This is a genomic window from Phocaeicola faecicola (assembly GCF_013618865.1).
GTDB classification, from domain to species: domain Bacteria; phylum Bacteroidota; class Bacteroidia; order Bacteroidales; family Bacteroidaceae; genus Phocaeicola; species Phocaeicola faecicola.
The window spans coordinates 1-57671 of record NZ_JABSOE010000005.1 but is presented as its reverse complement, the minus strand read 5'-3'; the positions used below and the strand labels follow the sequence as shown (position 1 = coordinate 57671).

The window sequence follows — 57671 nt, the reverse complement described above, 5'->3', positions numbered from 1 at the left end:
GGTGCAGCTGCCTCTCTTACCTTTCGGGGAGGGAAGTTGACTGCGATGATGGCATTCTGCGGACATTCAGTCTCACACTTGCGGCAAGACTTACACTTGGCCGGATCGATATAAGCCAGGTTGTTTTCCAGCGTAATTGCTTCGAACGGGCAGACTTTCACACACTTGCCGCAACCGATACAAGCGGCTGCACAAGCCTTGCGGGCTACCGCACCCTTGTCCTTGTTGACACACTGCACATACACACGGCGGTTGTTCTTTCCCTTCGGACGGATTTCGATGATGTTGCGCGGACAAGCCTTGCTGCAGGCTCCACAAGCCGTACACTTCGCCTCATCCACTTCCGGCAATCCTGTTTCCGGATTGATACGGATGGCACCGAACTGGCAGACAGTCACACAGTCGCCACAACCCAGACAGCCGAACGTACAGCCCGTCTCACCCCCGTAAGTAGAATGAGCCACTGCACATGAGCGCACTCCGTCGTACTGAGTAATCCGGGGACGGTTGGCACAAGTACCGTTACATCTTACCACAGCCACCTTAGGTTCGGAAGCCACAGCCTCCAGTCCCAGAATACCTGCGATTTTGTCCATTACAGGCTGTCCGCCCACCGGACACATCTTACCTTCCAGAGAACCGGCTTTCACGCATGCAGCAGCGAAACCCGAACATCCCGGATAACCACATCCTCCACAGTTTGCCTGTGGCAAAACCTCGCCTACCTGAGCGATTCGAGGATCTTCATACACAGCAAATTTCTTAGAAGCGGCATACAAAATAACTGCGGCAATCAAGCCGATGGCTCCCAATGAAATCACTGCAACCAAAATTAAATTCATAAGATATACAGTTAGTTTATTAATTATTTAATAGATTCCAAAACAAAGGTAAACGTCCGGCTGATCTTCTTCCGGAAACAATAGATGATAAAATAATAAGGTATCAACGACGTTAACGCAAACAAGGCCGACAAAGGTTCATCTCCCTGAGTAAGCTGCAGCGAGACGGAAAGCACGGCCATGAGTACGACAAAAGGAAGGACAAAAGCCAGCAAAACCGCTTTCATCCCCATAGATGTAGTTCCTGCTATCATCACCCGTTCTCCGATCTGGCACGGAACCGAATTGGCATTATATACATCGATTATCTTCTCCTTCGACTCAGACACGCTGCAATGCCCTTTCACACTGCACGCCGAACAAGCAGAATTTTGAATGATTCTCACTTTCAGATGAGCACCATCTATGTTTTCCACAATACCTAGATGTTTTATTTTATTCATCATTTTTGCAAACTGCGCATTACAAATTCGAGGCAAATGTACTATAAAAATTGTTTCAGTGGATATATAATCCGGGAAAATCAACTTAAAAAAAGTAAAAAACGTACCAAAAAGTTAATTCTCAGACAAGGATTTACGCAAACGCTGACATCGGCTCTGCACCACAAGAAAAAACCCTTGTACCCGGCGGTACAAGGGAACCTTTCCTATATCTCCCAAAAACAGGAACTGTCGTATCCTTTTTCTTCCATCATGCGCCTCAGCTCACGGCATCCGGTCTGGATTCTCTTGACCACGGTGGAACAGTTAATTCCCGTACGGCAGGCAATCTCACGGTACGACATCCGCTCCCAATACCGCATCTTGATCAGTTCCTGCACCGGCACCGGCAGACACGAGAGCTGTTCCGCCAGGCAGAACAGCGCCTCTTCATATCCTTCGGGCATGCCCTCGTCCGCCACCGGCAGCCACTCATACTCCACATCGGCAACCACCGGCAGACGCTTTTTCCGGTAATGACTGCACAGGTAATTGGACACCAGCGAATACAGCCACGCCACGAAACACCCGCGCCGGTATGCCCGCTGCTGTATCTTCAGCAACAGATGCACCATTATTTCCTGATACAAGTCCTTCACCGTTTCTTCGTCGCGGGTAGAAAACCGAATCCATTTTTCGACAGAAACGGCACAGCGCGAAAGCAACACCGCAATAGCCTCCTCATTATTTTCCAGATACAACCCGATCAATTCGTCATCCGACATGTCCTGCAATTGTCTTTCCATCAGCGTAAAGAATATGAATCAAAAATCAGCTAAACATACAGAAAACGCCCTTACCCGCCCCACAGGTATCATCCTCTTCCGGACCGGCTGAAACAGTCATCCGGAGCAGAGAACGGGCATCATACGGACCCATAAGGCATACCCAACAGACTCAATCCAACTCACATTACAATTGTGAAGTACCGCCCCGGACGGACGGCCACATTCAGGTTAACAAAGTTCAATTCATGCGTTCAGTTAAATCCAGTTCCACTCACAAAATCCAGTGTCTATTACACAAATCTATGTATTTCTTCCGAAAAATCCAAATGGAGATTCACTTATTTTCACGCACTTACCCCAAATTCCTTCCCCAATAAAAAAGGCAGCCCCTGTTTCCGCATCCTTCCGACCGAACGATGCAAAACAGGGACTGCCCTTATGCGCAATCAAAAAACTTAGCGGACAATGATTTCATCCACAAACTGGATACCCGGATAAGTAGTATCCGCAATGGCCTGATAACGGATATATCTTACATCCGCCTCTCCTTCCCAGGCAAAATCCTTGAAGGAAACCGCATCGTCCTTCACCACCTTATGGTCGATTTCAGCCAGGGTCTGATAGTCCTTTCCGTCGGCCGAACCGGATATCACCACCCGTGCCGGGAAATACACCCACGGACCGCACACCTGCATGAAGGTAGCCGATACCGAATGAATCTTCGTAGTCTTCTCCAGGTCGATGGTCACATCCATGCGGCTGTCATCCGAGAATCCCAGCCAGCGCTTGTCATTATAGCTCCATCCGCCGCACAGCCCGTCGGTCAGCGTCTTCTCCCCGTTGGCCGGATAATTCTTCCAGTACGGATTATTGAAAGTCACCTTCTTGCCCGTCGCCAGGTGCGTCACCGGCTGAGCATATTCCGGACGGTTGCCGATTTCCTCGGTAATGTCGAACGGATGATATCCCCATGCCTTCCAGCGGGGAGTTGCCCGCAAGATGCGTTCGCGGAAAGACTCCCACGACTTGTTCTCCGGCATTGTCCATCCCGTTTCGGCCACTGCAATGGCGCGCGGATACAACATATACTCCATATGCTCGTCGGTAGGAATGTATTCCGCCCAAAGATTACCCTGTACACCCAGCATCATGTCTCTCTCTTCCGCATTCAGTGAATCGGGCACCGGCTCATAGCTGTACACCTTGCCCAAAGGCAGGTAACCGCCGATGGCCTCCGGCTGAGAATAAGGAGCATCCTGATAACTGTCCAGGTAACAGAATTCACCCGGTGTCATGATGGCATGGTGTCCGGCACGAACCGCCTTGATACCACCCTCTTCACCTCTCCAGGACATTACCGTCGCATTCGGTGCCAGTCCGCCTTCCAGGATTTCGTCCCATCCCAGCAACTTGCGTCCCTTGCTGTTCAGGAAGGTCTCCACCCGATGGATCAGGTAACTCTGCAGTTCATCCACGTTCTTCAGTCCCTCTTCCTTCATGCGCTTCTGACACAGCGGACAAGTCTTCCAGGCAGACTTTCCTGCCTCATCTCCACCGATATGGATGTATTCGGAAGGGAACATCTCCATTACCTCTGTCAAGACATTCTCGATGAACTCAAAAGTCTTTTCATTTCCCACACAGAAGTCGGAAGCCCCCGGCTGATGCGTACACGAAAGTTCCGGATAAGCCGCCAGCACCTCTTCCGAGTGCGAAGGCATCTCAATTTCCGGAATCACGGTCACCTGATGCAAAGCCGCAAACTTCAGCAGGTCGGCCACCTCCTCTTTGGTATAATAACCTCCATAGGCACCTCCGGAATAATCCTTTTCACAATATTCTCTTTTGGCGTTCCACCACTCCTTCCAGGTATTCTGCTTGCGCCAGGCAGCATACTCCGTCAGGCGGGGATACTTGTCGATTTCCAAGCGCCAGCCGGCCGCATCCGTCAGATGCAGGTGCAGGCGGTTTATCTTATAAGAAGACAACAGTTCAATCTGCTTTTTGACAAAACCGGCACTCCGGAAATGACGTGACACATCCAGCATCACCCCACGGTAAGGGAAACGAGGTTCATCGGCAATCTCCACTCCCGGAACGGCGTCCGTCCCGTCCGTCAGCTGCTTCAGACTCTGCAGCCCATAAAAGATTCCGGCCGGAGAAAGCGCCTGTACGGAAACCTTGTCAGGAGAAACCTTCAGCACATATCCTTCGGGAGAAGTAATGTTCGGAAGACTGGATACCAGTTCCAGTATAATCATATTGTCTCCGACTTCCTGCGTAAAATTCAGAGGCAGCACGCTCCGGTAAAGAGCCGCCTTCACCATCTCACCGTCAATCTGTTCGGGATTGAACGAAATACGAGTCTGGTCATTCCAGGCAAACCGGTCTGCGGTTTGTACACACGACAGCGGAGCCGGAGTCAGAAAAACTTCGCATTTTTCCTTCTCACCCGCACAACCCGCCATCAAAAACGAAGCCAGCGCAACGAATAATAGTCTTTTCTTCATATAATATTAAATTTAAATAAATAACCGATAGGAAAACAACCGTACCTAACCGTCCGTTGTTTCAATAATATGAGACAAACAAATAAAAAAAATTAATAATACCTGTATTTTTTCACATTTTCTGCAAAAATAATAATAAAAAGAGACTTCACCATTAAATACAATTGTTTATTTGTCAGCCTTATTATATTTTTGCAACTTAAATATTCAACAACAACATTATGAACTTACAAAAGACTTTACTGACTACATCCGTAATCGGAGCCTTATGTTATGCGCCTGTGAAGGCCAATCATGTACAACCCGACAAAAAGACCCCCTCACAGGGCTGGTTCTTCAAGAAGAAAAAAAGCGTACCTGCCGATTCATCCAAAGTAGCGGACTCCACTTCGGGAGAAATCGCCGTTCCGCAATACCAGGTAGGCAAAGGTATGTTCAATATTTATTACAAGAATCACAATTATTACTTTGAGATACCCGACTCACTGCTGGGACGGGACATGCTGGTAGTCAACAAACTGCAGAAAGTTCCGCTGGAACTGAATGATGCCGGTGTGAACCGTGGAACCAATTACGAGACCCAGATGATACGCTTCGAACACGATTCCATCACCCGCAAGATCCTGGTTCGCCAGATCCGTCCGCTGCCGGAATCACCTGCAGGCGACGCCATCACCCAGTCGGTGAAGAACAACTTCATCTCACCGCTGATTGCCTCCTTCCAGACGGAAAGCCGCGATGCTTCCCGGAAGTCATACCTCATCAAGGTAAATGACATTTACAACGGATCGGAGACCAGCATCAACAACGTATTCGACAACATCAACCTGGGCACCTCTGCCATCAAGGATTTGTCGCGCATCGTACACATCAAGTCCTTCCCCAATAACGTAGTGGCCACCTCCGAACTGACCACCCGCGTCAGAGAAGGCATGTCGACAGTCAATGTCACCGTAGAGGTCAGCTCGTCCCTCGTGCTGCTTCCGGAACACCCCATGACCGGACGTCTGGACAATCCGAAAGTAGGATACTTCACCAAGGACTTCCTGTACTTCAGTGACGCACAGCAAAAGACAGAGGAAAAGAAATACATTACCCGCTGGAGACTCGAGCCCAAGCCCGAAGACCGGGAGGCCTATCTGCGCGGAGAACTGGTAGAGCCCGCCAAGCCCATCGTGTTCTATATTGAGAACTCCACCCCTTACCGCTGGAGAAAATACATCAAACAGGGTATCGAAGACTGGCAGACAGCCTTTGAGCGTGCCGGCTTCAAGAATGCCATCATCGCCCGCGACCTGCCCGACAGTCTGGCAGTGGATGCCGATGACATCAACTATTCGGTAGTAACCTATGCAGCCTCTTCCAAGGCCAATGCCATGGGACCGTCTATCCTGGACCCCCGTTCGGGAGAAATCCTGGAAGCCGACATCATGTGGTGGCACAACGTAATCTCCATGGTACAGGAATGGATTACCGTACAGACCGGTGCCTGCATCCCGGAAGCCCGGGGAGTGAAGCTCCCTGATGAAATGATGGGAGACGCCATCCGGTTCGTGGCCTGCCATGAAGTGGGACATTCCCTCGGACTCCGTCACAACATGATGGGCTCGTGGACTTTCCCGACCGACTCACTGCGCTCGAAAGCCTTTACCGACCGCATGAACTCCACTGCCTCATCGATCATGGACTATGCCCGCTACAACTATGTAGCCCAGCCGGAAGACGGAGTAACTGCCGTATCGCCCCACATCGGTCCCTACGACCTGTTTGCCATTGAATACGGTTACCGCTGGTACGGACTTCCTACGCCGGAAGCCGAAAAAGACGTGCTCTTCAATTTCCTGAGCAAACACTCCGGACGTCTGTACAAATACAGCGAGGCACAGGACCCTCGGGCAGCCGTAGACCCCCGTGCCCAGAACGAAGACCTGGGAGACGACCCGGTAAAATCATCCCGTCTGGGAATCGAGAACCTGAAGCGGGTGGTTCCGGAAATCATCAAATGGACCACCACCGGCGAGAAAGGACAGAGCTATGAGGAAGCGTCACGACTGTATTATGCCGTCATCATGCAGTGGAACAACTATCTTTACCACGTGATGACCAATATCGGAGGTATTTACATTGAGAATACCACCGTGGGCGACGGCGTGCAGACCTATACCCATGTAGAAAAAGAAAAGCAGGCTGAATCACTGGACTTCCTGCTGGATGAAGTGTTGTGCTACCCCCGCTGGCTCTTCGACACCCCGATTTCAGACTACACGTTCCTGCTCCGCAAAAATCCGAACGGAATGGTGGAATATGCCCCGAACCAGGTGCTGAAAAATACGCAGGGATATATTTTCTGGGACCTGCTTTCGAACGACCGTCTGATGCGTATGCTGGAAAACGAGCTGAAAAACGGAAAGAAGGCATTTACCGTAGTCGAAATGATGGACAAGATGCACCGCTCCATCTTCGCCACCACATTGAAGGGAGGCATCCCCGACGTCATGGAACGGAACGTACAGAAAGGCTTCATCGATGCCCTGATTACCGCAGCGGCAGAATACGAAGGAGTAAAGGTCAACAAGCAGCTGAGCGACTCCTATCGCACCAATCCTTACCTGCTGCATGACACGCCCCGATGCAGCTGCGACGAACTGTATGCCGACCACGCAGAACGCATGGGAGCCCCCCGTGTACTGAATTTTTACGGCGGCCAGGTCAACCGCATCTCCGATGCCATTTCGGTAAAGCGTGGAGAACTCCTGCGCATCAAGGAACTGCTGGAATCGCGCCGGTCCACTTCCGACACGGCCACACGTTATCACTACGATGACATGATCCTGCGCATCAAGACTGCCCTGGGATTAAAATAAAAGAGAGCCTCTCTGATCTTTCAGTGATCAGTATCCTGCTACCACCGTATCCGGATATATGCATGGAAAATATCCGGATACCCTCTTTTGTCTTGTCAGCCATCTTCCGGCAAGACAAATCATATTATCACCCATAAACAATATTCCCATTTCATTTGTTTAGTATTATAAACTTTAACTATTTATTTTAATGACCCACTAAATGAAGAAAACTTTATTCTTATTGTTCATTCTTTGTAGCGTTCTGCAACTAGCAAATGCAGCCGACAAAGTCATCACAGGTAACGTAATCGCTGCCGACGACAAGCAACCCCTGATCGGTGTGTCTGTCTTTGTCTCCTCGGAGGATCTGAAAAAGTCAGGAAGCTCCCAGCAGACATTAGGAGTAATCACCGACATCGATGGGAATTTTTCCATCACGATTCCATCGGCCGTCAAGAAACTACAGTTCAGCTACATCGGATATGCTCCTTTGACACTGGAACTGAAAAACGGACAGACGCACTATCCCGTCGCACTGGAAACTTCTTCCACCATGCTGGCAGACGTAGTGGTCACCGGCTATCAGACGATTGAGCGCCGCAAGCTGACGGCAGCCATCGCCAAGATAGACGTATCCGAATCGAGAATCGGAACCGTAAAGAGCATCGACCAGGCACTCTCCGGACAGATTGCCGGGCTGTCGGCCATCTCGACCTCCGGAGCCCCGGGCTCACCGGTGAAAGTGAGAATCCGCGGTACCTCGTCGCTGAACGGTACACAGGACCCGCTGTGGGTACTCGACGGAATTCCTCTGGAGGGTACGGACATCCCCAACCTGGAACAGCTCAAGAACATCGACGATGTGGAGCAGTCTTCCATTGCCGGACTGAACCCTGCCGACATCGCAGACATCACCGTATTGAAAGATGCTGCGGCTACGGCCATTTACGGAGCACGTGCCGCCAATGGAGTCATTGTCATCACGACCAAAAGCGGAAAGGCCGGAAAAACGATGGTGAACTTCAATACCCGCCTTACCTATACGCCTAAATTCAACATTGACCGTCTCAACCTGCTGAATGCATCGGAGAAGGTTGACCTCGAGTTGCAGCTGATGAAGTCACAGTATTCCATCAACTCCGACAAGGGAAGCGTATACCGCATCCTGAAGAAGTACGATGAAATCAAGAAATTCCAGGCCGGTGGCTGGGATGCCCTCTCGGCCGATGCCCAGAGAGAAATCAACGGTCTCCGCCAGATCAACACCGACTGGAACGACATTCTGCTCCGCAATGCCTTCAACCAGGAATACAACCTCAGCGTATCCGGAGGAAACGAGAAAACGACGTTCTATACCTCGCTGGGATACTCGAAGGAAGAAGGAAATATTCCGGATGTATCATCCGACCGTCTGAACCTGGTAACCAAGACCAACTATAAGATCAACCGGATCCTGAAGGTCGGTGCATCGGTTTTCCTGAACCGCCGAAAGCTGAATTCCTATCTGGCCACGAACGGATTCACCAATCCGATGTTCTATGCCCGCATAGCCAGTCCGTATCTGCGGCCATACGATGAGGATGGAAACTACCTCTATGATACGGATGTACAGAGCGGATACTCGGACCTGAAGTTCAACATTTTCGAGGAGCGCAACAATACTTCGAACGAAACGGTGATCAACTCCATGTCGTCCATCTTCGACGTCGAGCTGCGCTTCGACGACCGCTTCAAAATTTCCTCACAGGTAGGCTTGCAGCTGGACAAGACCTCGCGTGAACAGATTGCCGACCAGGAATCGTTTGCCATGCGGTACGAACACCAGCAGCGCAGAGACAACAGCACCGGACAGTCGTTCCTGCCGGCAAAGGGCGGATTCCACAAAGCCTACGAAAACTCAGACTCCCAGGTAACCTGGAAGACAATGGGAACTTACCGCGATACGTATGCCGACATCCATGAGTTTGAGATCATGCTGGGCTCTGAATTGCGCCGCACCTGGGGAACCACCCTTTATTCTGCGGGCTACGGATACGACCGCCGCACGATGACCAACCAGCCGGTCATCTTCCCGAACGACTCGAAGGCCTTCCCGCTGCATACGAAGACCAACGTGGAAAATGCCTATGTATCCGGCTTTTCTACCCTATCGTATTCACTGCTGAACCGCTATACCCTGGGAGGAAGCATCCGTTTCGACGGGTCGGACCTTTTTGGGGTGGACAAGAAATACCGTTACCTGCCCCTGTACTCCGTTAGTGCCCTGTGGCGCATTACTGAGGAACCTTTCATGGAGCAGGTACGCTGGATGGACAACTGGGTGATCCGTGCCTCGTACGGTATACAGGGAAACATCGACAAGAACACTTCACCTTTCTTATTAGGCAAGTACCAGTCGAATGCCAATCCCATCCTGCCCGGAAATACCGAAGACATGATTACGGTTACCTCTGCCCCGAACGACAAACTGCGCTGGGAGAAAACCTATTCGAGCAACATAGGTATGGATTTTGCGGTACTGAACCAGGCCATCAACCTGAGTGTGGACTACTATTACCGCAAGGGAACCGACCTGATCGGCATGCACATGCTGCCGCTGGAAACCGGGTTTGCTTCGACCACCATCAACTGGGCAAGCATGGTCAACCGGGGAGTGGAAGTCAGTCTGTCGACCCGTAACATCCATACCAAATCCTTCATGTGGACAACGACATTCAACTTTGCCTACAACCAGAACAAGGTATTGAAGGAAGCCATCACGGAGGCTAGTACGACTCCCAGCAGAGAAGGCTATCCGGTAGGAGCCATTTTTGCCTTCCCTTATGCCGGTATCGACAAGGACGGTCAGCTGACCTTCTACAACAAGGAAACCGGACAGAAAGAAAGCGCCAAGGAGTTCTTCAAAATCCGGGAATGGGGATTCGGGGCCTACGACCTGACTCCGGCAGAAGTGCGTGAGAAATACGAATACATCGGCAGTACGGATTCTCCATACAGCGGCGGTCTGACGAATACCTTCACGTTCAAGGCATTCGAACTGGGCATCAACTGCATCTTCAACGCAGGCGGATATGTACGGACACAGCCCACTTACTCCATCATGGGGTACGACCGCGGCCAGAATACCAACCGTGACATCCTGCAGCGCTGGAGCAGTGACAATCCTTCGGGAACCCTGCCTGCCCTGCTCGACGGAAACGTAGACCCGGATTCCTACATTGCACTGGGAGGACTGAACGTATACGAAAACCTGAGCTTGTGGGTAAAGAAACAGAACTACCTGCGCGTGCAGAGCATCCGTCTGGGATATTCGCTTCCGTTTGAACTGACCAAGAAATGGGGCATCAGCCAGGCCAGTGTCAGTCTGGAAGGAAGAAACCTCCTTGTCTTCGGTTCGGACTACACCAATTTCCTCGACCCGGAAACGATGGGAAATCCTTATGCACAGCCTATTCCGAAATCGGTTACTCTGAGTCTTAATCTGAACTTCTAAAAACTAACAAGAACGATATGAAAAAAATATATATCTACCTGACTTTCGTATGTTTGAGTACGATACTGGCCGGATGTGACAAATTCCTGGACATCAAGCCGACAGGCAGCGTGATTCCTACCACCCTGGATGAATACCGGGCCTTGTGGGTATCGACCTGCAACAACCTCCCTTCCGACAGAGGACTGGCCGCTATGGGAGCCGACGAAATGTACGTCACCAACAGTGGAGACCGCGACAAATACAGTCCGATTGAACGCTGGGAAACGAATACCAGCAGTACGTCTACCACCTCTTTCAACTGGGCAGGGTATTACCAGACACTCTACTATGCCAACTACCTGATTGAGCACCATGAAGAAATCACCGAGGGTAAAGCAGAGGAAATCCGCCAGCTTGCCGGAGAAGCTTACCTGATGCGGGCATACATGCATTTTGTACTGGTAAACCTGCACGGACAACCCTATACCAAGCCCGGAGCGCCTGAGACCAAAGCTGTTCCGCTGAAACTCGACACCGACATGGAAAAGGTACTTTCGCGCAATACGGTGGGTGAGGTATATGCCGCTATCCTTTCCGACCTGAAAAAAGCCGAGGAATACCTGAATGTGACAAAGTGGAGCGACAAGACACTGTCTTACCGTTTTACTACATTGTGCGTACCTGCACTCCGTTCGCGCATCTATCTTTATATGGGCAACTGGGAACAGGCGTATGCCAGTGCCGAAAAAGCACTGGAGGTACAGAACCAGCTGGAAGATTTCAACACGGCCGGCTTCAAGCTTCCGAACCATTTCGAATCGGTGGAAGCCATCAACGCCCTGGAATACACATTCACCAACGACTACAGCCTTGCCGTTTCCGTACTTCCTTCTTTCCTGAAGCTCTACGAGGCGGGAGACTTGCGTACCAATGCTTATTTCAGCGAAGCCGACAAGAGCGGCAACCGCAAATGCCTGAAAGGAGGAAATTCGGCCTTCCGCTCCACCATACGTACCGGAGAAGTCTACCTGAACAGTGCGGAGGCAGCAGCCCGGGCAAAGAAACTGCCGGAAGCACGCAAGCGGATTCTGGAACTGATGGCAAAGCGATATACTCCTGAGGCTTTCAATAAGAAGAAAGCAGCCATCGAATCAATGGAGCAGGAAAATCTGATTGCGGAGATCATGAACGAACGTGCCAAAGAACTCGCCTTTGAAGGACACCGCTGGTTCGACTTACGGCGCACTACCCGTCCCCGGATTGAAAAGACCATCGAAGGTCAGAAGTACATACTGGAACAGGACGATGCACGCTACACCATTCTGATTCCGAAAGAAGCCATTGCCGCCAATCCGAACCTGAGCAACTGATCCGTTCGGAGATACCGAGATATTGGTTTCTCTCTCCTTCCATCCATCCCGGATGCTCCCTCAGTGAGTATCCGGGATGGATTTTTTATATCCTCATCCAATCACTTTCTTCCTATCCGCCCACTCCTCTCTTGTACCGCAACCGACACCACAAGGCAAAAAAATACCCCCATCGCAAATAAATGCAATGAGGGTATTCCAATCAGTATTTATCTTTTACCACGGAGTGGCTGAATCACTTGACATGATATCATCAATCCATTTTGTCGGCTTCTTCGTAGTCTTCAGCGTATGTCCCTTTCCGGTCAAATCGGCATAGCTGGTTCCGTCTCCGCTCTTACCGTCACTCAGACGCCAGTAGCCTTCCAGTCCCGGAGATTTAGTACCTACACTTGTCATGTTATTCTGAATCTGCGCATCGGTACGGCAAACCGACCAAACTCGCATTTCGGTCATCAGCATCTTGCAGTCTCCCCACCAGGAATCATCGGCTGCACCGAACCAGTTCATTCCAGTAAAGGTAGTAGGACCATCAGGAATATCCAATACACCGGCAAAACCGCCGTTTACATACAAACGATATTCAGAGCCGTTGAAGGTTATTGCATAATGCTGCCACTTGTTGGTTTCCATCGCCACACCCGGATTCAGGAACTTGCCGTCACGACCCACTACCTGAATCAATGAATGTCCTTTGGTTCCATCCGGCTGGTCGCTCTGAGGGTCCTCAAAACGCAACAGCAGGTTGTCCGATCCGCCGCTTCCGTTCGAGAACACCGTACGGTTACGGTTGCCGGTATCACTGATCTGGAAACGGGCTTCTACCGTAAAGGCAGAATAAGTCTCAGGACCGTTCGGCATTTCAGCCGAGAAACCGGTACCCCCCTGGTACAACGGCAATGAATAAGGAGCCACATTTTCAGTCGTAATAACAAAAGTACCGGTCTGAGGCATCATAGGCACCTTACCGTCTACGCTTACCAGACGCAAGGGCAAAGCATATGATTCAATCAACATTTCCGAAGTAAACTCCTTGATATGAATCTGGGTAGGTTCGGCACTGTAGTTTCCGGCCTTAATGGTTACTTCCTGTTCGAATTCATAACTGCCTTCGGGCAAAGTCACAAAACTTGCACTCTGTGTCTTGTTGTACTCCTCCATGACAGAAGGATCCACCACGAATTTCAAAGTAACATCCTCTCCATAAGTTTCGCTCAGACAAGCAGTGACAGTGGCATCCGCTCCGCCTTTAGCCACTACTACCTTGGTACTCTCCGAAGTAGTGCTTTCCGCAATAAAGCCATGCACACCCAGTACATTATATTCTGCATCCTCACAAGAGACCAGTCCTCCTGTCAGCACCAGAATACCACCGACTAAAAAATTCTTTATTGTTGTTTTCATATCCAATCTATTCTTATTAATGTTCTACATTTGAAAAGATCATTCATTCACCCCTTCATTAGCTGCCTGAATACCTCTTCTCAACCACTTGTAAGGAGGAGTATTCACCTTTTCATTCTGGAACTGATAAGCTCCGAAGCCTCCTTTCATGAATCCGTTGACAGGTTGCCATTTCGCCATACCCAACAAAGAAGGACATACCGCCTTATCCTGTCTTTCTCCGTCTCTGTTGGTCCAGTAATAACCACCGTTCAATGCATCAATCGCACTTTCCAGGTTTTCAGTAGCCACAAACATATTGGTAACCTGTTCTTCCGACAACACACTGCTGTACGCACTCACACACTGCTGCAGACGGCTGTCCAGATTACTGTCACTCATACCAGCATCCGGACTCGGTTTTCCTCCCGATACCGAATAAGCCTGAGATACCAGGTAACTGAAACGGTCAATCACACTCGGATTCATTCTCCAGATTTCTCCGTCCAGGATAAACAATTTCGATGGATCTGATGATTTCGGGCCAATGTATTTACCCAATTCATCAATCAGGATTGACATACGTCCCTGGTCGCTGGCCAGTTTTCCTCCATAGCCATAATTCGGTTCATAGTCAATGTCAAAGCCATCATAACCGTAGAAGTTCACACTGTCGACAATGGCACGTGCATACTTGCGGATGGCTTCTTCGATGGCAGCATCGTCTCCGTCTTTCCAGCCCCAGAACTGCTCACGTGTAGTATCGTCCTTGTCAAACTCAGCCGGAGTCATTCCCTGTCCGACAACCGAAGTAAAGCTACAGAACACCACTCTCGTACCTTTCTTTTCCTGTACAAATTTCAGGTCACGCTTTTTACCTTCAGAAAGATTATTCCATCCTCCCCAGAGAGATACCACATCCATACTGTCAGGAAGTCCCGCCAACATGCTGGCAGTCGATACCCCCGGTTCGCTCCATCCGGCATACCAGCCAAAAGAAATCGGATGCTTGGACTGCTTGAATGCCCTTAACGCTTCGTAATAACTCTCAGATTTAGCAGGCTCTGTCAGAGAATACTCATCGAAATTTTCCAGCTCCGGAGTAGTACAACTAGCCAGTGCACACATACCCGAAAAGAAAGCCGCAACTTTTAATATATTGATTTTCATAATCGTATCTTAATTAAAGGATTATTATTTTTTCTTTGTCCAAAACAGGTCTACACCCTCATTGTCAATACCTCCAATCATCTGAACAGCTGCATTGTAATTGGCCGTATTCAAGTCCTTTTCAGTATAAGGGAAGCGCAAGCGACGCATACCACGGTTGGTATCTACCGCTCCATTGCTCAGGTTATCGATTGCAGGAGCCAGATCAGGATATCCTGTACGACGGTATTCGGCCCATGCTTCCAATCCCAGCGGATAGCAGGCAATCCATTTCTGAGTAATGATCCGTTCCAGTTTCTGTTCATTGGTAGCCTCGTTGCTCCATGCCACGGTAATTGTACTTTTACGGGTATAGTCCAGTTTACCTCCTCCCAGCGGATCCTTCTCATGGTTGGCTGGTTTCTTGGTATCATCTGCAATATAAGCACTTGCCTGGTCGGCTGATACACCGTACTGTTCCATTGACAGTTCAATACCTTTCTTATACAGTTCCTCTGCCGAACCGGCTGTATACCATCCTTTCAGTGCTGCCTCAGCCAGCAGGAACTGAGTTTCCGCAGCCACGAACATCGGCAGTTTTGAATTAGACTTATAGTTTGGCTGAGAATATCCCTGCACATCCGACTTGTCGAATGCAGCCTGTCCCGAACGCATACCGATGTATTTATTCTCATTGCCCGAATAGGCACATTTGGTAAAATAAGCCGGACGGCGTGGATCCTCATATCCATTCATATAATCCACAATAGAAGCATTGGCACGCAAGTCCCCCCAGTTGACAGCCGCAATCTGATAAGGATTACCCTGTACTCCCGGATCCATCATTGCATTCTCCGCGTTAGTCATGATCAATCCAGCCGGATGATTTACCGCTGCCTTGACAGCCTCCTCATCCCCAGAACGCATTGCCGCTCTCAAGGCCAGAGAATTTGCAAACTTAGCCCACAAAGCATAGTCGCCCTCATACACCAGGTCTTTTGCACCGAGCGGTTTTGAAGTCGGATAATCCTTTGCATAGCTGGCCAGCACCGTAGCTGCATTCTCCAAATCATTGATCACATTCTTATATACCTCTTCATTGGTATCGTAAGCCACTGTCATCTTACCGTTCTTCACCTGGCTGTAAGGAATCGGTCCGTAACAATCGGCTACGCGCATCATGGCAGCCGCCTTAACCAGGTTGGCAACCGCATAATAGTGTCCGGACCCCTTAGTAGATTCCTCCACCTTGAAGAAATTACTGTATACGTCTGTAAAGATTATCGAATACACCCCACTGTTCCAGTCATCCGAGGCATTGAAAGTATCGAAATTCTGACCTCCCCAACGGTTGGACAAAGTGAAGTATCCTCCCAGTGTACCCACCATCTGTTCCACACTCTGAGACTTATTCTGCTGTATATACATCAGCGCGTCAATCATCGTCGGAATCAGGATAGAAGGATCGGCTGTCTGTACGGCATAAGGGTCTTTATTAAATTCTTCAAATTTATCGGTACAACTGCCCAACACAGATATTGCAGTTGCAAACGCCCATATTTTAATTGTATTTTTCATAATCATTTCTTTTAGAATTGCAGTTTTACATTAAAACCAAAGTTGCGGGTATTCGGCTGCATGAAATAATCCACTCCCTGATAGAAGTTGCTGTTTGTAGCAGCAGAGACTTCCGGGTCAAACGGAGCCTTGCAGTACAGCATAGCCAGGTTCTTGGCAACAAAACCCAGTGTAAGTTTAGCCTTCTGGTTAAACCATTTCTGCGGCAATGTATAATTCAGCGACAATTCCTGCAGGCGTATGTTAGTAGCATCATACAGATAATATGCTCCGTAACCACCATCTGCGGTAGCGATTGTCTGATAATAATTCTTCGCATCAATCATACCATAGTTCACTGGAACACCTCCATTGTCACGGGCAGATGCAGTGACTTCAGATACGCCATAATAATCCAGAATACCCTGAGTAGCCGAGTAAACCAATCCACCAAGACGTGCAGAGAACACAAAGCCCAGCGACAAGCCTTTATATCCCAGCGTATTGCTCCATCCCAAATATCCTTTGGCTGCCAGAGAACCCACTTTACGGAATTCAGTTTCCTGCATAGACATATTACCCGAAGTACTGATCTGCACATTACCGTTCAAGTCGCGGGCAATTTCATTGTTCACATAAATATCAGTAAGCGAACCACCTTCGCGCAAGATTACACGCGGAGCCAGGTTCTGGGCACCCAGCCAGTCTTTCTTGATTTCCGTGATATCTTCTACCGGCTTATGTTCGATAGGATCGATCATGCCATGAGCGAGTTCCTTGATCTTGTTCTGGTTGAACGAATAAGTGAATGAGCTTGACAGAGAAAAATCACCCCAGGTGTTCTTGTATCCTACAGCCAGTTCCAATCCCTGATTCTGCACATTACCCGTCTGAGCCACGAAGTTGTCATATCCGGTTGAAGCAGCCAGTGGCACATAAATCGTCTGATGATAAGTATTCGATTTATAATAAGTAGCATCTACCGTAATGGTATTGTCAAGGAAGCTCATGTTCAGGCCCAGTTCCAAAGATTTTGTATCCTCCGGTTTCAAGTCATAAGCAGGATAAGTCTTAGGCTGCTCCCAGTTGTGTGTCTGATCATTGTATTTATAACTCGGGTTACTCAACCATCTGTCAATCGGGCTGGCCACCTGTGAATAAGAACCTCTCACCTTCAGGAAAGAGAACCATTCCGGCAACTGCACCATTTTAGAAACAATGGCCGACAAACCGACAGAAGGATAGAAGAAAGAAGTATTATTGGTATAAGCCAGCTGAGAAGCCCATTCGTTACGTCCGGTTACACTCAGGAACCACATGTCTTTCCAGCTCAATTCAGCCGCCCCGAATACAGACTGTACCTGATCGTGCCATCCGTCCTGTTTAGTCTTATACTTTTCCGCAGTATTCACATTGTTCAAGGCAAAGTGATTGGCCAGCAGCAAGTCTCCCGCATTCATCACATTATTATAACGGGTATCATTGATAGAAGCACCCAGGTTGGCTGTCAGTCTCCAATCTCCCCAGGACTTGTCTACACTTGCAATCACATCCGCATAGAATGAGCGGTCATAGCTATTATCCAACTGATATCCACCGTTCTCTCCACAGAAAGTTGTCAGTGTGGTTGCATAGTACTTACGTGTTCTTTCATAGCTTGCTTCATCCACACGCACACGTCCTTTTACATTCAACCAGTCTGTGACATTATACTGCAAAGAAGCATCGAACATATAACGGCGTTTCTTGTTCTCACGCATGTTACGGTTCTGCAACCAGTAAGGGTTCTGCAAAGAATGGTTACCTTCACCCACCGGCCAGTACTGCGCATTCATACCGCGGACAGGGTCCCAGCGTTCGTACAGACGTATTTCATCGAAATTATTTCCACGAGGGAAAAGATACAATGCAGGAAGCGGATTGAAGTACTTACCCTGAGAAACCAAGTTCTGGTCGTCCTGCAAGATAAAGCTTGCGCCAAAATCCAGGACCAGTTTGTCATGAGCAAACTTTGTTGTATTACGTGCCGTGAAGTTATAACGGTTATAATCACTCTCGGGCACTACTCCCTTAGTATTCGTGGTAGAAGCAGAAATATAAGTCTGATTCTTCTCATTACCCGTAGAAAGACTGATGGAGTTGATGATATTGGTTCCTGTATTGAAGAACTTGGCAGGATCGTAATCGCCGTTGATCAATTCTCCCCAGCTTCCCATATTTTCACTGTTGCCATAACGTGACTGCATCTCCGGCAACATGCACACCTTAGAGAAAGTGGTACTGTTGCTGATAGTGACAGAAGTACGTCCTTCCGCACCTCTCTTGGTAGTAATCATAATTACACCATTGGCAGCAGACGAACCATAAAGAGCGGCAGCCGAAGCACCGGTCAGCATACTGATAGATTCAATATCATCCGGGTTGATATCCGCAGCCGACTCAGAGCTGACCGGATTTCCGAATGTACCTCCATCGCCACCCAAGCTGTTGTTATACATAGGGATACCATCTATCACATACAATACATTATTGTTCTTTTCGATAGACTTCATACCACGCATCACCACTTTAGTCGTACTACCCGGTCCGCCGGCACCTGCATTAATCTGAACACCGGCCACCTTACCTACCAGAGAATTAACGAAATTGGCATCTTTAACCGTAGTAAGCGCATCATTCTTAACTTCCTGGACGTTGTAACTCAACGCCTTCTGTGAACGCTTGATACCCAATGCTGTAACAACAACTTCATCCAGCACCTCCGTATCTTCCTGCATCACAATTTTACCCAAATCTGCCTTGGCGGGTAATTTCTGAGACTTATAACCGATATAAGACAGTTCAATCAACGCCTTTGAATCGACAGACAGCGTAAACTTACCATCAATATCCGTAATAGTACCGTTTGTTGTTCCTGACTCAAGAATGCTGACTCCAATCAAAGGCTCGCCCTTTGTATCAACCACAACACCTTGCACAGAAACCTTACCTGCCGGCTGCATGACAGAAAAATTTTCTGTTACCCTTCCTGATGCTACCGCCGAAGCCATTCCAGCACCGGGAACCATCAGCAAACAAAACATTTGGGAAATTTTACTTACATTCATAATTTAAGGTTTTATTAAAAAATCAATTCGTGCATTGTCAATCTTCAGTTTCCATAGTCGTTAAGGCTACTTGTTCAATAACCGCTTTCAGGTTGTCTATTAACGTTTTTAAATTTAGCGGCCGCAAATATACTTAAATATTTTAATATCCAACAACTATTAATGATTTTCCTTAAAAATGAGAAAATAGTTATTTTAAAACCTAAACAACTAACACGTAAAACCAAAATATTTTTCAATATTATTTTACAATAACAAAACTAAAGTATTAACAATAAGTAACTTAGTATAAATCACAGGACAACAAATGTGCAGCCGGCCTGTAAGATGCGTTTTTACATTTTACTACGGATAATGCTACATAGACTTAACAAAATTGGATAATATATCCATACATAAATTCTTGCGACCGAAAAATAAAAAGGAGAAAAAATACAGAAAATATACATTTTGTAACTCTAAACAAGCTCTCGAATGATTCACGAATACTCTCAGACCATTGACAGGAAATTGTCCACACAGCCCCGAACCGGCCCCTCACCCGTCATCCGGGCAAACACAAAAAAGGAACTAAAAACAAGAACAGTAACGGCTCAGTAGAAATTTAGTGGGGATAAATTTCTACTGAGCCGTTCTTTTCCGATTGCGTTCCTTATTTTTTATCTTTCCGTCAGCCTGACCTCCGTTAGCTATTTCTCACACGGAACACGGATCACATACACCTCATATGGATGGATAAATCTGTACCGTCAACTGATAAATTAACATTTTTAATTTGCATTCGCCTCTTTGTGACATTATCTTGGGCCGCACAGGAAGACAGGAACCCCGGTCGGAAGAAGGGATAAAACAGGGATTACCGATACCGGCAGCAGCAATGTCTTCCACAACCCGACTAACTGACAATCTATTGTTTAACTTTAATTCTTTTTATTATGGCTGAATACATCAAACAGGAAATCGGAAAACTGAACGGTACGGACGGAACACGATGCTATTACCGTATGAAGAGTCTGGGAATGATTACGACAAAGGAACTGGTGGAACGGATCGCCGCGCATGGAAGTGCGCTGCAAGAAGGCACCGTCGTCCACGTACTGACGGAACTGGCCAGACAGATGGCTTATTACATGGCAAAAGGGTATTCAGTATCACTGAATGAAATCGGAATATTCCGGGCTTCCCTAGGAGTGATGGAAGGTAAGGAGATGGATGAGTTTGACACGGAGGAAACCCGACGGAATGCCAGAAGCATCGGAGTACGGCGTATCCGTTTCCGGGCTGACAAACAGCTGGTGAAACATACAGGAGAAATGTGCAGGCTCAAACGGGGAAAAGAAAACCGACTGAAGGTTTCTCCTTATTCGAAGGAAGAGCGCAGACTACGGGCTTTGGAATACCTGAAACAACATGGTTTTATGCGAATAAGCGACTATGTGCAGCTGACAGGACTAAGCCGGACTGGAGCAACCTTGGAACTTCAGGAGTTTCGCAAGATGAAAGGAAGCGGAATAGGTTTTGAAGGGAGAGGTCCTGCACGTATTTATGTCCCAGCCGACTGAATATGCAGGAAAAATACAGACGAGAGGAGAATACGGGCAGTAAACATTTCGGTAACTGCTGAAAAATGAGTAACTTTGTCGCCCGGAAGGCAGATTTGCCGGATGAATGAATACGAACAAAAATTAAACAACTGATTATCCTGTGCTAATTCTTCAACTGTTAATTGTTTTGGGGGCTATCGTATTGGGAGCCCGACTGGGTGGTATCGGACTGGGTATTACCGGAGGACTGGGAGTGGCCATACTGGCTTTTGTCTTTGGCATACAACCGACTACCCCACCCATTGACGTGATGCTGATGATTGCGGCTGTGGTAACTGCAGCTTCGTGCATGCAGGCGGCGGGGGGACTGGAGTATATGGTGAAACTGGCTGAGCGCATCCTGCGCAAGCATCCGGAACACGTGACGATACTGAGTCCGATTGTGACTTACCTGTTTACGTTCATTGCCGGAACGGGACACATTGCCTATTCCGTACTGCCTGTGATTGCCGAGGTGGCAAGGGAAACCAAGATCCGGCCGGAGCGTCCGCTGGGAATTGCGGTCATTGCATCGCAACAGGCGATAACGGCCAGTCCGATTTCGGCAGCTACAGTGGCTTTTCTGGGACTGTTGTCGGGCTTTAATCTCACACTGTTCGATATCCTGAAAGTGTCGGTTCCGGCTACTTTTATCGGAGTCATGGTCGGAGCTTTCTGCTCACTGCGTACGGGCAAGGAACTGGCAGACGACCCGGAGTACCAGCGCAGAGTACGGGAAGGTATTATCGAGAATTCATCGGTACAGACATGCCACATCCAGGACATGGGAAAGGCACGGCTGTCGGTAGGTATCTTCCTGCTGGCTACCCTGCTGATTGTGCTGTTCGGTTCCATCGAGACCCTCCGCCCTTCGTTCCTCTATCAGGGAGAATATGTGACACTGAATATGCCGGCACTGATTGAAATCATCATGCTCAGTACGGCGGCCATTATCCTGCTGGTATGCCGGATTGACGGAATCAAGGCCGTACAGGGAAACATCTTTCCGGCAGGCATGCAGGCCGTAATTGCCATATTCGGAATTGCCTGGATGGGAGACACTTTCCTGTCGGGCAACATGGAACGGCTGACATCGGGCATCAGCGAGATCATCCAGTCGATGCCATGGCTCTTCGGTCTGGCATTGTTTGTCATGTCCATCCTGCTCTACAGCCAGGCAGCTACGGTCCGTGCCGTTGTCCCGCTGGGTATTGCACTGGGCATCTCTCCGCTGCTCCTCATCGCACTGTTTCCGGCCGTCAACGGTTATTTCTTCATACCGAACTATCCTACGGTAGTGGCTGCCATCAATTTCGACAGTACGGGAAGTACACGTATCGGGAAATACATCCTGAATCATTCCTTCATGCTTCCGGGACTGATTTCTACGGCAGTGGCCATCGTAGTCGGACTGCTGCTTACACAGCTATTATTCTAATAAAAAACGCCTGTATGCCGCCTCCCTTCCGGGATTGGGCATACAGGCGTTTTCATTACCAGAGCATCCGGTTAAAGCTCTTTGTGAGAGATATTGAGTTTTACAGGATGAATCATGTTCTCCGGACTCAAGATCCGGTCAAGTTCCTCTTTCGTCAGTACTCCGTGGTCAAGCACCAGCTGATAAACGCTTTTTCCTGTCTCCATCGCTTCCTTGGCAATCTTGGTGGAGTTCTTGTATCCGATGACCGGATTCAGCGCGGTAACCACTCCGATGCTGTGATGTACCTCTTCCAGGCAGTGGGCCTCATTGGCGGTAATGCCTTCGACACACAGGGTACGCAAGGTACGGAAACCATTCATCATCAGGTCGGCCGATTCGAAGCAGCACTGTGCCATTACCGGTTCCATGGCATTCAGTTCCATCTGAGCCGCTTCTCCTGCCATAGTGACACAGAGTTCGTTTCCGATGACCTTGTAGCAAATCTGGTTCATGACTTCCGGAATGACCGGATTGACCTTTCCGGGCATGATGGAAGAGCCGGGCTGCATGGCCGGCAGATTGATTTCACCCAGTCCGCAACGGGGACCGCTGGCCAGCAGACGAAGGTCGTTGCATATCTTGTTCATCTTTACAGCCAGTCGCTTCAAGGCGGATGCATAGCCTACCAGACACGATGTATCGGAGGTAGCTCCTACCAGGTCATCGGCCAGACGGATGTTCCATCCGGTAATGTCACCCAATGCAGCGACGCATTTCTCGGCGTATCCCGGAACCGCACAGATACCGGTACCGATGGCAGTGGCGCCCATGTTGACGGTCAGGAAGTCGGCGGCAGCCTCATCCAGGTGCTTGATTTCATCATTCAGGATGCTGGCAAAACCTCCGAATGTCTGTCCCAGGGTCATCGGTACAGCATCTTCCAACTGGGTACGTCCCATTTTCACGATGTGAGCGAACTCACGGGACTTGCGGCGGAAGGCTTCTATCAGTTCCTGCAAGGCGGGAACCAGGCGCAGATGAGTGGCATACATTCCCAGATGAATGGCAGTAGGATAGGCATCATTGGTCGACTGAGAGCAGTTGACATGGTCGTTCGGAGAGCAGTAAGTATATTCTCCACGCTGATGGCCCATGATTTCAAGGGCACGGTTGGCAATGACCTCATTGGCATTCATGTTGGTAGTGGTACCGGCACCTCCCTGTATCATGTCTACCGGGAACTGGTCGTGGAAACGGCCTTCCAGAATTTCATTACAAGCCTGTGTAATGGCATCAAACAATGTATCGGATATCAGTCCCAGTTCGTGGTTGGCACGGGCTGCTGCCATTTTGGTAATGGCCAGTGCATGAATGAACAGCGGGTATTCGCTCAACCGGAATTTGCTGATTTCAAAATTCTCTATACCTCTTAAAGTCTGCACTCCATAAAGTACTTCATTGGAAAGTTCGCGTGAACCGATCAGGTCGCTTTCTACACGAAAATTATTTGTTTCTTTCATAACTTCTGTATTAAAATTTTTCCTTTTGTCATTTTATCACATAATTACTACTTTTTATTCATAAAACAAATGATATACCCCAAAAGTTCGCTACACTACGGGTAAAATAATAACATTTTAACACAAATAAAACTTTCAGCTTCAAAAAAGACGTTTTCCGCAGACAAAACAAAAGCCTCTTTCCGGTATCAGAAAGACCACCGGAAAGAGGCTTGTATGTAAAACTCAGTGCAGGGAGCAGCAATTATTTATACTCGTCCCAGCTCTTGATAGCGATATCGTCGATCGTCATGGTGCAGAATGCCTGGATAAAGGCACTTGCCAGACGGGCGTTGGTTACCAGCGGAATGTTCAGGTCGACTGCCGCACGACGGATCTTATATCCGTTGTCCAGTTCACCTTCCGACAGGTCACGCGGAATGTTGACTACCATATCAATTTCCTTCTTGTGAAGCATTTCCAATGCCTGCGGATGTCCTTCTTCACTTGGCCAGTATACACGGGTATTCTCGATGCCGTTTTCAGTGAGGAACTTCGATGAACCTCCGGTAGCATAGATATTGTAGCCTTTTGCCTTCAGCATCTGTGCAGCCTTCAGCATTTCCACCTTCTGCTTCGGAGTTCCGGTAGACATCAGGATGTTCTTTTCCGGAATACGGTAACCTACCGACAGCATAGACTTCAGTACGGCACAAGAAGTGTCTTCACCGATACATCCTACTTCACCGGTAGAAGCCATGTCGACACCCAGTACCGGGTCGGCCTTCTGCAGACGGTTGAACGAGAACTGGCTGGCCTTGATACCTACATAGTCGAGTTCGAACAGGTTCTTGTTCGGTTTTTCAACCGGCAGGCCGAGCATTACCCGGGTAGCCAGTTCGATGAAGTTGATCTTCAATACCTTGCTGACAAACGGGAACGAACGAGACGCACGCAGGTTACATTCGATTACCTTGATGTCGTTTTCACGGGCAAGGAACTGGATGTTGAACGGACCTGAAATGTTCAGTTCCTTGGCAATCTGACGAGAGATACGCTTGATACGGCGTACGGTTTCTACATACAGTTTCTGCGGTGGGAACTGGATAGTAGCGTCACCCGAGTGTACTCCGGCAAACTCGATGTGTTCTGAAATGGCGTAGGCAACGATTTCACCGTTCTGTGCCACAGCATCCATCTCGACTTCCTTGGCATGTTCGATGAACTGGCTTACTACCACCGGATGCTTCTTCGATACGTTGGCAGCCAGCTGCAGGAAGCGTTCCAGTTCTTCCTGGTTAGAGCATACGTTCATGGCAGCTCCCGAAAGCACGTAAGACGGACGAACCAGTACCGGGAAGCCTACCTTGTCGATAAAGGCATTGATGTCTTCCATTGAAGTCAGCGCGCTCCACTCAGGCTGGTCCACACCGATGCGGTCGAGCATGGCAGAGAACTTGTCACGGTCTTCGGCATTGTCGATGCTCTTGGCAGAAGTACCCAGAATATTGACATGCTGTGCATCCAGACGAAGTGCCAGGTTGTTCGGAATCTGTCCACCGGTAGATACGATTACTCCGTGCGGGTTCTCCAGTTCGAGAATATCCATTACACGTTCGAAAGTCAGCTCGTCGAAATACAGACGGTCGCACATATCATAGTCGGTAGACACAGTCTCCGGATTATAGTTGATCATTACGCTGCGGTATCCTTCCTTGCGGATGGTGTTCAGTGCCTGTACCCCGCACCAGTCGAATTCCACTGAAGAACCGATACGGTAAGCTCCCGAACCGAGTACCACAATCGACTTGTGGTCGCCCAGGTAATGTACGTCATTAGCCACCCCGCTGTAAGTCAGATACAGGTAGTTGGTCTGTGCAGGATATTCGGCAGCCAGGGTATCGATCTGCTTCACCACCGGCAGGATGCCTGCAGCCTTACGGTACTGACGGACAGCCAGAATACCGTCTTCCATGTCGCCCTGCCATCCGATGGCACGTGCAATCTGGAAGTCTGAGAATCCCTGACGCTTAGCCTTGTATACCAGGTCCTTGGAGAGTTCAGACAACTGAGTATGGTTGTTGCCCCATTCGTGCAGTTCCTTAGATGTCTGCATGATGTTCATCAGCTTGTCGAGGAACCACTTGTCAATCTTGGTCAGTTCATGAATCTGATCGACAGTATATCCGGCACGCATGGCCTTTGAAATCACAAAGATACGCTTGTCGGTCGGCTCACGCAAGGCCTTATCGATGTCCTCGATGGTCAGTTCCTTGTTTTCCACGAATCCGTGCATTCCCTGACCGATCATACGGAGACCTTTCTGGATAGCTTCTTCGAACGTACGTCCGATAGCCATTACCTCACCTACCGACTTCATTGAAGAACCCAGCTCGCGGTCTACACCGTGGAACTTACCCAAGTCCCAGCGAGGGATCTTACATACACAGTAGTCCAGAGCCGGTTCGAAGAACGCCGAAGTAGTCTTTGTAACAGAGTTCTTCAGGTCGAACAGTCCGTAACCCAAGCCCAGTTTCGCAGCCACGAAAGCCAACGGATATCCTGTAGCCTTGGATGCCAGTGCAGACGAACGGCTCAGACGGGCATTCACCTCGATTACGCGGTAGTCTTCCGATTCCGGGTCGAACGCATACTGTACGTTACATTCACCCACGATACCGATGTGACGGATGATGCGGATGGCCAGTTCGCGCAACTTATGGTATTCGCTGTTGGTCAGTGTCTGAGAAGGAGCAATCACGATAGACTCACCGGTATGGATACCCAGCGGGTCGAAGTTCTCCATGTTACAAACCGTGATACAGTTGTCGAAACGGTCACGCACCACTTCGTATTCCACTTCCTTCCATCCCTTCAAGCTCTTTTCTACCAGTACCTGCGGAGAGAAAGAAAATGCCTTTTCAGCCAGTACGTTCAGTTCTTCTTCATTGTCACAGAAACCAGAACCCAGTCCGCCCAGTGCATAAGCTGCACGGATGATGACCGGATATCCCAGTTCACGGGCAGCACGGCGGGCATCTTCGATGTTTTCTACGGCCTCACTCTTGATGGTCTTTACGTTGATTTCATCCAGCTTCTGTACGAAGAGTTCACGGTCTTCGGTATCCATGATAGCCTGTACCGGAGTACCCAGAACCTGCGCATTGTATTTTTCGAATACGCCGGCCTTATAAAGTGCCACACCACAGTTCAGTGCCGTCTGTCCTCCGAAAGAGAGCAGTACTCCGTCCGGACGTTCCTTGGCAATGACCTTCTCTACGAAATACGGAGTAACGGGCAAGAAATAAATCTTGTCTGCCACACCCTCCGAGGTCTGTACGGTAGCGATGTTCGGGTTAATCAGTACGGTTTCGATTCCCTCTTCCTTCAGTGCCTTCAATGCCTGAGAACCAGAATAGTCGAACTCACCGGCTTCACCGATTTTCAGAGCTCCCGAACCTAACAATAATACTTTCTTTATATTTTCTTTCATTGTCTACTTAACTTTTAATGGATTACAGCAACTTTACAAACTCATCGAACAGGAATTCAGTGTCGGTAGGACCGCTGGCAGCTTCCGGGTGGAACTGTGCCGAGAACCAAGGGTTCTTCTTGTGACGGATACCTTCGTTCGAACCGTCGTTCATATTGATGAAAAGCGGTTCCCAGTCGGCTCCCAGGGTATTGTTGTCTACCGCATAACCGTGGTTCTGGCTGGTGATGAAGCAGCGCTCCGTGCCCACCATGCGCACCGGCTGGTTGTGACTGCGGTGACCGTATTTCAGTTTGTAAATCTTGGCTCCACCAGCCTTTGACAGCAGCTGGTTACCCATACAGATACCGAAGATAGGCAATTTTTCGTTCTGCATGGCCTTGCGGATATTCTGTACTGCCGCATCGCAGGTATCCGGGTCGCCAGGACCGTTAGAAATGAACAATCCGTCGAATTCCAGGCCGTTGAAGTCGTAGTTCCAGGGAACCCGGATGATTTCTACATCGCGTTTCAGCAGGCAGCGGATGATATTCGACTTCACGCCGCAGTCTACCAGCACCACTTTCTTCTTGCCTTCTCCCTCATTATAACGGATGACCTCCTTGCAGGAAACCTTATCCACGTAATTTACTCCGGCATAAGCTGCTTCCGGAACATTCTCCGGCTCATCATCGAACACAATCTTACCCATCATCACTCCGTGTTCGCGCAGCACCTTGGTCAGCTCACGGGTGTCAATGCCCGTAATGCCCGGCACCTGCTCACGCTTCAGCCAGTCGCCCAGACTCTCTACCGCATTCCAATGAGAATATTTCTCACTGTAATCGCTCACGATAATCGCTTCGGCATGAATCTTCTCGCTTTCCATAAAGGTAGGCAGACCGTTGGCTTCGAACGTAAACGGAGGTACTCCATAGTTACCCACCAGCGGATAAGTCAACGTCATCAACTGACCCGCATAAGAAGGGTCGGTCAAGCTCTCAGGATAACCGGTCATCGCAGTATTGAACACAACTTCACCAGCTACCGGCTTCTCATAACCGAACGACTTGCCATGAAAGCGGCTCCCGTCGTCGAGGATTAATGTTACATTTCTCATTACCTTCTATTATATACTATATATTCTTTTTTAATTGTTTTTCTGTCCATTCACCGTATCTGCGTGCGGATGCCGCTTCGTTCTTCCCCATCCAGCGACTGGCGTATGAGTCTTCCCCGAAGTTGCCGTCCCGTCACTCACCTGCTTAAAACTGATAGATTTCCTCCATGTAATTGATGAAGGCCTGGTTCACCAGTTTCACTCCGCCCGGAGTCGGATAGTCGCCGCTGAAGTACCAGTCGCCTGTATGGTCCGGACAGGCTTCGTGCAGACCGTCGAGCGTCTGGTACACGATTTCCACCTTGGCCTGAGTACCGGCAGGAGTCAGCAGTTCCACCATCTTCCGCGAAATCTCCTCATCGGTAAAGGGAGCGTATATCTCCTTCACGTAGTTGACCATCTCTTCCTTCGGCAATCCCAGCTGTGCCTTCGACTTGCGGTAGGCCTCTTCCAGTACCTGGCGCATGTCACGTTCCTCGAGCAAGGCAACGGCTGCCTTGAAGGCGATAAACTGCTCCATGCTGGCCATGTCGATACCGTAATAATCCGGATAACGCACCTGCGGAGACGAAGAAACGATAACGATTTTCTTCGGATGCAGACGGTCGAGGATGGAGATGATACTCTGCTTCAGCGTCGTTCCGCGTACGATACTGTCATCAATGATGACCAGGTTGTCCTGATAAGGAATCAGGCTACCGTACGTAATGTCATACACGTGAGTGGCCAGGTCCTTGCGGGTATTGCCTTCGGCGATGAAGGTACGCAGTTTGATATCCTTGATGGCCACCTTCTCGCTGCGGATGCGCTGCGACAAAATCTGTTCCAGCTCACTGTGGCTGGGCTTGTGTCCCAGGGCTTCGATGCGCTTGATCTTCAACTGGTTCAAGTAATTGTCAAATCCTTCCAGCATTCCATAGAAAGCCACTTCGGCCGTATTCGGAATGAAAGAGAATACGGTATGTACCACATCATAATCAATCGCCTTCAGGATCGGCTCTACCAGTTTCTCCCCCAGCAGCTTGCGTTCACGGTAAATGTCCATGTCACTGCCGCGGCTGAAATAGATACGTTCGAACGAGCAGGCTCTCTTCTGCTTGGGTTCATTGATCTGCGCCAGACGCATCTCCCCTTTCTTGTTAAGCAGAATGGCCTGTCCCGGAAGCAGTTCATGTACGCTGTCGGCCGATACGTTCAGTGCAGTCTGAATCACAGGGCGTTCGGATGCCAGTACCATGATTTCTTCGTCCATGTACCAGAATCCCGGACGTATTCCCCACGGGTCACGGACAGCAAAACACTCTCCGCTACCTGTCAGTCCGCAGATGACATATCCACCGTCCCAGCTGGGGCTGGAAGTACGGAGCACATTGGTCAGGTCAATCCGGTCCTCGATGGCATGAGTGATATCCATGCCCTCAAGGCCTTCCGCCTTGCATTCCTTATACAGCCGCTCCACCTCGCGGTCCAGACGGTGTCCCACCTGTTCCAGCATGATATAAGTATCGGCATACTTGCGCGGATGCTGTCCGCAAGCCGTAATGTCGGCAAAAATCTCATCGACATTAGTCAGATTGAAGTTACCGCACAACGCCAGATTCTTGGCCCGCCAGTTGTTGCGGCGGAGAAAAGGATGCACATAAGAGATTCCGCTCTTTCCCGTAGTGGAATAACGGAGGTGTCCCATATAAAGTTCTCCGGCAAAAGGCAAGCACTGCTTGGCATATTCCGCATCGCTCAACTGCGCCGCTGTCAGTTCCTTGAAATTGGCATGTACATTACCGAAAATCTCAGTGATGGCTCCCGATCCCAGCGCGCGCTCACGGAACATATATTCTTCTCCCGGATTAGCCTGCAGTTTGATACAAGCCAGACCGGCAGCTTCCTGTCCACGGTTATGCTGTTTTTCCATCAGCAGATACAGCTTATTCAAGCCATACATCCAGGTGCCATACTTCTCCTGATAATATTCCAGCGGTTTGAGCAAACGAATCATTGCGACACCGCACTCATGCTTCAGTGGTTCCATAATCTGCAATCTTTTTTTAAAGCCTTACCTATATACGAAAAGACGCCCGGATTGCCAAAAGGCAATACCGGGTGTCTCTATATTTAATCTCTGAAAAATCAAACGGGAAATAGAAATAACAGCAGGAACAAAAATACAATAATAAAAAAAGAATAACGAAACAAAAGGAAAAGCCGTAAAGTATCCTTTTCCATTTGTTTGGGAAAACGGTTTCGTTCCTGCCGCTTCCTGATATATTTCTTTTTTTGTCCTATACTCCGCCAAGTTGTACATTGTCTAAGTTCTGTTACATCTTAATTCGGGATGCAAAGTTAGTAATTTCTCGCCATAAACCGAATAAAATCTTTTATATTTATTTACCTGCCGGCAATATTTCCTTCAGGTTTCCATTTATCCTTTTTATTCTGCATAATCATACGGTTCCCCGGAAAAGGGAAAAGCAGCAATACGGCAATGTCCGGCAACCGGTAATCGGGAAAAAAAGGATTCTTCCAAAAAAAATCAGAAAAACCTTTTGCATATAAAAATAAAGCAATAAATTTGCACCGCAATCAGGAACAGAGATGCTCTCTGGACAGATGCTTGCCGAAATAACTCAGTTGGTAGAGTAACTCATTCGTAATGAGTAAGTCGCGGGTTCGAGTCCCGCTTTCGGCTCCACAAAAAGCCGTATTCTTACGGCTTTTTTTATTTTCCCTATTCCACACTTTTTCCCGTCAGCTTCATCAATACACTCTTTTTTCGGGACCCATGCAAAAAGAAGAGTTTACAGCCTTCGTTTCAGCCTTCAGAAGATAAACCCCTGAAAGAATCTGTCAAAGAGATTCATCGGTATGCGACAAACCGCACATCAGTTCTCATTTCTGTAAAAGCCCCGGAGGAAAACATGCAGGAATTCCGTCTTATCATGCAAGCAACCTGTTATAAAACCGACTCAGCGCTGTGGTTTTATTAATCAACGGCGCGGATTAATAAAACCACAGCGCTGAGCCATAGAATCTCATCTCAGATAATTTTTACTTTCAGCCGATTTGATCATTTTCCTGCAGACAGATTGATGTATCAATCAACTTACGACATCCAATCATACAATGCACAAGGACGGAAGAGTCCTTACAGGTATAAAAGAAATCCGGGACAACCCATATCTGCCATCACGCATGATATGAATAATCCCGGATCAGTTATTTTCAGGAATCCATTCCGTCATAAGCTTCCTCCGCTACGGAGTGCTTACTCCGGAAGTTACTGGCGTTCCAGTTCAAAGCCCAGCTGCAAGCCGTCGTATTCTTTCAGCAACGCATTGGCAGTACCAATGGCTGAATTGGAAGACTGGCTGCCCAGTACGCCACCGATGCTCTGTACGAGTGACATCAGTTTATCGGCCTTGAAGAGCAAGCTCATCTTGTTGGGCTGAAGCGCATTTCTGGACAATACCGCATTGAACTTCAGACCCAGCTTTGTCTTCAACTGGATTTCCTTTGTTTCCGCATTGTACGAATAAGTACCTTTGGTAGTCTTACCCTTCACGGTAGTCGTATAAGTACTGTCGGCATTGAAGACATAAGAGCATCCGCTTGTAAAGCCCAGCTTCGACAGGATACTGCTCATCTGCTCCTCCACCTTCTTGGCAGCTACCTCACCACCGGCCTTTGCCAGGAAATTATCACTGGTAAAGCGACAGTCGGGAGCCACATAATTCCAGGTTCCTTCAATAGAGGATGAAACCGGCACCTTGTCATCGACCACTGCATTCACCACTCCTGAAATCACCGATTTCCAATCTTGCGCATCTGCAGCCTGTACGCAGCAGATAAAGCAAGCCAACACCCAAAATTTAACAAAATGTTTCTTCATATTTACTAATTAACACGCTTTAAAACTCATATCCAGTCCTTTCACTGAGTGAGTCAGTGCACCGACTGAAATATAATCCACTCCGCACTCTGCATAATCACGCAGCGTATCGAAAGTAATACCGCCGGAAGATTCCAGTTCCACTCTTCCGCCGACCATCTCTACTGCCTTGCGGGTATTCTCGGGGGTAAAGTTATCAAGCATGATACGGTCAACACCTCCCAGATCGAGCACCTGCTGCAGTTCATCGAAGTTGCGCACTTCGATTTCAATCTTCAGATCCTTTCCTTTTGCCTTGCAATATTCACGGGCACGGGTAATGGCCTTGTCGATACCGCCGGCAAAATCCACATGATTGTCCTTCAACAGAATCATATCAAAAAGTCCGATACGATGATTGACACCTCCACCGATCTTTACGGCCATCTTCTCCAGGATACGCATACCCGGAGTAGTCTTACGTGTGTCAAGTACCCGTGTGCGTGTACCTTCCAGGCGTTTCACGTAACGGTTGGTCATCGTAGCAATTCCACTCATACGCTGCATGATGTTAAGCATCAGACGTTCAGTCTGCAGCAAGGACTGGATTCTTCCTTCCACTACCATTGCCACATCACCCGGCTTCACCGGAGTGCCGTCGTTGATGAACACTTCCACTTTCATTTCCGGATCAAAACGGTGAAAAACTTCCTTGGCAATCTCAATACCTGCCAGAATACCTTCTTCCTTAATCAGAAGTTTTGACTTACCCATGGCATCGGCCGGAATACAGGATAATGTGGTATGGTCTCCATCGCCAATATCTTCGGCAAACGACAGATCGATCAGACGGTCAATCAAGTCTTTAACTACTTTTTCGTCCATTTCTACAATTATTTTTTAGTCATTTGTACGTGGCAAAGGTAATAAAAAAAGTGAGACAGAATGCATGCATCCCGACTTTCCTGAAAATAGTTGTCAAAAACAAGGGAAATCGGCAAGTCGGGAAGACAAAATCTTGCAAAAACGGAAAGATGCTGTTTATTTGCAACCAGTTTGCAAAAATTATTTGCGAACTTTGTAACTGTGAAACAAGAAAAGACCTGTGACTATGTCTGCCAAGCAATGTGAAGAGAAACTGACCGATAAAGGGGTACGCCCTACTCCTGCCAGGATACTGGTCCTGCAGCAACTGGCCAATCTGGAATATCCGGTGTCACTCATCGAACTGGAGTCGATGCTCGACACCCTCGACAAGTCGACGATATTCCGCTCGCTGACTGTTCTTCTGGAGCATCATGTCATCCATGCCTTTGAAGACGGAAGCGGCTCTACCAAATACGAAATATGCAGAAGCCTTGCCGACCACTGCCTGATAGAGGAGCGGCACATTCATTTTTATTGTGAAATATGCCGGCAGACTTCCTGTCTGAAAGAGGTAAAGACCCCTATCGTAGCATTGCCGGAGGGTTATGAGATAGATTCCATCAATTATACCGTGAAAGGAGTCTGTCCGCAGTGCGCACGAAAGAGAAACGGACACAAGGCCAGCGGCGGCGCCTGAGTTTCCTGCCTTTCCGGTTCCGTACATCCGTAGTGGCAGGCATCGGTGATGCCTCCCTGCCGGCATGCTTTTCCGGAAGGAAGATTTTGTGTATCTTTGCACCCAGAAACAAAAGCAGAGAAAAAGATGAAAGTAACATTGCTCGTAGTAGGAAAAACCGTAGAAAAGCATTATATCACAGCCATCAACGATTATCTGGAACGTACCAGACACTACCTGTCTTTCGACATGGAAGTGATACCGGAATTAAAGAATACCAAGAGCCTCAGCATGGAGCAGCAGAAGGAGAAGGAAGGAGAACTGATTTTAAAATCGCTGCAGCCCGGAGATGTCGTGGTACTGCTGGATGAGCACGGAAAGGAGTTCCGCTCGGTAGAATTCGCCACATGGCTTGAGAGAAAGATGCATACCGTCAACAAACGGCTGGTCTTCATCATCGGTGGTCCTTATGGATTCTCACCTGCCGTATATGCGGCGGCACAGGAAAAGATTTCACTTTCCAAAATGACTTTCTCGCATCAGATGATCCGTCTGATCTTTGTGGAACAGTTGTACCGGGCCATGACCATCCTGAACAACGGTCCTTATCATCACGAATAAAAGAATCCTTTTACATATAAAAAGAGAGAGGCCGTCTCGACATACCCTGTTGAGACGGCCTCTTTCTATATTGTCAATCTAATGTATCATACTGACTGACCAGGTTACCGGCTTTAGAGCGGTTTGTACTCCACAAACGCTTCCATCGCTTCGTAGCAAGCCAGTCCCAGGCTGTCGTACAATGCAGCAGTACCGCGGTTACGGTCTTCACTGCGCTGCCAGAACAGACGTTCGTCGTTACCCAGGAACGGAGCGCTTTCCATCTGCGACTGATGCTTGAGGATTGAATTACGTTTTGCGCGCAACTCTTCCGGACTCAAAGGCACTGCCATTTCGATGTTCTCGATTTCCCATTCAGCCCAGGCTCCACGGTACATCCAGATACGGCAGTCGTTCAGCCATTCAGCTCCGGCATTCTTTTCCTCGTCGATGGCCGCAAAGACAGCATCGGTACATACACGGTGTGTTCCATGCGGGTCTGCCAGGTCACCGGCTACATAAATCTGATGCGGTTTCACTTTACGCAACAGGTCGAGTACGATTTCCACGTCGGCTTCGCTGATCGGATTCTTCTCGATACGTCCGGTTTCATAGAACGGCAGATCGAGGAAGTGGCAGCGGTCGAGCGGAATCTGGTTGTAAGTACAAGCCGTACGGGCCTCACCTCTACGGATCAGTCCCTTGATGGTCAGGATATCGCGGCTGTCCATATCACCTTCTTTCTTCTGTCCGAGGAAAGTCTTGATTTCAGCATACTTGTCCTTGATGGTCTCATTCTGGTTGCCGTCGAACAACTGGTTGAATCCGTTGATGAAATGCATGAAGCGAACTACTTCCTCATCACCTACGGCAATGTTTCCGGAAGTTTCATAAGCCACGTGCACCTCATGTCCCTGCTGAACCAGACGACGCAGCGTACCTCCCATTGAGATGACATCGTCATCCGGATGCGGAGAGAATACCACTACCCGTTTAGGGAACGGTTTCGCACGTTCCGGACGATAAGTATCGTCGGCATTCGGCTTACCACCCGGCCAACCGGTAATTGTATGCTGCAAGTCGTTGAAAATCTTGATATTCACATTGTAAGCCGAGCCATACAATGCCAGCAGTTCACTCAGACCGTTTTCATTATAATCCTTGTTGGTCAGTTTCAGGATAGGCTTTTTGGTCAGCATACAGAGCCATACAATGGCACTGCGGATCAGTTTGTCGTTCCATTCACAGTTGGTTACCAGCCAAGGACGCTGGATACGGGTAAGGTGAGCGGCAGTAGGCAGGTCGACATATACCGTCGCATTCTGGTGCATCTGCAGGTAAGAAGCCGGCAATGTATCCGAAATCTTGTCTTCTACAGCACTCTTGATGATATCGGCCTTTTCTTCACCCCATGCCAGCAGGTATACCTTACGGGCTTCCATGATGGTATTGACACCCATCGTGATAGAGCAAGGAGGCAACTTATCCACACCCAGGTTGCGTGCAGCCTCCGCACGTGATACAGAGTCGATCAAGATCAGACGGGTAACCGAAGCAGCTGTCGATCCGGGCTCGTTCATGGCAATGTTACCTTCACGGCCGATACCCATTACGGCAATATCAATTCCGCCATAAGTCTTGATACGCTGTTCGTACAGATGGCAGTGCTCTACCACAGCGTCCTGCGGAATGGTTCCGTTCATGGTAAACACATTCTGCGGGTCAATATCAATGTGAGAGACAAACAGTTCATTCAACTGATTGAAACTGCTGTTCTTCGGTTCTGCCAATGGATAATATTCATACAGATTGAACAAGACTACATTGCGGTAGCTTACTCCTTCTTCCTTATGGCGACGTACCAGTTCGGCAAACAACGGTCTCAGAGACGCACCTGTTCCCATAGCCAGGGTACAGAACTTGCCGTCTCTCTGACGTTCCTGAATTTTTCTTACAATTTCATCCGCAACACTTCCTACGCCTTCTTCTACGGTTTCGCAGATGTTGGTAGGAATCTTCTCAAACCGAGTCAGCACGGAGCGTTCAATTGTATTCTCCGGCTTGTAGTATTTTGTAGAAACCCGGTTTAAAGATATTTGAGAGCTTAAATTAGTTCTCATAAATCAACCTCCTTTTTTTAAGCAAAAATCCGCAAGCATCCTGTCTTGGTCAGGACGTCTTGCGGATTCTCAGATTATTACAAATTATTACGTTCGATATCTTTAAAGTACTTGTAAGTACCGACCTTCAGTTCGTCCGTAGCTGCTTCATCACAAACGATGATTCCGTGCGGGTGCAACTGCAAAGCACTGATGGTCCACATCTGAGTGATGCCGCCTTCCACTGCATGCTGCAAGGCACGGGCCTTGTTATGTCCGTTACACATAATCAGCACTTCCTTTGCATCCAGTACAGTACCTACTCCCACTGTCAGCGCAGTCTTAGGCACTTTATTGATATCGTTTTCAAAGAAACGAGAGTTAGCAATGATAGTATCTGTGGTCAAAGTCTTTACACGAGTACGAGATGTCAGTGAAGATCCCGGTTCGTTGAAAGCAATGTGACCGTCAGGACCGATTCCACCAAGGAACAGATCGATGCCGCCGAATGACTTGATCTGAGCTTCGTAGTTTGCGCATTCAGCTTCCAGGTCTTCAGCGTTACCGTTCAGGATGTGAATGTTTTCCTTGTTGATATCGATATGATTGAAGAAATTATTGAACATGAAAGAATGATAGCTTTCCGGATGAGATTCCGGCAGACCTACGTATTCGTCCATGTTGAATGTTACCACGTGCTTAAAAGACACTACACCTTTTTTGTTCAACTCAATCAAAGCCTTATACATACCCAGCGGAGAAGAACCGGTAGGAAGACCCAATACAAACGGTTTTTCAGCAGTAGGATTTGCCTTGTTGATCTTTTGTGCTACATAGTTAGCTGCCCAATTTGAAAGGGCCTGATAATCGGATTCAATAATTAACCTCATATATCTCAAAATTTATTAATATATTTGCAATCAAATTATTTTTATAAAGCGATATGCAAATATATCAGTATTTATAGATAAAAACAACTATAAGTAGAAAAGTATTTTCATCCGCAGCGATTATTTTTTAAAATTAATGTTAAACGGGGTCGGCTATGAAAGAACGGTTATTGAAAGAGATCCAAAAAGGATCGAAGAGTGCGACAATGAAAAAGCATGTCATCACTTACCTTATCTATAATGAGAATGCCACCATCACCGATTTGTCGAAAAGCATGAATCTCAGCATTCCGACAGTGACCAAGGTGATTGATGAAATGCATGAAGAGGGGTACATTGATGAGTACGGGAAATTAGAGACAAGTGGCGGAAGACACCCTATCTTGTATGGCTTGAATGCCGACTCAGGATATTTCATCGGAGTTGACTTAAAGTGGGACAGTCTGAACATAGGCATTATCAATTTCAAGGGAGACCTGCTGAAACTGCAGATGGGTATTCCTTTCCAGAAAGAAAATACCATGGACTGTGTGGAAGAACTGTGTAAACAGATTGAACTGTTCATAGAGCATCTTACCATTCAGAAAGAAAAAATCATGAACATCAATATCAGCATCGGAGGACGGGTGAATCCGGAACTGGGCTATTGCCACAGTTTCTTCAACTTCGGAGAAAGGCCCATCGCCGACATTCTGACGGAACGGATGAACATCGATGTGTCTATTGAAAACGACAGCCGCACCATGCTGTATGGCGAATACATCAAAGGAGCGGTGAAAGGGGCACAGAACGTGCTGTTCATCAACGTAGGATGGGGACTGGGCATGAGCATGCTGATAGAAGGAAAAATGTATAAGGGAAAATCCGGATTCTCCGGGGAATTCGGACACAACCACGGCTACGACAACCAGAAGATCTGTCATTGCGGGAAAAAGGGCTGTCTGGAAACGGAAATTTCCTGCTCCGCCCTGTATCATTCGTTCATCGACCATCTGAAGGCGGGAGAAACATCCATCATCCTGGCCGAGAAGACCATCGATGAGATCACCCTGGATGACATCTTCAATGCCATCAACCGGGAAGACCTGCTGGCCATCGAACTGGTGGAGGATATCGGAGAGCAGCTGGGACTCAATATCGGAAAGCTGATCAATATCTTCAATCCGGACAAGGTCATCATTGGTGGAGAAATGTCACGCGCAGGCGACTTTCTGCTGCAGCCCGTCATCTCGGCCGTACGGAAGTACACGCTCAGTCTGATGAGCCGCGACTCGGAAATTGTATTGTCGAAGCTGAAAGACCAGGCAGGAGTCATCGGTGCCTGTCTGCTGTCGCGCAGCAAACTTTTTGATGCCTGACTGCCTCGTTGAGAAGTCTGGCGAATCACTTTCACACCGGTTCCATTTTCACTTTACCTTTAAGAGAAAATGGGGCCGGTGTTTTGTTTGCCATGCAGCTCCATCCTTTTTCCGGCAGACAAATACGCCCTTCCGAAAAGTACAAACGACTGCCACAATCAAAGAAAAACAAAGCCGTTACTATGTTCTTACGCACGAATTGTGTAAATTTGCGGAATATATTCGAAGAATCAATGCTTATGCAAACAAGTGAAAACAACCGATACGAACTTCCCGAATCGCTTGCCAGGCACTTAGGGATTGAACTGATTTGTGTAGAAGACGGTTATGTAAAAGCAACCATGCCGGTAGACAAACGCACCTCGCGTCCCTGCTCACCGACCGACATCCTCAATGGAGGAGCCACACTGGCATTGGCCGAGACGGTTGCCGGATACGGTTCACTCGCCATCTGCGGTCCCGACCAGAACCCCTGCGGCATTCAGGTCAGCGCCAATCACATCAAAATGGTTCCCGCCGGAACTTACGTCGAGGCAGTCGGACGCCTTGTACACCGCGGAAGAACCTCGCACGTATGGAACATCGACGTAACCACCCCCGACGGAAGTCTCGTGTCAACGGCACGCATTGTCAATCTGATAATAAACAAACGCTCATGAATCTACCTGACATACCCATTATCCGCATCATCGACCGGATGACACGCAGCAATACCTGCTTTGCCCTCTACCGGTTGCCCTGGACCGACGAGCCCATTCTGGTCCTTCAGCAGGACGCACCGGCAGAAACAATGGATTCACTGGAACAACTGAACGGAAAAAGCGGTTTCCTGCTTGCCCCATTCAGCAAGCCCGACCGTCATCCCATCGTACTGATCCGCCCCGACCGGGTGGTCCGCGACTGGAGTGACATCGGCAGTACGCTGCTGGAGTTTGAATCTGCCTGCTCATGGGAGAATCTTGAAGAGGCACAGGAAGCATCGGCACAGGACCTTTCCGAAAAGGGACTGCAACAGGCCTATATGGAGGCCTTCGAACGCTTCATCGTTCCGCTGCGTGAACAGCGTTTTCAGAAACTGGTGCTTTCACGGAAGGCAGAAGAATCTCTTCCTGCCGGTTTTTCACCGCTGGAAGCCTTCGTACGTGCCTGCAACAGTTATCCGCGCATGACGATATCGCTCTGCCACACTCCGCAGACCGGAACCTGGCTGGGAAGTACCCCTGAAATCATCCTCAGCGGACATCAGGAAGAATGGAATACGGTTGCCCTGGCGGGCACCATGCCCATGGAGGGAGATACCATGCCTACCGAATGGAGCACAAAGAACCAGGAGGAACAGGCTTTCGTAAGTGAGTACATCCGACGGACTGTCAAGCGGTTTGGAACCAAACTGACGGAAAAGGGCCCCTACACGGCACGTGCCGGTCAGCTGGTTCACCTAAAGACCGACTTCCGTTTCCAGTTGAAGAGTACCGACCACCTGGGAAACATCCTGCAGGAACTGCATCCTACCCCTGCCGTCTGCGGCCTCCCCAAGGAGGAAGCCTGTACCTTCATTGCCGAAAACGAAGGATACGACCGCAGCTATTATTCGGGCATCATCGGATGGATCGACCCACAGGGAGATACGACCCTGTATGTCAACCTGCGGTGCATGCACCTGACCGGCGGAAAGGCCGTTCTTTATGCCGGAGGCGGTATTCTGCCGCAGTCTACTCCGGACACGGAATGGGAGGAAACAAGACATAAAATGAATACCATGCATAATATTCTATAGCCTATGTATACCGATAAAAAGAATATTCTACAGCTTGTGGCACTGCTGCGTGCTCACGGCATCAAGCGAATCGTATTGTGCCCGGGAAGCCGGAACATACCTCTGGTACAGACCCTGGCCAACATACCGGACTTTACGTGCTATCCCGTTACCGACGAGCGCAGTGCCGGTTTCTTTGCACTGGGACTTGCCCTGCACGGAGGTGGTCCGGCTGCCGTATGCTGTACTTCGGGAACTGCCTTGCTCAACCTCCATCCGGCGGTAGCAGAGGCGTATTACCAGCAGGTTCCGCTGGTTGTCATTTCCGCCGATCGTCCGGCTGCATGGATCGGACAGATGGACGGACAGACCCTTCCCCAACCGGGGGTTTTCGGAACCTTGGTCAAGAAATCGGTTTCCCTGCCCGAAGTGGTATCCGAAGAAGACGAATGGTACTGCAACCGCCTCATCAATGAGGCCTTACTGGAATTGAGCCACCATGGAAAAGGTCCCGTTCACATCAATGTACCTATCAGTGAACCTTTCTTCCTGCTTCCGGTCAACGAACTTCCGAACGCAAGAGTCATCACACGGTACCAGGGACTCAATGTATACGACAAGGATTACCAGCCCCTCATCGACCGGCTGAACCGCTACCAGCGGCGCATGGTCGTGGTCGGTCAGATGAACCTGATCTATCTGTTCGACAAGCGGTATACCAAGATGCTTTACAAACATTTTGCGTGGTTCTCTGAGAACATCAGCAACCAGACCGTACCGGGAATGCCTATCCGCAACATCGAACCGCTGCTCTGTTCCATGAATCAGGAAGAGCAGGAGAAAATGCGTCCGGAACTGCTGATTACCTATGGCGGACACGTGATTTCGAAACGGCTGAAACGGTTCCTGCGCAAGCACCCGCCGGTAGAACACTGGCACATCTCTCCCGACGGAGAGGTCATGGACCTGTACGGCTCGCTGACAACCCTCATCGAAATGGATCCGTTTGAATTCCTGGAGAAAATCGCTCCGATGATGGACAACCGGACTCCCGATTATCCGAGGGGCTGGGAGGCCCGCTCGAAGGCCATTCCACAGGCCGATTTCGCCTATTCGGAGATGAGTGCCATCGGAAAAGTCATCCGTCAGCTTCCGGTACCCTGCTCCCTCCACCTCGCCAACAGTTCAACGGTCCGTTACGCACAGTTGTTCGACGTTCCTTCAGAAGTAGAAATTCTGTCGAATCGCGGTACCAACGGAATCGAAGGCTCGCTGTCAACGGCCATCGGTTATGCTACGGCTTCCGACAAACTGAACTTCATCATCATCGGCGACCTGAGCTTCTTCTATGACATGAATGCGTTATGGAACTCCAACTACGGGGCCAATGTCCGCATTCTGCTGCTCAACAACGAGGGAGGTGAGATTTTCCATGCCCTGCCGGGACTGGTACTGCACGAAAATGCCCGCCGCTTTGTAACGGCCACTCACAAGTCCTCCGCCCATGCCTGGGCCGAAGACCGGGGCTTTGAATACCTGTCGGCACACAACGATGCAGAACTGGATGAAGCGGTGAAGCGTTTTACAGAGCCGTCTGTCACCCAGCGCCCGATGCTGCTGGAAGTCTTTACGGACAAGCAGCTGGACATCGAATTGCTGAAAGAGTATTACCACAGTCTGAAAAAATAATCAACATATCAACATAAATCCTCAAGCTATGTCACAACCAAGAGAATGGAAAACCATCAAGGAATATCAGGATATTCTTTTTGAATTTTATAACGGCATTGCCAAAATCACCATCAACCGGCCCAGATACCGCAATGCCTTCACGCCTACCACCACCACCGAAATCAGTGATGCACTCTATTATTGCCGGGAGTGCCAGGACATCAACGTGGTAGTGCTGACCGGTGCGGGCGACAAAGCCTTCTGCTCAGGAGGAGACATGCACGTCAAAGGACATGGCGGTTATGTAGGTACCGACGGAGTACCCCGCCTGAACGTACTGGATGTACAGAAGCAGATACGCTCCATCCCCAAGCCCGTCATTGCCATGGTCAACGGATATGCCATCGGTGGCGGTCACGTGCTCCACGTAGTCTGCGACCTGACCATCGCTTCCGAAAATGCCATCTTCGGACAGACCGGTCCTCGTGTGGGAAGCTTTGACGCCGGATTCGGTTCTTCTTATCTGGCACGCATCGTCGGACAGAAAAAGGCCCGTGAAATCTGGTTCCTCTGCCGTCAGTATTCGGCTCAGGAAGCCCTCGAAATGGGACTGGTCAATAAGGTAGTGCCTTTCGACCGACTGGAAGACGAAGTGGTAGAATGGGCAGAAACCATGATGCAGCACAGTCCGCTGGCACTTCGCATGATCAAGGCCGGACTGAATGCGGAACTCGACGGACAGGCGGGTATTCAGGAACTGGCTGGAGATGCCACCATGCTTTATTACATGACAGAAGAAGCACAGGAAGGCGGCAAGGCGTTCCTGGAGAAACGCAAGCCCGACTGGAGCAAGTATCCGAAATTCCCCTGATCCGTTTATTAACTCTATAACTCTATGAACCGGTCGGCCGACAAGGTCTTCCGGTTTTTTATCATATCCGTATTCCATAAACCCAACTCATATGAAGTATCAAATAGAAATTATCCCCCGCACCCTGCACTTCAAACAGCCTGCAGGTACTTCCCGCGGTGTCTATCATACCCGGCAGGTATGGTACCTGCGGGTGACCGATCTGCGAAACGGACAATACGGTGTGGGAGAATGTGCTCCCCTTCCCGACCTGAGCTGCGATGCCCGCCCCGACTATGCGGAAGTGCTGGCCCGCTTCTGCCAGCAGGTAGCCGAAACAGGAGAAATCGACTACGAAGCCATGCGTTCCTATCCTTCCATGCTCTTCGGACTGGAAACGGCTTTCCGGCACCTGCATACCGGCAGCCTGAAACTGTCGGACACACCGTTCGGAAACGGCACTGCCGGCATCCCTATCAACGGACTGATCTGGATGGGGGACTTTGAGCAGATGTACCGGCGCATCGAGGAGAAGATGAAACTGGGCTTCCGGTGCATCAAACTGAAGATCGGTGCAATCGAATTTGAGAAGGAACTGGAACTCCTGCATCACATCCGGAAGCATTTTTCGGAAGAGGAAATCGAACTGCGGGTCGATGCAAACGGAGCTTTTGCTCCGGAAGAGGCTGCCCGGAAACTGGCACAGCTGAACGAGTTCCGGCTGCACTCCATCGAACAGCCTGTCCGCGCCGGACAGTGGGAGACAATGGCTGCGCTCTGTGCCACGACTCCACTGCCCATTGCACTGGACGAGGAACTGATCGGTGTCAATGACCCTCACCGGAAAGCCTTGCTGCTGGACACCATCCGTCCGCAGTATATCATTCTGAAACCCTCTCTGCACGGAGGTATCCGGGGATCGGAAGAATGGATTGCTCTTGCCCGGGAACGGCACATCGGTTTCTGGGTAACCTCGGCACTGGAATCGAACGTGGGTCTGAATGCCATCGCGCACTGGTGTGCCACCCTCTCTCCTTCCGTTCCACAGGGGCTGGGTACGGGCCTGCTTTTCACAGACAATGTGGATTATCCTTTACACATACAAGGAGACTGTCTCTGGTATCATCCGGAAGAACAGGAACCCGACTTAATCAAGTTTCTTCAATAAGATGAATACATTCATTACCGAAATACCCCGTCAGTGCATCACCATCGACGGGGTTTGTTATCCGGCTTCCGCAGCTTCCCCCACCGCAGAAAACGGCCGTTCCGCCCTGCAGGAGGATTTTTACGGAAGATACGGAAAAGAGAGTTTTCATGCCAGCCTTGCCGACTTCCTGTGCGAGTGGTTTGACGGCAGGGACACGCTGCGGGTACATACTTCGGGATCGACCGGTACACCCAAGGAAATGTGGGTAGAAAAGAAGCGCATGATGAACAGTGCCCAGATGACCGTGTCGTTTCTCGGACTGCAAGCAGGCGATACGGCCCAGCTCTGCATGCCCCTGAAATACATTGCCGGAAAGATGGTAGTCGTCCGTGCCCTGGTTGCCGGACTGAACCTCCTGCCACTTGCCCCCTGCGGACACCCTCTTGAAAACATCAGCCAGGTACCCGTCTTCTCAGCCATGATTCCCATGCAGGTCTTCAATTCGCTGCAGGTACCCGAAGAGGCAGAACGCCTGTCAGCCATCCGCCACCTGATCATTGGAGGCGGTGCCGTAGACGAGCAGGTGGAAAAGACCCTGAAGGACTTCCCTCATGCCGTTTGGAGTACGTATGGCATGACAGAAACCCTCTCACACATCGCCTTGCGCCGGCTGAACGGCAAAGAGGCCTCCCAGTGGTATACTCCCTTTCCGGGCGTACAACTGAGTCTGTCTCCCGACGATACCCTCATCATCCATGCCCCGCAGGTGCATCCCGAACCGCTTGTCACCAATGACATCGCCGTATTCAATGCAGAGGGACAGTTCCGCATTGCCGGCCGGAAGGACAATACCATCAATACCGGAGGAGTGAAGGTGCAGATTGAAGAGGTGGAAAAGGAACTGGCCGCACGACTTTCCGTGCCGTTTCAGATTACTTCAGTACCGGATGCGAAATTCGGAGAGGTCATCGTCCTGCTAACAGAAACGGACAACGGCTGCCCAGATGAGGTCTTGCAGGAGGCCATACACCAGCTTCCCCGTTACAGGCAACCGCGTCACCTGGTACGGATTCCGGCATTGCCACTCACCGAAACCGGAAAGGCAGACAGAAAGACAGGAAGACAGCGGGCCACCGAGATTCTTCAGAGCCGTACCGGATGTTCCGGGAAATAATTTGCATTTACGATTTATATTATTTAACTTTGTTAAACAGTATAACCTTGTTTACGCCGTTTCACAAGGCGGCATGATACATTTAATCATTTGACACATATGGATGGATACACTTTTCTGATACCGTTGCTGCTCACCATCGGGGGCCTTGTCATCGGTGCCCTTTTGAAATCACTGTTGAAACATAGCCGGATTCCTTATACGGTGGGACTTTTTGCCATCGGTATTCTTCTGGGAGTCCTGAACCGCGGCGGAATCTTTCAAGGGATGCCGGTACTCAGCAAAGGAATCAATTCGGTGGCAAACATCAATCCCGACCTGATTCTGTATCTGTTCCTGCCCATATTGATTTTTGATGCGGCTTACGAACTCAATCTGCATATCTTCAAAAAGACCCTGGCGAACGCCACCCTGCTGGCAGTACCGGGACTGGTGGTCTGCATGTTACTCACCGGGGCATTCATGGTCGGAATCAGCACCTTTATTCCCGGACTGGAATCATGGACCTGGACTTTTGCACTGATGTTCGGAGCCTTGATCAGCGCCACCGACCCGGTGGCCGTAGTGGCACTCCTGCATGAACTGAAGACCAGTAAACGCTTCTCGACACTGGTTGATGCCGAATCGCTGTTGAACGACGGTACGGGCATCGTCTGTTTCATGCTCTTCTTCGGAGCCTTTGCAGCCGGAGGAGAAGCCAGCCATGCCTCTCCCTTCCTCACCTTCATGCGGGAAGTCGGTATCAGTACCCTGCTGGGATTCCTGATGGCCCGTCTGATCATCTGGTTTATCACGCGCATCAATTCCGAGGAGATGATACAGAACAGTGTGATTATCCTGTCGGCCTACCTGACTTTCATCCTTTCCCAGTTTTTCCTGGGGGTATCGGGAGTCATTGCGCTGGTGGCCTTCGGACTGACTGTCACCTACGTGGGCAAGCCGCGCTTCAAGCCGCAGGTGAATACCTTCATGGAGCATTTCTGGGAACTGCTTACCTACATTGCCAACACACTGATCTTCATTCTGGTGGGTGTGGTTATTGCCGAGAAGATTGATTTCTCCTGGAAGGCGCTGGGCATACTGATACTGATTTATGCTGCCCTCAACCTCATCCGGTTTGCAATGATCATGCTGTTCTTCCCGCTGATGAAGCGCCTGGGCTACGGACTGAGCCGAAGAGAGTCGGTGATTCTGACCTGGGGCGGACTGAGAGGGGCACTGGCAATGACACTGGCACTGATGGTATCCTATACGCCTGCCATTCCTGAAGACATACGCAGTCAGATTTTGTTCTATACGGCCGGAGTGGTTACCCTGACCCTCTGCATCAATGCCACCACCATGCGCTGGCTGCTCAACCGCCTGGGACTGACACATATCCCGTCGGCCCGTACCCTGCTGGAATACCGCATTGAGCAGTCGCTGCACGAGAGTTCAGAAAAGTACCTGGAAAATCTCAAGAAACGGGAAACCCTGGCGGGGGCCAACTGGGAAAAGGTTGCTTCATACATGAGCGAACTTCCGGCCGATCCGGGCAAAACGCCTCAGGCAAAGGCCATGCTGCCGGAAATCCGTCTCCGTATTCTGGACCGCGAAAAGGCAGTCTGCCGGGAAATCTATGAAGAGGGTATCATATCCAAGACGGTGTTCCTGCGGCTGATGAACTCCCTGGACGAACTGTATGACCACGACGGAAATTATGCACTCGATATCCGAAACTCCATTTTCCAGTTCTGCCAGCGGACCGATTTTCTGAACCACATGCGGAGCATGCCATACATCCAGAACTGGATGAGTTTCTATTTCCGGGAACGGATTACCGTGGTCTATGACCTGGGAAGAGGTTTCATCATCCTCCAGAAGGAAAGCCTCAAGCTGCTGGAAGAGCTGGCTTCCTCACAGTGGATTGCCTCTGAACAGCAGACCATCGTACAGACACTGCGGAATGAGATTGAACACAATATCCAGCGGATGACCACCGTACTGAACGAACTGGCCAAGAATTTCCCGAAGGCATACGGACATGCACTGACCATCAAGTCCATCCGCATGATGCTCAGCAACGAACGGCGGACGGTAAGACAGATGGTCAACAACGGAATGCTTTCGGAAAAAGATGCGGAAGAACGGATGAAGAAGATAGACGAACGGACCGATGAAATCAATTCGTTCAGCCACACACCCATCGCTTCCCTGTTGCGCTGGCTGTTCTTCATCAAAAAGAAAAAGATTTATAAAGCATAGACTTCGGATATAAAATCGCTCCGGGAATCATCTTCAGCCCGGAGACCTCAAATGAACGGCGTGTATGATAAAGGCTCTCCCTTTCATACACGCCGTTTCCGTATCATCCGTCCGTTCTGCCTACAACGCACAAGCGTCAGGAGCATGGTCGTCGCTCACTATTCCCTCATACTCGGGATGTCTTTGCAACCACAACACTGCATACGAGCAGGTAGCCATGCATTTCATTCCCCGGGCACGGGCCTCATCATAGACCTGCTTTACCAGCATGGAGGCAATACCCTGACCGCCAATCGGTTTAGGAACCACTGTATGGCGGATATCCCACGCACCGTCGTGCACGTCATAAGCCACATGGGCCTCATAACCATCGACTTTCACAAAGAATTTCTTTTTCTGTTCATCATGTTCCACTTTCATAGGCATACATTTGAATTAACTACACCAAGATACAAAATAAAAGACAAAAACCTCTGCGAGAAGAAGATATTTCATTGAATTTCCGTTTTTTTTCACGAAATAATTTTCTCAATACAAGAATTATAACTTAATTTGTAACCAAGAAAAATAAACCATAAAAAGAAGACACACATGAAAAGCTTATTGAAAAACTTGGGAGTGATACTGGTAATTATCGGTGCAGTGATCCTTGTCGTTTGCTTTGCAACCGGCAATGTAAACAACAATGCCATCTTGGGTACTTCATTGGCCCTGGTTGTTTTGGGACTGATTTCTTATATCGTCCTGAACAAACGCATCACTGATTAACAACCAGATCAGTATAAGATTTACATAAATATGGGAAGTGGATTCCGTCCGGAAATCACCTCCCATATTTTTTTGCCCCGGCCTGACTTTCCAACAATAAGACTTCATAGCACAACGGGGAGTTGTATCCCGTTTCCTCCACAAGGCCAGACATTGCAGGAAGAGCCGTCTAGTAGCAATGCTTACAAGTACCGGAAGCGAGGATGTACATAGAATATTTATTTGCAGAATACAATACTAAGGATAACACTTTTCTATTGTACCAACAGAGCGTTTGCCTCTGTCGGTACAACCTTATTTGTGAAATACTCATATGTATAAAATTAATTTTGTATACCTAAGACAATATCAAGTCTAATTTTATCGAATACATGATTATCTGTATTAATCGGTTAATGTAAAATATGAATAAAAGGCCAGGATACGATCTTTCAGCAGATAAGTATATTTTGCCTGAAACTGTTGTGAAAGTGCATCAGCAAGTTTCATCTTGATTTCATTATATTCAAATACAGTTGACTTTCCTGCTGCATATTTTTCTAAAGCGTATCTGTGTGCTTCTTTATTGGCCATTACCGCTTTTGTTGTAGAACGGTATTTTTCATATGCAGAAATTACAGCTGTATAAGCCTGTTCTATATCTTTATATAGTTGTTTCTTCTCATTTTCCAAGGACAATCTTGCATTATTTTCTTCTATACGTGCTGACCGTACTTTATTTCTCACTGAAAACCGGTCGAAAAGAGGTATACTAACCGTTAGACACAGACTTTTCTGCATATGGTTATTAAACTGTTTCCTGAAATTCTCATATAGAGCAGAAGTATTATTATAATAATTTGTACTCATCCCTGCTACAAAAGATATAGTAGGATAAAATCCGGACTGGGCTATCTTTATGCCTTTTGTCTTACTTTGCAAAGCATAAAATGCCTGAAGTATCTGCGGCATGCATGTCAAAGCTGACTGATAAATATTCATCAGGTTCAAAGTATCAGCAATAGCAACATCCCCATCTATGGAATCAATATCAAATTCCTCATATTCATCTAATTCCATAAGTTGTGCCAAGTCAAGGTAAGAAAGCCTTAATGAATTTCGTGCTTCTGTTGCAGCAAGTTCATCATCCGCCAATTGAGCACGGACATCATAAAGTTGTGATTCGGGTGCTTTCCCATTATCAATCAATATCTTTGTACAGACCTCCTGCTCTTTGGTAAGCTGTATCTGCGCAAGCGCTATATTATATATTTCTTTATTAAGTAATATCTGAAAATATGCTCCTGCCACATTTATCAACAGGTTGTTTTTTATAAGTTCCTTTTTTGCTTCAGCTGCAAGTAAATCAAATTTATTCTGTGTTACAGCAACTGTACGTTTAAATCCCATAAAAACAGGTATTTCAGTGCTTACAGAGAAAGAAGAGTTCTGTATGTTACTGTTCTCATATGTATTACTCTGGTTTAGAGAACGACCGAATGTAAAGTTATGCGAAGCGCCTGCTTTCAGATTCGGTAGAAAGCTGTTTCTTAACGTATTCTTTTCTACTTTCAGATTTTGAATCTGATTGACACTTTGTCTTACCTCTATGTTGTGTGTCACCGCATAATCAATACATTCCGAAAGGGTCCATTTTTTTTCTTGTGCATATCCAGAACAGGAAAACAATCCGACAATAACCAGTATAAATATCAATCTTTTCATCTTTAATAATTTTTTATTCACTACAAATATATATAGGCAGAAAGAAGATTAAAGTTATCGAAATGTTATCAGCAGGTTAACAGAGAGCAACAACAGAACTTTCATTGTCGGCAACTAGACAGCCCTCCCCTTTCTCCCGAATTTACGGGCTTCTCAATTTTAGAGAACGGTTCCTTGACCTTACCTTCAGGCAACAAGCCATCAGCCCAGTCGAGCAGAATTATCAGACATGGATCCTGAGCCCTGATACATTCAGCAAATACACTGGAAATGCGATATACAGTTTCATCCAATCATTCTATTCAATGAGTTTTTTTACTTAACCTGATATAAATTCGATAAAAACAAAAAGCACTGATAATAATTGCAATAATATCATATATATCAAAGGTACCATGTATATTGAAAAGCCCCAACAACTCATAGCTTATATATACTATTGTAGCGTAAACAGTATATTTTTTCACAGAATATCTAGGATCCATCCCATAAAAAAATAAAACTGATGAAGGCACACACACGATACTACCAATAACATCTGCTAAATGAAAATCAAAAAGATTGTGACTATATATGTAAGGTCTATATGTATGTGATAGTATTAGTCCTACTGCGGCAATTAATATACCATATAAAAAAAGTTTCTTATTCATATTTGAATCTTCATGATATTTTTTACAATTCTTTTATAATACTTACCAGTAAGGTAAGCATTTCTTACAAAAGGTTGTTTTGTTAAAAATCAAATACTTAAATAGAAGATGAGTTTGTATATACCATCCCTGATGTTATTTATAAATATCCGAGAGAAGGCTACAAGAAACTCATCTTCTTTTTCATTATTAATAAAAATACCAAGACTTGTTGATTATTAGTTCCATAAGTGTACTGGATTCATACCATTTTTATCAAGTTCTGCAGGAGATACAAATGATCTACCTAAAAACCAGAAAACATAGTATGAAAATGTAGAACCACCATGTATGTTCACCATATCTGTCATTGTCAAATCTTTCATAATAAAAACTATTTAAGACCATTATTCATACCATCACGAAATCCATTAATACAATGTCCAGGTTCAGAAATGCAATCATATATAAACCCTCCAATGATTGCTCCAAGGAGAAATTGGACAATACCTCCCTCAATTTGTTGACTTTCCTTTTCTGATAAAGCAACAATTTTTTTTTCATTTGTCCTTTCCATTCTTTTAAATTTTTAGATTGATAAAATTATAATTATACTATTGCAATAGTTCTTTATTTTTAATCCAACTGATCAAACTGTTCATTCCATAATCTGTTGTAAATTCCATTGGAATCAAACAATTGCTTATGCGTACCGGTTTCGGATACTTTACCATTGTCAAGTACCACAATCATATCTGCATTTTTTACAGTACTCAAACGATGAGCAATGATAATGACTGTCTTTCCGGAACTGGCCAGTGCATCGAGTGTTCTCTTTACATGCTTCTCAGATATTGAGTCCAAGGAAGAAGTCGCTTCATCAAAAATCAGAATTTCCGGCTCCTTATACAGCGCACGGGCTATGGCTATTCGCTGCCGTTCACCACCAGATAAAGAAGCTCCATGTTCTCCTATATAGGTCATGTAGCCATTAGGAAGACGCTCAATAAAGTCCTTCAAACCAAGTTGTTCTACCAAATCTACAATACGCTTCATATCAGGTTGGAGATCACCCACTGCTATATTCTCTATAATAGTACCGGCAAAAAGCTCAATTTGCTGTGGTACAGTACCAACAAGACTACGAAGGCTCTTATTGCTTATTTGAGAAATATCATATCCACCGATACGTATCTGACCACTTTGAATCGGATAAATATGTTGAAGCAATGATATGAGTGTAGTTTTACCGGACCCACTCTCACCGATGACTGCAGTGGTCTTTCCTTTATCTATCTTCAGGTTGAGTCCGTTAAATACCTCTTTACGGGAGCCATATCGGAACGATACATTCTCAAACACAATATCCCCGATCATATCCTTTCTGAGTTCTATTTTTTGGCTGTCATCCTGTTCACGCTCAAGATCCATAATCTGAAAAAGGCGGTCTGCTGCAATCAGCGCATCCTGTATTGTCTGATTGGATGAAATCAATGACCCTATCGGTGATATGACATAACTGATAAGCGAATAGAATACCATCAGTGTACCTGGTGTAAGCTCCTTGTCTATGACCAGAACACTTCCCATCCATAGCACAGCAATTGTTATTGCGGTTGATACAAACTGGATACCTCCCTGAGCCATAATTGCCCCATAAATGCTGCGATAGGTGTTCTTCAGGAGATGTACAAAACGTGTTTCTGTTTTCAAATTCGCAAAGTCTTCTATACCGAAACGTTTGATTGTCGAAATGGAATTTATAGATTCAACCAACTGAGACTCCAGATCTGCACTGCTCTCCATGATGCCGCGTTGATATTTTCTGTTTAGCCTATTAAAAGCCCAGAAAATGAGCAAAAATAACGGCGCGGATGCCAATGTCACCAAGGCAAGTTCCCACGAATACACGAACATCAGACCTACCGAGAATAACAGAATCATCATGTTTACTACCAGGTCAAGAGATACATTGTTGATGAAGTTTCGTATCTTCACCGCATCGTTCACACGCGAAATGATTTCTCCCACACGCATGGTATCGAAAAACTGTTGTGGCAATGTCAGCAAATGCTTATAGTAACCGAGAATAAGAGCTGCATCTATTCGTTGCCCGGTCTTCAATGCCAGAATGCTTTTCATTGACCCTATGAAAGTACGGAGTATCAGAATAATAATCATCACAATTCCCATAAGGTTAAGCAGGTTGATATTTCCGTCTACCAGGACATAATCAGTAATCTTACCTACATATACAGAAGTAGAAAGTCCTAATATACTGTATATTAACGCCCCGAATACAGCCTGCATCATGACACTCTTATGTGGAGCCAGCAGTGAGAAAAATTTCCTTGTCATGCTCGTTTTCATATTTCCCTTTTTAAAGGTCTCCTCCGGTTCCATCAGAACAAGTACACCTGTCCACATTTTCTGGAATTCAGCATTCGTAACCTTATGCATTTTACCGTCACCGGGATCCATATAGGTAATGTGTTCCTTTTCTACTTTATACAGGACAATAAAGTGCTGCAAATGCTCGTGCACAATCACATGTGCAATTGTTGGTTTCGGTACGATGGATAGAGCTTCAAACTGTGCTCTTACACCTTTTGCTGAAAGTCCGAGACGGTTCGCAGCTTCAATCATCCCCAATACATTAGTCCCCTTCTGGTCTGTAAAGGCATACTGGCGGATGCGGGCCACAGGGAATTGAAGCCCATAATGTGCACATACAGAGGCAAGACATGCAGCACCGCAGTCAGTAATGTCATGCTGCTTAATTTTGATTCCTTTTCTATACATAATTCTTTTATTCTATATTCACAATCAATTCAGTTTAGCTACCATCGTTTCATTTTCATACTGCTTCGGATTTACCCATCCGTCCATCTTCTGATAAAGCAGGTCGAACAGTGACCGTCTTGTTACCATAAAATGAGCATTTACCGTCATCCCTTTTTTCAGCTTTCCTATCCTCCCGTTCTTAAGTTGAAGGAAGTCGCGCTCCATTTCACATTTCACCTTGTAGAAGGAATTTCCCTGACTGTCTGTCAGAAAGTCTGATGATATATCTTTCACTCTTCCCGGTATTGTCCCCCATTCGTTGTAATTGAAGGATTCCACCTGCACATTTACAGGCATGCCAATATTCATGAATCCGATATTTCTTGGTGTGACATATACCTCAATACATAGTGTTGAGTCGGGGCTTATGACAGCTAAAGACTGTCCTGCCTGAATGCTGCTGCCACGATATACTCCAGAGAACTGGTCAACAGTTCCATCTACCGGACTACGGACAATATACATATCCTTATCTTTTATTTCCTGCTTCAGGTTGGTACTCATTTCGTTGTATGTATTCCTGTATGTATTCTGGTCTGCCTGCCATGTACTTATCTGGCTTTGTACCAGCGATGCCAATTCATTTTGTTGGCTTTTGTATTTGAAATAGTAACTGTCGTATTCCTCCTCAGAGATAACTTTCTTTTCAAACAAAGTTTTATTTCTAAGATATTCCTTTTCCGCTTGTGCCAATCCTGTTTCCAGTTCCTGTTTCTTACGGATAAAATAGGCATATTCCTGTTGTCTTACCGGAGAACTGAAGAGTTTCGGACAATTACCCTCTGCCAGATAAGCAAGGTCGGCAAGCTGTGCACTACAATCATTCAGTCGGCTGGTCTGATAATTGATTTTATAATCAGAACTATTGGTTCTGAATCTTAGTATCACGTCACCCTTGTTAACCTGCTCTCCTTCCTTTACAAAAACCGAATCTACAATTTCTGTAATGGAAGAAGTTATTTCCGCTTTTTCCGCTACCGGTCTTACTACTCCACTCCCCTGTACGGAGATATCTACATAGATAAATGGAAGTGCCACTAATGTGACTGTAACTGCAAATAAGACAATCCAATAGATTATCTGTGATTTTGTTGTGTGCTGATAGATGTATGTCTCAATACTGTTCTCTATCCATTCGTTCGGTAATAACATATCTCTTTTATTTTTTAGATTACACAACAAATGTAAGTCAAAAAGATAAAGAAATAAGTTATTCTTAGGTTAAGAGTAGGTTAATATAAATCATACATTTTTCTTAAGATTCTTAGATACAAGTTTCATTAATACAAAAACAGAAGGTAGTAATAATATCGTACATATAATAGAACCTTCAAATCCAAACAATCCACCATTTATTAAATTGTAAGAAGGGTATTCTAAAGTTATAAGTGATTGATAAAATTCTCCACCACTGACATTGAAACCAAAAATAGAACCTTGTAGCCAATTCCATGCACAATGAGAAATTACAGCCGACCAAAGACTTCCGGTTAATAAAAAAATACAGCCATCAAAAAAGCCACCTAAAAAAAGATTAAAAGCTGAACAGATACTCATATCGGGATTTGCTAAATGTAAAGCAGAAAATATGAGAGAGGTTATACTTAAACTTATCCAGATATTCAAACCAGAGCGACATAAACGTGTCAACAAATAACCCCTTATAAGAATTTCCTCATAAAAAGCACCAAAAATGAACATTATCAGACTTAAAGATAAATCTTCCCAATGTAATTGAACTGCTGATATATTTGCTGAACCGCTCAATATACAAATTATCAGTCCGAGAGTGAATACAATAACGGTCCACAAAATAATAATCTTAGAAAATTTTCTTAACTTATTAAAAGAACACAAGCCCAGTTCTCTTAAAGGACGTTTGTCTATGATGCAATGCAAAAACAAGATAACCAAAGACACCATTGAACAAGACAGTATAGCAGACAACAAATAATATTGGTCGTTTTCATAACCTGTTGAACCCAATAAAGACAAAGTGCATTCCTCTGCTATCAAGGCTCCAAAAAAGAAACCCAAAATTAAAAGCAGCAAATCACCCCAAAGTGGTATTCTATTTTTCTTTTCAATATGACACATAAATTTAAAAAATAAAAAAATAGAGTGAAGGAGCTAACTGTATAGAGACCGTAATTCAAACTGTGTCAATCCTTTATTTGTCTTTTCTTTAATAAACATCTAGATTACAAATGTATCCGAAATAAATTTATAGATAATTGACTTATCAGGAAATGGCACAATTTAAAATTACGGTCTTGATTTCTCTTTCACTCTCTCAACTTAATAAATTCAAGTCAATGAATATTCGGAAAGTAAATATTCAGAACCAAGATTTTATTTCATTCCAGGCTTTATGACAATATTCACCAGCCATATACCAAAGACTTTTACCTCCATAAACTTCAGCATTTTCTTTACTGTTAAGTTCTTTATACAATTCTTTTTTCATAATATACCTCCTTTTTTAATTAATTATTTATTTAACAGAATTCCATCCATCTTGAAACTCACTTGCTATCTCCGCTGATTCTAAAAGGGCAAAAAATATCTTAACCCAATTACCGCCATCTACATCTTTCATTTCTTGTTGATTCAACTCAACCATAATTACATTTTCTTTCATAACTCGTTAATTTTTATTAAAACATTTTTGAAATAAACTCTATTGCTTTTAAACTTAATGAAAAAGGGGAAATAATCATTCCACCATCAGTCAATCTCATTTCATCCACTGTCAGTTATTCCATACTATTACATTTTAATCTATTAAACATATATAGGTATTCTCCCGTTCAAAATGTCTACAATCGTATTTATCAAGACATCTAAGGCTTCACCGCCATTAATTTCCTGTTGTTCTTGCAGACTCATAGTACGCATCAATTCATTCTTTTTCATAATTTTTCAATTTAAATTTTTACCAACAAATAAAAATTCTCTCAATAGGATTCAGATTTTTCAACTGTTCCTCTGATGGAGGGTAATACCCGCCTATAATTGACAGGTTCTCATCTTTGTTCAATTCTTTCATACGCATTGTTTTTTTGTTAATACTATTCTCATTTATGATTCTTTCAAATATCATTCTTCTACTATTAGTGTTTAAGAATATCCAAAAGTGTCTTGTCTTTCAAGAAGTCAGGCAACCAATGTTCTGTACAACCTTCACCGTTAGGTCCAGGTGCCACTCCACCACTTACGTTTTTCAAATCTTCAATTTCCAGTGTTTTCAATTCTTTAATTTTCATACGCTTTTCTTATTTAATTGTTATTATACTTTTTGTTTGTTTTACTAATGCAAAGGTAAGCCAATGCTATTTAGAATTGTGTTACCTTTATGTTATCGTTAGGTTAAGTTGACTAATAAATCTATTAATACTATCACCTACATATTAGGATATGATTGTAAAGGACTTAATTGTATCTAATATCAACAACTAACCCAATATGTAACTACTTCTCCATTGACCATTTCTGTACACCAATATCCACCACCAATTATTTCTATCACTTCACCTCTTGTTAGTTTTTTCATTGTTTTTTCCATATTACTGTTTCTTTTTTGTTTTACTATCGCAAAAGTATAATAAGGAAAGTGTGTTTTGAGTTAATTTAAAGTTAACCTTATGTTATTAATTAAAAGAAAATACATTACTTTTGCAGAAAAAAAATATATAATAGAGTTTATATCGAATAATTGATTAAAGCGTTCTTTGACTTATCTTTGTGGTCTAAAAAGTTCAATTGATGTATTATGACAAGATTCGCCACCGTCATAGCCAAGTGCTTGCAGCGACAGGATTAACTCCTGTTGAGTTTGATACCTTGCTAGTAGCTTTCAAGTACCATTGGGATGAATATTACAGCCATTTCACTTTGGAAGGCAAAGTGCGTCAACGTATATCTTACAACAGGAAGACCAGTGTGTTGCCTCTGATTCAGGACAAAATGTTCTTCATATT

Annotated in this window: 44 protein-coding genes, 1 tRNA gene and 1 pseudogene (1 of these 46 running past the window's edge); 18 read left to right on the top strand and 28 right to left on the bottom strand. The window is 47.0% G+C overall.

The features are described 5' to 3' along the window. The 4 genes from H3001_RS02580 to H3001_RS02565 form a co-directional block, all read right to left on the bottom strand. On the bottom strand, positions 1-842 hold the 5' portion of the coding sequence (locus tag H3001_RS02580; RefSeq protein ID WP_178245355.1) for a Fe-S cluster domain-containing protein. The gene continues 82 nt to the left of window position 1, outside the view; the window shows 842 of its 924 coding nt (coding positions 1-842); its start codon is at positions 840-842; its stop codon lies beyond the left edge, outside the window. A 23-nt stretch (positions 843-865) separates the two neighbouring features. Further along, positions 866-1288: a SoxR reducing system RseC family protein gene (locus H3001_RS02575; protein ID WP_178245353.1), complete on the bottom strand. Its 423-nt coding sequence runs from the start codon at positions 1286-1288 to the stop codon at positions 866-868. 203 nt (positions 1289-1491) lie between these two features. Then, positions 1492-2070 (bottom strand): RNA polymerase sigma factor, encoded by a 579-nt coding sequence (locus H3001_RS02570; RefSeq protein ID WP_178245351.1) that lies wholly within the window; start codon positions 2068-2070, stop codon positions 1492-1494. A gap of 437 nt (positions 2071-2507) precedes the next feature. Continuing rightward, positions 2508-4562 (bottom strand): glycoside hydrolase family 20 protein, encoded by a 2055-nt coding sequence (locus H3001_RS02565; protein ID WP_178245349.1) that lies wholly within the window; start codon positions 4560-4562, stop codon positions 2508-2510. A gap of 221 nt (positions 4563-4783) precedes the next feature. On the opposite strand from H3001_RS02565, the gene H3001_RS02560 reads away from it, so the two are divergent. The 3 genes from H3001_RS02560 (at position 4784) to H3001_RS02550 (ending at position 12253) form a co-directional block, all read left to right on the top strand. Beyond that, entirely contained in the window at positions 4784-7426 is a 2643-nt protein-coding gene (locus H3001_RS02560; RefSeq protein WP_178245346.1) for a zinc-dependent metalloprotease, read from the top strand. 202 nt (positions 7427-7628) lie between these two features. Beyond that, positions 7629-10901, top strand: a complete 3273-nt coding sequence (locus H3001_RS02555) for a SusC/RagA family TonB-linked outer membrane protein (protein WP_181214003.1) — start codon at positions 7629-7631, stop codon at positions 10899-10901. Between the two features lie 17 nt (positions 10902-10918). Beyond that, positions 10919-12253, top strand: a complete 1335-nt coding sequence (locus H3001_RS02550) for a RagB/SusD family nutrient uptake outer membrane protein (protein WP_178245342.1) — start codon at positions 10919-10921, stop codon at positions 12251-12253. A 216-nt stretch (positions 12254-12469) separates the two neighbouring features. Here the strand turns inward: H3001_RS02550 and H3001_RS02545 are convergent, their stop codons facing one another. The 4 genes from H3001_RS02545 to H3001_RS02530 are packed head-to-tail and all read right to left on the bottom strand — an operon-like array spanning position 12470 to position 19449. Continuing rightward, complete coding sequence (locus H3001_RS02545) at positions 12470-13657, bottom strand: DUF1735 and LamG domain-containing protein (RefSeq protein ID WP_181214002.1); 1188 nt, start codon at positions 13655-13657, stop codon at positions 12470-12472. 39 nt (positions 13658-13696) lie between these two features. Then, positions 13697-14806 carry a glycoside hydrolase family 18 gene (locus H3001_RS02540; protein ID WP_178245338.1) on the bottom strand — a complete coding sequence of 370 codons (1110 nt, stop codon included), beginning with the start codon at positions 14804-14806 and terminating at the stop codon, positions 13697-13699. Positions 14807-14830: 24 nt separating this feature from the next. Then, positions 14831-16363, bottom strand: coding sequence for a SusD/RagB family nutrient-binding outer membrane lipoprotein (locus tag H3001_RS02535; RefSeq protein ID WP_178245336.1), 1533 nt, complete (start codon positions 16361-16363; stop codon positions 14831-14833). Between the two features lie 11 nt (positions 16364-16374). After that, entirely contained in the window at positions 16375-19449 is a 3075-nt protein-coding gene (locus H3001_RS02530) for a SusC/RagA family TonB-linked outer membrane protein (protein ID WP_178245334.1), read from the bottom strand. Positions 19450-20384: 935 nt separating this feature from the next. Here H3001_RS02530 and H3001_RS02525 point away from each other — a divergent pair. Then, positions 20385-21011 (top strand): HU family DNA-binding protein, encoded by a 627-nt coding sequence (locus H3001_RS02525; RefSeq protein WP_178244306.1) that lies wholly within the window; start codon positions 20385-20387, stop codon positions 21009-21011. Between the two features lie 142 nt (positions 21012-21153). Further along, positions 21154-22470 (top strand): anaerobic C4-dicarboxylate transporter family protein, encoded by a 1317-nt coding sequence (locus H3001_RS02520; protein ID WP_181214001.1) that lies wholly within the window; start codon positions 21154-21156, stop codon positions 22468-22470. Between the two features lie 71 nt (positions 22471-22541). On the opposite strand, the gene H3001_RS02515 is transcribed toward H3001_RS02520, so the two are convergent. The 4 genes from H3001_RS02515 to H3001_RS02500 all read right to left on the bottom strand — a co-directional run bounded on the left by H3001_RS02515 (position 22542) and on the right by H3001_RS02500 (position 30572). Next, positions 22542-23972: an aspartate ammonia-lyase gene (locus H3001_RS02515; RefSeq protein WP_181214000.1), complete on the bottom strand. Its 1431-nt coding sequence runs from the start codon at positions 23970-23972 to the stop codon at positions 22542-22544. A 244-nt stretch (positions 23973-24216) separates the two neighbouring features. Further along, positions 24217-27444, bottom strand: coding sequence for a carbamoyl-phosphate synthase (glutamine-hydrolyzing) large subunit (gene carB, locus H3001_RS02510; protein WP_178244309.1), 3228 nt, complete (start codon positions 27442-27444; stop codon positions 24217-24219). Between the two features lie 22 nt (positions 27445-27466). Then, a complete protein-coding gene (carA, locus tag H3001_RS02505) occupies positions 27467-28543 on the bottom strand; it encodes a glutamine-hydrolyzing carbamoyl-phosphate synthase small subunit (RefSeq protein ID WP_181213999.1) in 1077 nt (358 codons plus the stop codon). 145 nt (positions 28544-28688) lie between these two features. Next, complete coding sequence (locus tag H3001_RS02500) at positions 28689-30572, bottom strand: amidophosphoribosyltransferase (protein WP_181213998.1); 1884 nt, start codon at positions 30570-30572, stop codon at positions 28689-28691. A gap of 584 nt (positions 30573-31156) precedes the next feature. On the opposite strand from H3001_RS02500, the gene H3001_RS02495 reads away from it, so the two are divergent. Then, positions 31157-31232 (top strand) — tRNA-Thr (locus H3001_RS02495). 585 nt (positions 31233-31817) lie between these two features. Here the strand turns inward: H3001_RS02495 and H3001_RS02490 are convergent. Further along, on the bottom strand, positions 31818-32429 hold the full coding sequence (locus tag H3001_RS02490; RefSeq protein WP_178244312.1) for a lipocalin-like domain-containing protein: 612 nt from the start codon (positions 32427-32429) through the stop codon (positions 31818-31820). Between the two features lie 9 nt (positions 32430-32438). Beyond that, complete coding sequence (nadC, locus tag H3001_RS02485) at positions 32439-33293, bottom strand: carboxylating nicotinate-nucleotide diphosphorylase (RefSeq protein WP_181213997.1); 855 nt, start codon at positions 33291-33293, stop codon at positions 32439-32441. 226 nt (positions 33294-33519) lie between these two features. Between nadC and H3001_RS02480 the strand changes: the two genes are divergently transcribed. Together H3001_RS02480 and rlmH are read left to right on the top strand one after the other, a co-directional pair. After that, positions 33520-33972 (top strand): Fur family transcriptional regulator, encoded by a 453-nt coding sequence (locus tag H3001_RS02480; RefSeq protein WP_178244314.1) that lies wholly within the window; start codon positions 33520-33522, stop codon positions 33970-33972. A gap of 126 nt (positions 33973-34098) precedes the next feature. Next, positions 34099-34572, top strand: a complete 474-nt coding sequence (gene rlmH, locus H3001_RS02475; RefSeq protein WP_178244315.1) for a 23S rRNA (pseudouridine(1915)-N(3))-methyltransferase RlmH — start codon at positions 34099-34101, stop codon at positions 34570-34572. A gap of 113 nt (positions 34573-34685) precedes the next feature. On the opposite strand, the gene H3001_RS02470 is transcribed toward rlmH, so the two are convergent. Beyond that, the gene (locus tag H3001_RS02470; protein ID WP_178244316.1) at positions 34686-36671 is read right to left on the bottom strand and encodes a glucosamine-6-phosphate deaminase; all 1986 of its coding nucleotides are present in this window, start codon (positions 36669-36671) and stop codon (positions 34686-34688) included. Between the two features lie 77 nt (positions 36672-36748). After that, on the bottom strand, positions 36749-37540 hold the full coding sequence (gene nagB / locus H3001_RS02465; RefSeq protein WP_178244317.1) for a glucosamine-6-phosphate deaminase: 792 nt from the start codon (positions 37538-37540) through the stop codon (positions 36749-36751). A 155-nt stretch (positions 37541-37695) separates the two neighbouring features. Here nagB and H3001_RS02460 point away from each other — a divergent pair, with 155 nt between their 5' ends. From H3001_RS02460 to H3001_RS02425, 8 genes are all read left to right on the top strand, one after another. After that, a complete protein-coding gene (locus H3001_RS02460; protein ID WP_178244318.1) occupies positions 37696-38898 on the top strand; it encodes an ROK family transcriptional regulator in 1203 nt (400 codons plus the stop codon). 239 nt (positions 38899-39137) lie between these two features. Next, on the top strand, positions 39138-39557 hold the full coding sequence (locus H3001_RS02455) for a PaaI family thioesterase (RefSeq protein ID WP_394367783.1): 420 nt from the start codon (positions 39138-39140) through the stop codon (positions 39555-39557). Next, positions 39554-40675, top strand: coding sequence for an isochorismate synthase (locus H3001_RS02450; protein WP_181213996.1), 1122 nt, complete (start codon positions 39554-39556; stop codon positions 40673-40675). The genes H3001_RS02455 and H3001_RS02450 overlap by 4 nt, the downstream gene beginning before the upstream one ends. A 3-nt stretch (positions 40676-40678) precedes the next feature. After that, positions 40679-42343 carry a 2-succinyl-5-enolpyruvyl-6-hydroxy-3-cyclohexene-1-carboxylic-acid synthase gene (gene menD, locus H3001_RS02445; RefSeq protein WP_181213995.1) on the top strand — a complete coding sequence of 555 codons (1665 nt, stop codon included), beginning with the start codon at positions 40679-40681 and terminating at the stop codon, positions 42341-42343. 28 nt (positions 42344-42371) lie between these two features. Then, on the top strand, positions 42372-43196 hold the full coding sequence (gene menB, locus H3001_RS02440; RefSeq protein WP_178244322.1) for a 1,4-dihydroxy-2-naphthoyl-CoA synthase: 825 nt from the start codon (positions 42372-42374) through the stop codon (positions 43194-43196). 91 nt (positions 43197-43287) lie between these two features. Then, positions 43288-44343, top strand: coding sequence for an o-succinylbenzoate synthase (locus H3001_RS02435; protein ID WP_181213994.1), 1056 nt, complete (start codon positions 43288-43290; stop codon positions 44341-44343). Between the two features lies 1 nt (position 44344). After that, positions 44345-45499 carry an AMP-binding protein gene (locus tag H3001_RS02430; RefSeq protein WP_181213993.1) on the top strand — a complete coding sequence of 385 codons (1155 nt, stop codon included), beginning with the start codon at positions 44345-44347 and terminating at the stop codon, positions 45497-45499. Positions 45500-45598: 99 nt separating this feature from the next. After that, positions 45599-47743 carry a cation:proton antiporter gene (locus H3001_RS02425; protein WP_181213992.1) on the top strand — a complete coding sequence of 715 codons (2145 nt, stop codon included), beginning with the start codon at positions 45599-45601 and terminating at the stop codon, positions 47741-47743. A 120-nt stretch (positions 47744-47863) separates the two neighbouring features. Here the strand turns inward: H3001_RS02425 and H3001_RS02420 are convergent, their stop codons facing one another. Next, positions 47864-48163 carry a GNAT family N-acetyltransferase gene (locus tag H3001_RS02420; protein ID WP_178244326.1) on the bottom strand — a complete coding sequence of 100 codons (300 nt, stop codon included), beginning with the start codon at positions 48161-48163 and terminating at the stop codon, positions 47864-47866. Positions 48164-48334: 171 nt separating this feature from the next. Between H3001_RS02420 and H3001_RS02415 the strand changes: the two genes are divergently transcribed. Then, a complete protein-coding gene (locus H3001_RS02415; RefSeq protein ID WP_178244327.1) occupies positions 48335-48511 on the top strand; it encodes a hypothetical protein in 177 nt (58 codons plus the stop codon). Between the two features lie 384 nt (positions 48512-48895). Here the strand turns inward: H3001_RS02415 and H3001_RS02410 are convergent, their stop codons facing one another. The 11 genes from H3001_RS02410 to H3001_RS02370 form a co-directional block, all read right to left on the bottom strand. Continuing rightward, complete coding sequence (locus H3001_RS02410) at positions 48896-50215, bottom strand: TolC family protein (RefSeq protein ID WP_178244328.1); 1320 nt, start codon at positions 50213-50215, stop codon at positions 48896-48898. A gap of 302 nt (positions 50216-50517) precedes the next feature. Next, on the bottom strand, positions 50518-50868 hold the full coding sequence (locus tag H3001_RS02405; protein ID WP_178244329.1) for a hypothetical protein: 351 nt from the start codon (positions 50866-50868) through the stop codon (positions 50518-50520). Between the two features lie 218 nt (positions 50869-51086). Then, positions 51087-51233, bottom strand: coding sequence for a hypothetical protein (locus H3001_RS02400; RefSeq protein ID WP_178244330.1), 147 nt, complete (start codon positions 51231-51233; stop codon positions 51087-51089). 8 nt (positions 51234-51241) lie between these two features. Further along, positions 51242-51424 carry a hypothetical protein gene (locus H3001_RS02395; protein WP_178244331.1) on the bottom strand — a complete coding sequence of 61 codons (183 nt, stop codon included), beginning with the start codon at positions 51422-51424 and terminating at the stop codon, positions 51242-51244. A 59-nt stretch (positions 51425-51483) separates the two neighbouring features. Continuing rightward, on the bottom strand, positions 51484-53649 hold the full coding sequence (locus H3001_RS02390; protein WP_219915827.1) for a peptidase domain-containing ABC transporter: 2166 nt from the start codon (positions 53647-53649) through the stop codon (positions 51484-51486). 24 nt (positions 53650-53673) lie between these two features. After that, the gene (locus H3001_RS02385) at positions 53674-54843 is read right to left on the bottom strand and encodes an HlyD family secretion protein (protein ID WP_181213991.1); all 1170 of its coding nucleotides are present in this window, start codon (positions 54841-54843) and stop codon (positions 53674-53676) included. 90 nt (positions 54844-54933) lie between these two features. After that, on the bottom strand, positions 54934-55788 hold the full coding sequence (locus H3001_RS02380) for a CPBP family intramembrane glutamic endopeptidase (protein ID WP_181213990.1): 855 nt from the start codon (positions 55786-55788) through the stop codon (positions 54934-54936). A 241-nt stretch (positions 55789-56029) separates the two neighbouring features. Then, the gene (locus tag H3001_RS19615) at positions 56030-56158 is read right to left on the bottom strand and encodes a hypothetical protein (RefSeq protein WP_262890843.1); all 129 of its coding nucleotides are present in this window, start codon (positions 56156-56158) and stop codon (positions 56030-56032) included. A gap of 27 nt (positions 56159-56185) precedes the next feature. Continuing rightward, positions 56186-56332, bottom strand: coding sequence for a hypothetical protein (locus tag H3001_RS02375; RefSeq protein ID WP_181213989.1), 147 nt, complete (start codon positions 56330-56332; stop codon positions 56186-56188). Positions 56333-56475: 143 nt separating this feature from the next. Continuing rightward, on the bottom strand, positions 56476-56607 hold the full coding sequence (locus H3001_RS19610) for a hypothetical protein (protein WP_262890842.1): 132 nt from the start codon (positions 56605-56607) through the stop codon (positions 56476-56478). 197 nt (positions 56608-56804) lie between these two features. Then, a complete protein-coding gene (locus H3001_RS02370) occupies positions 56805-56957 on the bottom strand; it encodes a bacteriocin-type signal sequence (RefSeq protein WP_181213988.1) in 153 nt (50 codons plus the stop codon). A 499-nt stretch (positions 56958-57456) separates the two neighbouring features. Between H3001_RS02370 and H3001_RS19260 the strand changes: the two are divergent. Further along, a pseudogene (locus H3001_RS19260) lies at positions 57457-57671 on the top strand (helix-turn-helix domain-containing protein); the annotation flags it as partial.

Coding starts and splice junctions, on each gene's coding strand:
- H3001_RS02395 (WP_178244331.1), bottom strand. CDS start 51,424: ATGGAAAGGACAAATGAAAAAAAAATTGTTGCTTTATCAGAAAAGGAA.
- H3001_RS02535 (WP_178245336.1), bottom strand. CDS start 16,363: ATGAAAAATACAATTAAAATATGGGCGTTTGCAACTGCAATATCTGTG.
- rlmH (WP_178244315.1), top strand. CDS start 34,099: ATGAAAGTAACATTGCTCGTAGTAGGAAAAACCGTAGAAAAGCATTAT.
- H3001_RS02400 (WP_178244330.1), bottom strand. CDS start 51,233: ATGAAAGATTTGACAATGACAGATATGGTGAACATACATGGTGGTTCT.
- H3001_RS02380 (WP_181213990.1), bottom strand. CDS start 55,788: ATGTGTCATATTGAAAAGAAAAATAGAATACCACTTTGGGGTGATTTG.
- H3001_RS02550 (WP_178245342.1), top strand. CDS start 10,919: ATGAAAAAAATATATATCTACCTGACTTTCGTATGTTTGAGTACGATA.
- H3001_RS02530 (WP_178245334.1), bottom strand. CDS start 19,449: ATGAATGTAAGTAAAATTTCCCAAATGTTTTGTTTGCTGATGGTTCCC.
- H3001_RS02455 (WP_394367783.1), top strand. CDS start 39,138: ATGCAAACAAGTGAAAACAACCGATACGAACTTCCCGAATCGCTTGCC.
- H3001_RS02565 (WP_178245349.1), bottom strand. CDS start 4,562: ATGAAGAAAAGACTATTATTCGTTGCGCTGGCTTCGTTTTTGATGGCG.
- H3001_RS02450 (WP_181213996.1), top strand. CDS start 39,554: ATGAATCTACCTGACATACCCATTATCCGCATCATCGACCGGATGACA.
- H3001_RS02555 (WP_181214003.1), top strand. CDS start 7,629: ATGAAGAAAACTTTATTCTTATTGTTCATTCTTTGTAGCGTTCTGCAA.
- H3001_RS02390 (WP_219915827.1), bottom strand. CDS start 53,649: ATGTATAGAAAAGGAATCAAAATTAAGCAGCATGACATTACTGACTGC.
- H3001_RS02410 (WP_178244328.1), bottom strand. CDS start 50,215: ATGAAAAGATTGATATTTATACTGGTTATTGTCGGATTGTTTTCCTGT.
- nagB (WP_178244317.1), bottom strand. CDS start 37,540: ATGAGGTTAATTATTGAATCCGATTATCAGGCCCTTTCAAATTGGGCA.
- carA (WP_181213999.1), bottom strand. CDS start 28,543: ATGAGAAATGTAACATTAATCCTCGACGACGGGAGCCGCTTTCATGGC.
- H3001_RS02570 (WP_178245351.1), bottom strand. CDS start 2,070: ATGGAAAGACAATTGCAGGACATGTCGGATGACGAATTGATCGGGTTG.
- carB (WP_178244309.1), bottom strand. CDS start 27,444: ATGAAAGAAAATATAAAGAAAGTATTATTGTTAGGTTCGGGAGCTCTG.
- H3001_RS02480 (WP_178244314.1), top strand. CDS start 33,520: ATGTCTGCCAAGCAATGTGAAGAGAAACTGACCGATAAAGGGGTACGC.
- H3001_RS02420 (WP_178244326.1), bottom strand. CDS start 48,163: ATGAAAGTGGAACATGATGAACAGAAAAAGAAATTCTTTGTGAAAGTC.
- H3001_RS02500 (WP_181213998.1), bottom strand. CDS start 30,572: ATGGAACCACTGAAGCATGAGTGCGGTGTCGCAATGATTCGTTTGCTC.
- H3001_RS02370 (WP_181213988.1), bottom strand. CDS start 56,957: ATGAAAATTAAAGAATTGAAAACACTGGAAATTGAAGATTTGAAAAAC.
- H3001_RS02435 (WP_181213994.1), top strand. CDS start 43,288: ATGAAGTATCAAATAGAAATTATCCCCCGCACCCTGCACTTCAAACAG.
- menD (WP_181213995.1), top strand. CDS start 40,679: ATGTATACCGATAAAAAGAATATTCTACAGCTTGTGGCACTGCTGCGT.
- H3001_RS02490 (WP_178244312.1), bottom strand. CDS start 32,429: ATGAAGAAACATTTTGTTAAATTTTGGGTGTTGGCTTGCTTTATCTGC.
- H3001_RS02540 (WP_178245338.1), bottom strand. CDS start 14,806: ATGAAAATCAATATATTAAAAGTTGCGGCTTTCTTTTCGGGTATGTGT.
- H3001_RS19610 (WP_262890842.1), bottom strand. CDS start 56,607: ATGAAAAAGAATGAATTGATGCGTACTATGAGTCTGCAAGAACAACAG.
- H3001_RS02405 (WP_178244329.1), bottom strand. CDS start 50,868: ATGAATAAGAAACTTTTTTTATATGGTATATTAATTGCCGCAGTAGGA.
- H3001_RS02415 (WP_178244327.1), top strand. CDS start 48,335: ATGAAAAGCTTATTGAAAAACTTGGGAGTGATACTGGTAATTATCGGT.
- H3001_RS02425 (WP_181213992.1), top strand. CDS start 45,599: ATGGATGGATACACTTTTCTGATACCGTTGCTGCTCACCATCGGGGGC.
- H3001_RS02525 (WP_178244306.1), top strand. CDS start 20,385: ATGGCTGAATACATCAAACAGGAAATCGGAAAACTGAACGGTACGGAC.
- H3001_RS02560 (WP_178245346.1), top strand. CDS start 4,784: ATGAACTTACAAAAGACTTTACTGACTACATCCGTAATCGGAGCCTTA.
- H3001_RS19615 (WP_262890843.1), bottom strand. CDS start 56,158: ATGAAAAAAGAATTGTATAAAGAACTTAACAGTAAAGAAAATGCTGAA.
- H3001_RS02460 (WP_178244318.1), top strand. CDS start 37,696: ATGAAAGAACGGTTATTGAAAGAGATCCAAAAAGGATCGAAGAGTGCG.
- H3001_RS02385 (WP_181213991.1), bottom strand. CDS start 54,843: ATGTTATTACCGAACGAATGGATAGAGAACAGTATTGAGACATACATC.
- H3001_RS02515 (WP_181214000.1), bottom strand. CDS start 23,972: ATGAAAGAAACAAATAATTTTCGTGTAGAAAGCGACCTGATCGGTTCA.
- H3001_RS02430 (WP_181213993.1), top strand. CDS start 44,345: ATGAATACATTCATTACCGAAATACCCCGTCAGTGCATCACCATCGAC.
- H3001_RS02470 (WP_178244316.1), bottom strand. CDS start 36,671: ATGAGAACTAATTTAAGCTCTCAAATATCTTTAAACCGGGTTTCTACA.
- H3001_RS02545 (WP_181214002.1), bottom strand. CDS start 13,657: ATGAAAACAACAATAAAGAATTTTTTAGTCGGTGGTATTCTGGTGCTG.
- H3001_RS02575 (WP_178245353.1), bottom strand. CDS start 1,288: ATGATGAATAAAATAAAACATCTAGGTATTGTGGAAAACATAGATGGT.
- nadC (WP_181213997.1), bottom strand. CDS start 33,293: ATGGACGAAAAAGTAGTTAAAGACTTGATTGACCGTCTGATCGATCTG.
- menB (WP_178244322.1), top strand. CDS start 42,372: ATGTCACAACCAAGAGAATGGAAAACCATCAAGGAATATCAGGATATT.
- H3001_RS02375 (WP_181213989.1), bottom strand. CDS start 56,332: ATGAAAGAAAATGTAATTATGGTTGAGTTGAATCAACAAGAAATGAAA.